The organism is Ruminococcus albus 7 = DSM 20455 (assembly GCF_000179635.2).
GTDB classification, from domain to species: Bacteria; Bacillota; Clostridia; order Oscillospirales; family Ruminococcaceae; genus Hominimerdicola; species Hominimerdicola alba.
On sequence record NC_014825.1, the window covers coordinates 288,358 to 346,028 of the forward strand.

The window sequence follows — 57,671 nt, forward strand, 5'->3', positions numbered from 1 at the left end:
GTTATAAGCCTTGTTGACAATTATGCCGAGTGATGTTCCGCCGCCATTAGTCATAGACATCTTTTTTATGGAAAGTGAATTTACTGTCCACTTGCCGGTGGCTACATAGCAAATAACACCAACGTTAGCAGCAGTTTTGGATAAAACGGTATTATTGATTGAACTTGTTCCCTTTACAGTAACTCCATCAATGGTCGTAGTTGTATTCATCCAGGCATAACCAAGAAATCCACCAGCTGTTTTCTCAGCACAGTTATTAATCACACAGCCATTGAATTCTACATTTCTAACGTTTATTTTACGGTCATCATAGCTGCCATTTGAAATGATATAACCAATAAGTCCGCCGCAATCAGAATTATCACCAATAACAGTCACATTATCTACATCAGTATTCATTCCAACAGTTAAGATATTACTGCCGCTTTGTTCTATGTTTACTATGATGCTTTCAGATGCGATTTTGCCTATAACACCTCCGTAAACCAGCCAGGTTTTATGAGAACCTGTAAACACAAATTTAGGAGAAGCAGTAGATGTTCCTGTAATAGTAATTATTCCATTATCGGTGTTTTCATCAACATACCCAATAAAGCCGCCAATGTTCTTACCTAAATCCTCGGTGCCAGGTGAAATAGCTCCTTCATGGTAATTAACTGTCAAAGCGTTAGTCCCGCTTGCTGAAACTGTAATTGCATTAAGTGCAGTGTTTCCGTGTGAGCGAGCAGCGACAGCACCAAAGCTCATGCCGTCAGCACCCGCATTGCGAATATTGATGGTTCCGGCAATATTTAGGCTATTGACCGTACCTGTTCCTGTTGTATCGTTTCCAATTACAGAAAAGAGACCGTTATACTGATGACGATAAATTTGACCTATACCTTCATCAGTTGAAGATGAACTAATACCGAAACCATATTTTTCTCCTGTTGCTAAGGTTATGGTATTGTTTCCGCCACTGAGTGTTCCAATGAACGTTCCTACACCGCCAATATCGGAGCTGGTTGCACTTGAAGCCGCAACGCCCTCACTGACAGTTATACCTGTACCGTCACGCATAAAACCATTGATGCCCGTTCCGGAAAGACTGAATCCACTTGAAATGGTCAGAGTTGTACCAAGAAGATACGAACGGGTATTATTGCCTGATGTAAATAATAGGCAGTTGTATCCGGAGCCTTGATTGAGCTGAATATTGAGAGCTGTTCTTACAAAATCATCGGCATTACCCATAGATGGTTTGGCAGCAGCAATTGTTGCAGTATGATTTGTACTTGTACTGTCAAAATAAATAGCATTGGTTGAAGTGCTATCATCAATACTGCGTACAACCTCGCCCCATGTGCCGAGATCATCTGAAATTGCTCCACTTGACCGCTTGAAAGACCAGCCGCTACCATATGAGTTGCCGTCAGAACCATTACCAAGTGCATATACAAGAACATTATCATTATAGCCTACAAGCTGTCCATAGCTTGCATAACGCAAGCCGTCAGCATCTGTGGTAGCGTATGCACCGTTAGGCTTTGCACTTGTCATGTCCGTAATACCACTGAAACGAAGAACTCCGTTATAGAACTGTCCTACAACTCCGCCACCGTTAAAACCAGAGGTATCTGTTACCGTCAGCGTAAAGTCGCCAAGGTCAATAAAATCACCGTAACTTGCAGAAGTTGCGCCTACAAGCCCACCGAAAAATGCATAATTGTTGCAGGAAGTGCCTATGGAATCCCTGCTCTCCGTTCCACTTGCGGTTATAGCTACATTGTCAGCCTTAACATACGCAGCTACATCAATATATCCTATCGCTCCACCAAATGCATTGAATGAGTCGTCAGAAGCTACAGAATACTCTAATTCGCTAAGTTCAAGGCTGTTTGTAAGGCTATCAGTTGTATATCTGCCAACAAGACCGCCAAAATAACCGGTTTCGTCATATGTGTTACCTGAACCAGATGTTGCAGTCAATGTAGCGTGTCCTGAAGAAGTGGTATCTGTAATTGTAAGGGTATTTGGTGCAGATGATACCATTTTATTTTCAAGAACACCGAAAAGACCTCCGCAATATCGCCCATAAACAGAAGCCTCGTTACTGTAATCTTTAATATCAAATGTATTGCTCGCCGTTACGTTTTCATAGTAACCGAACAAACCGCCGGCACCAGCCGCACCTGTCACGCTGCCGCCGACAGGGATAGATGTTGCTGAAGAACCTCCAACCGTAAATCCGCTATCCATATTAATTATTGCTTCTGATGTGATATTTCCGACAAGACCTCCGGAATAAGCCGAGGTCGAGACAACACTTTTGGAAGCAGATGCAGAAGACATAGCAAGAAGGTTTATTCTTGCATTACCATTCATAGAGCCTACAAGCCCGCCCGCATTACCGTAGGCAGATGTAATGCTGTATGATGATGAGTTATCAGTATATGAGAGGTTAAGTATCGAACCGGTCTGCATTTCACCGCATATAGCGCCAACATCTGCGACATAGTAAGAATCGCTTATTGAGGCATTTGATACTACATCAGCAGCAGAACTATTCGTATATGTCAAGTTGACCTCTGTATCAGCAGTAATATCTCCAATAACACCTGAATACGTTAATGCGTTTGTGCTTACCGTTTCAACATTCCAATGTGCAGGAGTTGACGAACTATTGTTGTAAACGTGTTGAGCGAATAATGGAGCGCTCGTATCCGCACCTACGTTTGAAAGTCTTGCAAATTGTATTTTTATTTCAGGATAGTAATATGTATCTGTATCCACGTCATGAACACGGGAATTGCTCAGAATTTTTACAGAATTATTGACATGAGAAAACAGAGGTATCCCATATGTGCTTAAAGGGAAAGCGCCCGAACCATTATCAGGGAGAGTTATTGTTCCGTTAAAAGGATAATCATCATTGCCAAGACCTACAAATCCCTCCGGTATCTCTCCACGTGAACCCGTATCAGAGCCAAATGTCAACGTCAAATTATCGTTTTGATGAGCATCTGCAAACTGTTTGGTGACCTGCTGAGATATAAGAGTACCTTCTTCACCTTCGGGGTCTTGTATCATTTCCTCAACAGTGATCATACAAGTATCATCGGCATAGTAAGAACAATAGTCGATAAAATCATATGGTGTTGAAAAAGACACTTCGCCTATATTAAAGCTGTCAGCCGCAACCGCATTCGCCTTGATGGTGGAAGCTGTAAAAATAGACGGAAGTTTTGGAAAGTGAATAGGTAGATTCATCATCTCATCAAGCGGCATAAGATTGCTCATCATAACCGTTGCAGTCAGAAAACTGACAAACCTTTTATGAAGTTTTTTCATTATCTGTTCACCTCACAATCATGATGAAGAATTCTCACTATGAAATTCGCAATCAATAAAGTTAGATGCACTATTTGTTCCAATGTACTGTGTTTCGCCATCAACTTTATATAACTGTATTTGGTATCTGTTTATATCAGTGGAGTCAACCATTAATGTTACCATTTTCCAGTTTGCACGAGTAGCGTTCTTGATTATAGAACCCGTTTCAGCAGCTTCACCATTGCTGTCATAAAGAACAAATTCGTTTCCTGACAGCTCACTAAAGAAGAACTCGTTTATCTCAAATTTGGTTGAATCCCACATTATGTCTACCGTTCCGACACCGCTTCCGGTTAAAACATAATTATAAAAATCATAAGACACACTTGAACAATCATCTGACTCAACCAGTTCTCCTGTCCATGAAGCAGCTTCCGCTGTACTTTCAGCAGTTCCGAAATAGTTACTAAGAGTTGTATGTAAAGATGCAGGGGACGAAGGAACTGCCTCAACATAAATATAGAACTCAGGTTCGGTCTTTTCTTGTTCAGCATCATCAAGAATTATCTTGAATGAATCAGTAGAGCTTACCGTCCCTTTAAGAGCGCAATTGGTGGTAAACGTTGTACTATAATCTGACTCTGTAACAAGGTTGATGGCATCACCGAGACCAGTTGCATTCTCATCGTCTTTTATGAATTGGATGGAATAGGTTCTCTGCTCGTTAGTCCCTAATTTCAACTTAGAAATGTAGTCTGCTTTATCAGCCCCTGTGTACTCTGAAAGTTTTACAAAATCATTACCGTTTTTTATTGCTAAAGATGCATTCAAAGTATAGGTGATATTATCAGGATTTACTTCTAAGGCATTTTCCTGAGCAAAATTACAAACTGTAATAGTATATGCCGTTGAGGATAGTCGCTGAGAAGTTGCTGATGATTTCAAAGAATTAGATGAAAACATCACACTGTCTGCCGGTCTTGTGGAAACTACACGTTTTACAGAATTAACACCGGTATATGATGCAAAGACCACGAAAACACTTACAGCAAACAACGTACTAACAAGCCATACCAGTGCCCAATGCTTTTTCAGCCGTTTCTTAATGCTTTCAAAGTTTACTTTCATGATCTCATCCCTTTCTATAACTTGATTTCACTTTTATTCGGTGGTTCGGCTGGCTGTAATGTAAATGATGTCTGTTTCTTTATTATTTGATGCTGCATTCCATTTGGTAAAGTTCGTAGAGGAGCTTTCAGAAGCCCAACCTATTTCCAAAATATAAAAGTCGTGATTAACGTCCCGTGTTTCTAATTCCTGAACCTGTGAATATATTGGAACTGCATATATCTCAGGCTTATCATTTCCGTCATAAACAAGGTCATAAAAATCATCACCTTTTAGCCCAAGTATTCTTCCATAGTAATCCTCGTTATCCTCATCAGGATTCAAATCAACTAAATCTAAAGGTTCGGCTACCGTTTTTCCAGATTCAATGGTTCTTTTATAGTTTACGGTTTTATCTCCAACAGGTGATTCATAAGTAACAATATCCGTATCAGATGCCAATGCTTCTTCTGCTCTGTATAGAGTATATGTGAAAGGAATATTTGTAGTATGAGCAAGCTGAATATCGTAATATGTTTTTGAATTTCCTGTTATTACACCAAATACATAACATTGTGGTTTCCCCGTCTTCTGAATATTCTCCAGGTCGATGTTACTAAGCTCAAAATATTCAACAGTATCACCATCACCGGCACATAAGTCAAGGCTGGGTGGCTCTTGAACTTTCGTCATTGTTTCGATTTTACTTGTATATGAAAGCCACGCATAGACAGGTACTGCTACCATAAGAAAAAGGGTAGCAACAGCGGCAATGGCGGCTTGAATCTTCTGTGCAGTTGTAAGTTTATTGATAAATTCCTTCATTTGGTTCATCAAAGCCACCTCCTTATGATACGGAGACTGTCATCGACAATAATAGATAACGTACTCTCGCACCTATGATGTTATCAGCTTGATTGTATCTTCCTCCGTAATATAGGTAGTTACTGTTAATATCTGATATAGACACATTGTCAGCAGTTGTAATGCCTTTCATAAAGTATTGTGGATTATCTTCGATATAATCAAGAAAATCGCTATCATCACAAAATGGGTATGTAACTTCAACATCTTCATTAAGAACATCATCGTGTTCTGTGACGGTGTGCGTATTCAGCAGATCGCTAAAGTTGTTTACCCAAACCCAATAGATATTTACGGGGATTGTTGTATCTTTACCCGTGTACGTCTTATCTGAAAGAAGTCGGCTTAATGAAGTAGTATTCTTTATTAGTCCTGAGTATGTATCCGTAGCCAGATCATAATCTTCAAATAAAAGAATATGACCATTCAGATAATTGATGACATCAGCATCATTGGTTGAATCAAGCTGTACCATTGATGTTATATTATTCTCCGTTACGGGATTATAACCTATCAATTCAAATGAAAAGTCTAAATCAACCGAACTTACTCTCGGCGTAACATAGAAAGTTACATAACCTCTGCAATCAGGGTGAATACCGTCATCTTCAACGCCTGTAATTGAGTGATAGTTGCCTATATTCTGTTCCAGACCGTTGGAGTCAGTGCCGTTCATCTTCCATATGATTGCTGTATCATCGTGTACTAAATCAAGATAATCATCATATACACCATTATTTCCATTGGTAAGTACTGAGATCTCATATTCCGGACCCTTTATAGATACTTTCATACCGCTTGCCGAGTTTTCAGAATTATTTGTAAACCAAGCTATCGAGGAAAAAATCAGCATAATAGTGCTTAAAACAAGCATAGCTCCCATTTTTATAAGAGCTGCCTTTTGCATTTTCTTACGCTCCAACAATTCCTCAGAGGCAGAATCCGCAAGATTTATATTATTCTTTTCATTCATCTGCCCCACCTCGCTTATCATTACTCGGCATAAGTGCGAACGTTAAATCCGAAGTATTTTGTATTTTCAATAATCAGCTTATCGCCGTTATCGTAATAATCGCTTAGAATGTCATAGTCGGTCATTTCCGTTCCGTCGGGAATTGCTCCGATTTCTGCGGTACACAGGAACTCGTCAGGATTGTTCTTGATATATTCAAGCATTTCAGCCTGTTGGTCGCTGTTATCAAACAACGCTCCGTCAGCCTGAGTATTGACTAATTGCTCATAATATTCTGCCCATATCCAATAGACCTTTATCTTGTATTCTCCGCTGGCGTTCAGATCGTCCATGTGTTCGCTTGTGCGGTATATCATTTCGCCGTTTTCAATCAGACCGCTGTACTTTCCGTTGCAATTTTCCCTAAAGAAAAGGATATGACCGTTCAACAGCTCGTCAATATTGTCAAGACATTTACGTTCGGTAGTGTCAGAACAATCCACCTCTGACATCTTCACCAAGCTGCCGTCTGCAAGCTCCGTAACAGCAAACACATCATATGTAATATGAATAGAGAGGTCGGCATCTGCTTTCTTAGGCTTGATATAAAATGTGGTAGAGCCATAGGAGCCGGGGAGCGTGACCGATCTGCCGTCCTCCTGTTTCAGATACATAGCTGTGTTGCGGTTGAAAGCAGATGTTTTCAGGCTATCGGAATAACCGTTATCCTGCATAAACTTTGAGACTTCTTCATTGGTGTTCGCTTCAAAATCTTCATCAACACGCATTTCATAGTAGTCCGATCTCATAGGCATAAAGAAATCAGATATAGCTTCTTTCGGAGAAGTTATCTTACCGCCCGAATGTTTGACTGCGATTAGGTACATTGTGAATAATATCAAAAGGACTATGCTGATAAATGACATTAGAGGTGACAGCGAACCCTCCACCTCGATCAGCCGACTATCCTCGGCTTTATATTCCTCCGAAAACTCATAATCATCATCTGATATTTTCCTTGATTTGGTATGCCGAAAATGAGATTTTCTTTTCATACGCAATCGAACCTTTCACGATATTTTCTCAGGTCAAATTGCGATATAATTATTATACTACTTCACTATATATTATATCACAAAACGCCTTGTGTTTCAATAGTATAGGCGTAGATTTTACCCGATTTTCACTTATTCCTGTTATGAAGTAAACCCGCCGAGCATTAGCTGTCCGGCGGGTTAAGTATTCTATCAGAGTAGATCAGTTTTGTATTTAGCCTTGACAGCTTTACTTAAGACCGAATACGATCTCAACAGTCAATTCATCAAGATCAGAATAAATATTATCAGTATTACAGTTAGAGTCTTCGCCCTCAAACCAAATGTATACATCAATTTTTGCACCATCAGATGTTGTAGCCGGAAGAGTCGCAAGGCTTAAACCATCAGTAGTATTCGATGCAGTAGTTGCAGTCCAAGTGGATACAGCTGATGTTCCTGTCAAATCAAGTCCTGCTGTTCCAGTTGCCAACGATGCCGCTGCACTTGTTACTGCCTTTGTAGAAGTATCATATGCAGACGCTATAAAATAACTACTATCAGCACCAGCAACTGGAGCAAACGTCAATGCACTACCGCCAGTAGGCAACACAGCAACACGGAGAGTTTTATCTAAGTCGTGTGCAAGAGCATCTCCGTCTGTATTCTTATCCAGTCCGCTTACCTTTATTTCCTTTACATAAAGGGTATCATCACCATCGTTAGTCAAATCTGCATTGAGTGTTATTGCGTTAGAAGAAGACGACTTAACATAGTAAGTATACTTGATAAATGCTCCATCATCATTATCGCCTATTGCAGCCGCCGTACCATCTTTTTCCTTGTAGTAGATATTTGCTTCTGCATCCGTTCCAGCTGCCGCAGCAGTCGCCTGTATAAAATCAAGTTTTCCACTCGAAAGATTATTTCCACCAGCAGTAGTTGCTAAAGTGAAAATTTCATAACCAGCACTGCTAAGTTTATCACTTTTAGTATTAGCTGCGGTTCCTTTTGCCGATGCGTTAGCGGCAACGCTGTTAGCATGAGCCCATGTTGACATATCTGCACTGGACATAGGAATAAGTGTTGCACCAGCATTAGCTGTACTCTTAGCCTCTTCATCCCAATTGGTATCGCCCGAAGTTGCTACTTCATTGATAAGCAAGCCTTTCTCAGCCTTTGCCTTGACTTCCATACCTGTCACCTGAACTTCTTTGTTCATTGTGAACCATGCGAACGTACTTGTCGCCAGCATTGTAGCGGAGATCATGAGCATTCCGGCAGCGGGAATGAGCTTCTTCATAGGAGAGCTGCCCTTTGTATTCTTAGTATTAGCTTTCATAGTAATGTTCCTTTCATAAGAGGATTTTAGCCTTTGAGTGGTGGCTAATGACCTTTCCTTATATTCCTTGTTGGGGTTGTCATTTTTCGTGAAACGGCTCTATAACCAGTAAAAATGGTCATCTAAACCGTTAGAGCCTGTTAAGTCATTATATCCAGCTTGTTCTTCGTGGTGTTGATCTTCATCTCGCTCTTTTCAAGCTCGGTATACTCCATGATGCCCACTATCGTAAGGCTTATATTGGCATTCCTCTTCAATTCAAACTTTATGGTCTTTCCAAGTGCGTTATCTGTACTGCCGAAATACTGTTCGCAGAAGACATCCGAAACTATACAGGTATGTCTTTTGCCCTCATTATCAGCGTTATTCGGGGCACGTCCCTGTACTATCTGCTTTTTTAACTGGGGCGGATCGAAATAATCTCCCGATACGCCAAGCAGCACAGCTGAAAATGTCTCGCCGTTTTCATTGACTATATCAGCGGCATCATACAGATCGTTACAGCTGTAGGTAAGTTCACCCGGGTGCTGTGCTACAAGTCCCTGCACCTTTTCAAGGGTGAGGGTATCGTCATCGGTGTCGGGATACTTGCCCTCGTAATCATCCCTTATCTCGGGATAGATGGTGAGCTTTACGTCACCTAACTGGTCAAAGGTAGAACTCAGTGTTTTCGATATGGAATTACCTATGGTGGTGATGGTTATCACCGCGCTTATACCTATTATAATACCCAGCATGGTCAGGAATGATCTCAGCTTGTTTATCGCCAGAGAGGAGAACGCCATTTTTATGCTTTCAAGGAAGTTCACAACAGCACCTCCTTTTTATAATCGTCACCGACTATCCTGCCATCGCTTATGGTTATCATGCGCTGGCATTCGGCGGCAAGTTCCGGGCTGTGGGTTATGAGGACTATGGTCTTGCCCTCCTCCTCATGGAGTTTATGGAAAAGATCCATAACCATTCTGCCAGTCTTGGTATCAAGAGCGCCCGTAGGTTCGTCAGCGAGGATTATGGAAGGATCATTCGCCATAGCCCTTGCGATAGCTACACGCTGTTTCTGTCCGCCCGAAAGCCTTGCGGGGTCATGGGTGTATCTGTCGGACATACCCACAAGTTCTATGAGCTCCATAGCGCGTTCCGTTCGCTTCTTCTGGGATACGCCCGCATACATCATGGGCATCTCCACGTTTTTCAGGGCACTTATCTTAGGTATAAGATTAAAGTTCTGGAACACGAAGCCTATCTCCTTGTTCCTTATTCGTGAGAGCTGTTTATCATCCAGTGTCTTGGTAGAGGTCCCGTTCAGGTCATACTCGCCATCGGTCTGCCTGTCCAGAAGACCGATTATATTCATCAGCGTACTTTTGCCCGAACCCGAAGCCCCGACTATGGATACGAACTCGCCCTCGTAGATATCAAGTCCGATATCAAAAAGTATCTGCAGCTCGTTAGGCTCACCCACGTAGTACTTCTTGGTCACGGATTCCATGTGGATAACGGGGTCACTTTTTCTTTTCATTTACCTTTACCCTCGCTCCGTCCTCTACCTCGGGCAGATCACCGCCCTTGGGGTCTTCGATGATAAGGTCACCGCTTTTGACCTCGCCGCTCTTGACCTCAACATAGAAGTCACTCTCAGCGCCTTTAACGACCTTTTTCTTTCTGGCGATATAGCCGCCCTCTTCGTCATCGGCAGGCTCGGCTACAAATACGTAATCACCGCCATCCTCCTCGATTATACCGGAATAAGGCACACTGAGCTTTTCACCTACTTCCTCTATAGTGATATCTACCGAAGCCGTCATACCGATGAGCAGGCTGTCGTTGGTCTCATCGAGTGTGACCTCGACTTTATAGCCTGATGAAGAACCTTCGGCTGAAACATCGGTGGAAACCACGTTTACTATACGTGTTATGGAAGCCGCAAACTCCTCACCGGGAAGCACCTTGGAGGTCACCTTGGCTTTCATTCCCTCGGCTATCTTTGTGATATCCGTTTCCTTGACTGTCAGTTCTATGACGGTCTTATCGGTATTGACAATGGTCATCAGTGAAGGTGATGAGGGTACACTGCCCTCATTTACATTAAGGGCGGTGATTATGCCCGACTGTGGAGCATACACCTTGCACTGCTCGATCTGCTCTGCAAGCTTATCAAGGGTCTTCTGATCGTCGCTGCCGATGTCGAAGGCTTCACCGTCGATAACGTCCTGCAATTTCTGGATAGTGTCGTTCCACTGAGATTCGGTATCATTGTAGCCGTCTTTTGCTGTGGTCACAGCGTCATCAAGATCGGAAAGTCCTGCTTCAAGCTGTTTGAGGGAAGCAAATACACCTGTGTAATCGTAGTTGGGGTCATTATTGTTCACAGCGTTATTGTACTCGCCGCAGAGGCTGTTGTACTTTTCATAAGCATCGTCACGGACTTCCTCTGCCTTATCTATAACGCGCTGTGCCCTTGCAAGAGCCGCCTCTTTCTTAGTCTTTGCAGCTTCGAGATCACGCTGGTTCTTGCTGCTGTCGGATTTCTCCTTCTTATCGGAATTATCCATTTTCTTTTTCAAGGTATCATATTCCTCCTGAAGTTCGGTGGGATCGAACTCGCACAGCAGGTCGCCCTCCTTGACCATATCACCAAGGCTGACCTTTACCTCACTGACGGGGCAGGTAAGCTTTGTGGTAACGTCAACAGTGCCGTTGCCGATGACATTTCCCGTAGTGGATATCACCTTTGAAAGGTCGTTCTCCCCCGCGGGTATAGCGGAATACTTTGAGTTAGCCATCATGCTTTCCTTAGCAGCCGATGACAATGTGTTACAGGCAAACAGTCCGCCGCCTGCCAGCAGTGCTATCACTGTCGGAATTATGATAGCTTTTTTCTTTACAGCCATTAAAATGCCTCCTTCTTTTTTTAAGATCTCCCGCAAAAGACCAAGCTCTCTCTGCCAATATTTGTCATTTTGCAGGACATCTTTTGTTCACAAAACTCTATTCTTTCTGCACAATTTTGGTGGTGCAGTTTTGTGCAAACATATGTTTTTACATTTATTTTAGACATATTTCTGAAACAGTTGTACAAAAACGTACAACTTTTTGACCCTTTTAGGGTGATAGTGAAAGGGTATGCAAACGCATACGTTCACATCAACATGGAAATATGCGGTATGAAAAAAATGCAGATAAAAACTGTCACGCTTTTCATGCAGCACATATCAGGACTATCAACAGGAGGTATCATTATGAACCAGATCAACAACACAAGCAAGAGTTTTATGATGTACAAGGAGTGGGAGGAGACCTTTCTCGCACTGGAAAGCGATGCCGAAAGAGGCGAACTACTGAGAGCGCTGTTTGTTTTTGCACGCACAGGAGATATCCCCGAATTCAAGGGCGGGCTGAAGATAGCTTTTCTGCAGATGAGCAATCAGCTTCGCCGCGATGCGGAAAAGTACGAGAAAAAATGCGAGCGCAATCGTGCGAATGCCAACAAGCGCTGGGGCAACAACAATAATGCGGTCGCATCCGAAAGCATACCAAAGGATGCCGTTTATGCCGATAAAGATAAAGAAGAAGAAAAAGATAAAGAAAAAGATAAAGATAAATATAAAGATGAGGATGAGGATAAAGATAAAGATAAAGACGAAGAGCGTCCTGCTGTGCAGGGACCCGTTAATGATCTGACTTCGTCAGATCCCCCCGCCCCCATCAGAAATAAATACGGTGAATTTGGTAATATCTTATTATCCAATGAAGAACGTGAGCAGCTGATAAAGCGCTTCGGTATGCATCTTACAGACGTATGCATCGAACGCATGGATTCCTACATGGAGCAGACCGGCAAGTGCTACAACAACTGCTATGCCAAGCTGAAAAACTGGATATCCGAGGAACATGAAAAAGTCAGGCATAAGCGCACCAACGGCTCTGAAAAGGAGCACACTTACTTCACCGACAAGGAGCTGGAAGATTATGAACACTATGCACGCACACAGGCTTCAGATGACTTTGCCAAAGAGCTCGAAGCCCTTGTCCGCGCCCAGGAAGCTCGTGAAAAAAATAATAAAAGTCTTTTATCAAATATATTATAAGCTATTGATAATATTATAACATTCACAAAATACTTCGTCAAGATTGATGATGTGGGCTATACAAAATTCGACAGAATGCACAATTGAAAAAGTTTATCCCCCCACCCATTAACCTCAAAATGACCCTAGCGCGGGTACGCAACACGTTACTAACATAGTGTGTACGGGCAGTTTGTTTCTCGGTGTCCGTTGTATGCTATGTTGAAACAGTAGTTTTCTCGCGCGGGTACGCAACACGTAACCAACACAGTGTATATGGGCAGTTCGTTTCTCGGTGTCCGTTGTAAGCTATTTTGGAACAACAGTCCCCTAGTGCGGGCACGCAACACGTCACATACAGCGTTAGTATGGTAATACAATCCCCTGCAGCCGATGCCCAAAAAGCAACGCGCGCTGCCGATAATGACAACGCGCGTTTCTTTGTTATTTTACAGTACAGAGGTCTGTATGGTATAAAGCGGTTTAATCTTCATCAAAGTTCTGCAGTGCATCGTAGCCCTGTTCGCCTGTACGCACCTTGATGACGTTCTCTATTGGATAGATGAACAGCTTGCCGTCGCCGTAGTTGCCTGTATACAGGGCGCTTCTTGCTGCATCAATCACCTTGCTAACAGGTACTGCGCATACAACTATCTCAGCCTTTACCTTAGGCAGCAGGTTCATCTCGATAGAAGTACCTCTGTAGTAATGGCGCTGACCGTTCTGCATACCGCAGCCGATAACGTGGGTAACGGTAATACCTGTTACGTCGATAGCTTCCATAGCCTGTATAAGTGCCTGGAGCTTCTGCTCCTTGAATACGATGACAACCTTGGTCATCCTGGGGTGACCGTCAGAGGTGGGTGCTACATAGCTTTCTACCTCTACTGCCTTTTCTACGGGCACCTTCAGTGCAGGCACCTGACCTTCCACCTTCTTCACGCTCTTAGCGTCGTCCTTGGTGTAGCCGTATACGGATGCATCGTTCATGGAAGGAGCGAAGTCTGCATAGGAGGATACCAGACCATGCTCGGTGATATCCATACCGATGATCTCTTCCTGCTCGGAGGCTCTGAGACCCAGTGTTTTCTTGATGATGAGGAATGTGATAGATATAGCCACTGCTGCCCATGCTGCGACTGCTGCAAAGCCTATGAGCTGAAGTCCCAGCTGCTCGAAGCCGCCGCCGTAGAACAGACCCTCAGCCTTGATGCCGCCGCATTCAAGCTGGATAGCGTATCCGGGAGAAGTCTTTGTAGCGAACAGACCTACAGCGATCGTGCCCCAGATACCGTTCATCATGTGAACTGCCACCGCACCAACGGGGTCATCAATGTGGAGCTTATAATCAAGGAACCATACGCCGAAGCATACCAGGAAGCCTGATACGATGCCGACGAGGACAGCGCCTAAGCAGTCCATTACATCACAGCCTGCGGTGATGCCTACAAGACCTGCCAGTGAACCGTTGAGGCACATGGAAACATCGGGCTTGCCGTATTTCAGCCATGTGAATACCATACAGGTAACTGTTGCGATAGCGGGTGCTACTGTTGTGGTGAGGAATATGGAATCGAGCTGTCCGACTGTGGAAGCTGCTGCAGGGTTGAAGCCGTACCAGCCGAACCAGAGGATGAACACGCCCAGTGCGCCGATAGTAAGGTTATGACCGGGGATAGCGTTTACCTTGATATCTCCGTCCTTGGTCTTTACGAACTTGCCGATACGGGGACCGACGAACTTAGCGCCGATGAGGGCACAGACACCGCCAACCATGTGAATTGCACATGAACCCGAAAGATCGTGGAATCCCATCTGAGCCAGCCAGCCACCGCCCCATATCCAGTGAGCTTCAACGGGGTATATGAATGCGCTGATGATACCTGAGTATACACAGTACGAAAGGAACTTTGTACGCTCAGCCATAGCGCCTGAAACGATAGTCGCGGTAGTTGCGCAGAACACAAGGTTGAAAACGAACTGATCCCACGCGAAATTTTCGTAGCTTGTGAAGATATCGAATCCGGGCTTGCCTATAAGACCTGCAGCGTCCTCACCGAGGAGAAGCCCGAAGCCTATGGCGATGAATGCCACTGTACCGATGCAGAAGTCCATAAGGTTCTTCATAATGATATTGCCCGCGTTCTTTGCCCTGGTGAAGCCTGTTTCCACCATAGCGAAGCCTGCCTGCATAAAGAATACCAGCGCAACAGCTATCATGAACCATACGCCGAATACAGTCTTATCGGAAGCCTGTGTGACTTCCTGTACAATTTCCTGTACGTCCATTAGTATTACCTCCCAAATGAAAAGGTGCGCAAGTCAGATAAAGACTCACGCACCTCATTGTGCAAAATATTCTTTTCAAGCGCTTGTGTCAGCAACCCCATTGACGGTCTGCAAATACAAAAGGCTGCAAAGCTTTTACACCTTGCAGCCCCGTTGCTGTTCATGTGTCATATCATACACCAAGTTCTGCCATTTGTCAACCCCAATTTTACGACTTTGGCATATTTTGCCTATTGAAGTTTTCCTATGCGAATAATTTATGTTGAACTGCAACAAGATTTTCACCAGACGTTGACTTTTGCCCCTGAAAGTGGTATCATTGTACTGTAATATGATATACAGGACGATGACGTTCACGACAGGCTATGGTCTGCTGTGGGCGTTTTATTTTTTTACGGAGGGATCATCATGGGCGGTCTGCATGAGGAATGCGGCATAATAGGTATATTCGGGAAAGAACATCAGCCGTTGGCGGAAACGGTGTACTACGGGCTGTATGCCCTTCAGCACCGCGGTCAGGAGGGCTGCGGCATAGCTGTATGCGATGACGGTGTGATAACAGCCCACAAGGACACAGGTCTTGTGGGAGAGGTATTCGATCACAGGAGCCTTGCTGAACTCCCCTGCGGCACTATGGCGATAGGTCATGTAAGGTACTCCACCACAGGGGGCAACGAGCGCAGGAACTGTCAGCCGATAGTAGTCAATCATCAGAAGGGGCGCATGGCGATAGCACACAACGGCAATCTTTCAAATGCGGCAGAACTGAGATCTGCACTGGAGCTTACAGGTGCCATATTCCACACCACATCGGACACTGAGACCATAGCTTACGAGATAACCAAGATGCGGCTTAAAAAGCCTTCCATAGAGGATGCTGTGCTGGGGACTATGGATATAATAGACGGTGCATACTCACTGGTGGTAATGTCACCTACCAAGCTGATAGCAGTGCGCGATCCCTACGGATACCGTCCCCTTTGCTACGGTACCATGCCTGACGGCGGTTATGCGGTGGCCTCCGAAAGCTGTGCGCTGACTGCCATCGGTGCTGAGTTTGTCAGGGATATAGAGCCGGGAGAGATGCTGATATTCTCAAATGACGGTATGCGTTCGGACAGATCGCACTGCGGCATCAAGCCAAAGCAGACCTGCATATTGGAGTACATATACTTCGCAAGACCCGATTCGGAGATAGACGGTGTGAGCGTGCACAACGCAAGACTAAGGGCAGGGCGGATACTGGCTGAGGAAAGTCCTGCGGATGCGGATATAGTTATAGGCGTGCCTGATTCGGGGCTTGATGCGGCACTGGGATTCTCACAGGCATCGGGCATACCCTACGGCATAGGGCTGATAAAGAACAAGTACATAGGGCGAACCTTCATAGCGCCTACGCAGTCAACAAGGACGGACAAGGTGCGCATAAAGCTGGCAGCAGTCAGCGATACGGTCAAGGGCAAGCGTGTGGTACTGGTGGATGACTCAATAGTTCGCGGCACCACGGGCGGACGAATAGTAGTGCTGCTGCGTGAGGCAGGGGCTAAGGAGATACATTTCCGTGTAAGTGCGCCTCCCTTCCTGCACCCTTGTTATTACGGCACTGATATAGACTCGGAGAAGGGTCTGATAGCAGATCATCACACACCCGAGGAGATAGCAGCCATGATGGGTGCAGACAGTCTGGGATATCTGCCTGTGGAAAGAGTAGACGAACTCAACTGCGGCGCAGGCTGCTGCAAGGCTTGCTTCAACGGAGAATACGGCACAGCCATCCCCAAAGGCGCACACAAGGACAGGTATGAGATGAAGATATCCCTGACACGGGATGCCAATTCGCAGCTTACATAGTGATGATGATATGTTTGCTTCTCGACAGCCTTTGTCAGCTATGACAAAAGATGCCGGCACTGGCGAAGTGACCTGTCAGCCAAAACAAAAGATACAGCAAAAACGCAGCTGCACCGGAATGTGCGGCTGCGTTTTATTTTCATTATACATACAAGACCGGCTTATCTGACGATCGGTAGGTTCATTAATGTATGTCCTAATACCCTCAAAGGCTGCCGAGAAACAAACTGCCCGTCACATCAATAAACGTAACGTGCCGGACCTACTTGAAGATGTCCTTCAGCTTGTCCAGCTTCTCCTTGAAGATGTTCTTCTTGGCATAGTTCTTCTCATTGAGGGAACGCTCGAACTCGCGGAGTTTTTCCTTCTGCTCACGGGTAAGATTGCGTGGAACCTCAACATTGATACGCACATAATGATCGCCGTGATCGTTGCGGTTAAGCTTTTTGATACCCTTACCCTTCAGCCTGAATACAGTGTTGTTCTGTGTACCCTCGGGGACTGTGTACTTCACCTTGCCGCATACCGTCGGTACGGTTATCTCATCGCCCAGTGTTGCCTGTGCGTAGGTTATGGGTATGTCTGTCCATACATCAAAGCCGTCACGCTCGAATATAGGATCGGGACGTACTGTGATATTGATATGCAGATCGCCGCTGGGTCCGCCGTTGGTACCGCGGTGTCCCTCACCTGCAACTCTCAGTGTCTGACCGTCGTCGATACCTGCAGGTATGTCGATATCCCTCTCGACACTCTTCTTTACCATACCCTGACCGCCGCAGGTCTTGCAGGGGTTATCAACTACCCTGCCCTTGCCGCCGCATCGCGAACAGGTGGTAGTCTGAGATATATTACCGAAAGGTGTTCTCTGGCTTATCCTTACACTACCGGTACCATGACAGTCGGGACAGGTCTTGGGTGAAGAACCTGCTGCCGCACCTGTGCCGTTACAGTCGGGACAGGTCTCGTTCCTTGCATACTTCATCTTCACTTTCTTGCCTGTGCAGGCTTCCATGAAGTCGATAGTAAGGTTTGCACGGATATCAGCACCGCGTCTTGGTGCGTTGGGGTTGGCTGAACGTCCGCCGCCGCCGAAACCGAATCCTCCGAATATGGAATCGAAGATATCGCCCATATCGCTGAATCCGCCGAAGCCGCCTGCACCTGCACCGCCGCCGTAATTGGGGTCAACGCCTGCATGGCCGAACTGATCGTATCTCGACCTCTTGTCAGGGTCGGAGAGGACTTCATAAGCCTCATTTATCTCCTTGAATTTCTCCTCTGCTTCCTTATCTCCCGGGTGAAGATCGGGGTGATACTGCTTGGCAAGCTTACGGAATGCTTTTTTCAGCTCGTCCTCCGAAGCACCTTTCTGCACACCGAGGACTTCATAGTAATCTCTTTTATCTGCCATATATATCGCTCCTATATCGGTATAGCCCCCGTCCCGCATACGGAACGGAGGCTGCCGTTATCATATCGAATTAGTCTGCGTCAGTGAACTCAGCGTCGATAACGTCATCGCCGCCCTTGTCGCTGTTGTCAGCCGCACCTGCAGCTGCGCCGCCCATGTTCATATTGTTGGGGTCGAAGCCCTGTGCGCCGCCCTGTGCGCCTGCCTGCTGGTATACCTTGGTAGCTATACCCTCGAAGGTCTTCTGCAGTTCCTCGGTCTTAGCCTTGATATCAGCAGAATCTGTACCCTTCAGAGCTTCCTTCAGAGCAGCGATCTTAGCCTCGCAGTCGCTCTTGTCAGCAGCATCTACCTTATCACCGAAGTCGTTCAGAGCCTTTTCAGCCTGGAATGCGAGCTGGTCGCCGTTGTTTCTGATGTCAACTTCTTCCTTCTTCTTAGCGTCCTCAGCTGCGAAAGCTTCTGCTTCCTTAACAGCCTTGTCGATGTCTTCCTTGGACATATTTGTGGAAGAAGTGATCGTGATGTTCTGCTCCTTGCCTGTGCCAAGATCCTTAGCGGATACGTGAACGATACCGTTAGCATCGATATCGAATGTTACTTCGATCTGAGGTATACCTCTGGGAGCAGGAGCGATGCCGTCAAGACGGAACATACCCAGCTGCTTGTTATCTCTTGCGAACTCTCTCTCACCCTGGAGAACGTTGATATCAACAGCGCTCTGGTTATCAGCAGCGGTGGAGAAGATCTGGCTCTTCTTGGTAGGTATAGTTGTATTTCTCTCGATGATCTTGGTGCAAACGCCGCCCATGGTCTCAAGACCGAGGGACAGAGGAGTTACGTCCAGCAGCAGCAGACCGTCCTTAACGTCGCCGCCGAGAACGCCGCCCTGATATGCAGCACCGAGAGCTACGCACTCATCGGGGTTGATGCCCTTGAAAGGCTCCTTGCCGATGAATCTCTTAACAGCTTCCTGAACTGCGGGGATTCTTGAAGAACCGCCGACCATCAGTACCTTCTGAAGATCGCCTGCGGAGAGACCGGAGTCGGAGAGTGCCTGTCTTACAGGACCCATTGTGGACTCGACCAGATCAGCAGTCATCTCGTTGAACTTAGCCTGAGTAAGTGTCATTTCCAGGTGCTTGGGACCTGTGGAATCAGCAGTGATGAAAGGCAGAGAAATTGTGGAAGAAGGAGTAGAAGACAGCTCGATCTTAGCCTTCTCAGCAGCTTCCTTCAGTCTCTGCATAGCCAGCTTGTCAGCTGTGAGGTCAACGCCCTCAGCAGTCTTGAACTCAGCTACCATCCAGTCGATGATCCTCTGGTCGAAGTCATCGCCGCCCAGCTTGTTGTTACCTGCTGTTGCAAGAACTTCTGTAACGCCGTCGCCCATTTCGATGATAGATACATCGAAGGTACCGCCGCCCAGGTCGTATACCATTACCTTCTGATCCTCTTCCTTATCGATACCGTAAGAAAGTGCAGCAGCGGTAGGCTCGTTGATGATTCTCTTAACAGTCAGACCTGCGATCTGACCTGCATCCTTTGTTGCCTGTCTCTGAGCATCGGTGAAGTAAGCGGGGACTGTGATAACAGCCTCAGTTACCTTTTCACCCAGATAAGCCTCAGCGTCAGCCTTCAGCTTCTGGAGTATCATAGCGGAGATCTCCTGAGGAGTATACTCCTTGCCGCCCATGCTTGCCTTATAGTCAGAACCCATGTGTCTCTTGATAGAGATAACGGTGTTCTCATAGTTTGTTACTGCCTGTCTCTTAGCTACCTGACCTACAAGTCTGTCGCCTGTCTTGGAAAGACCTACAACGGAAGGAGTAGTTCTTGCACCCTCACTGTTGGGGATTACTACTGCTTCGCCGCCTTCCATAACTGCTACACATGAGTTTGTTGTACCAAGGTCTATACCAATAATCTTTGCCATAAAATATCATCCTTTCAGTTCATATGAAGTTCAAGTGATCTTAACTTGTTATTGACGTTTATAATATCCTGCTACGGATTAGCTACGACTACCATCGCATATCTGATGACCTTATCGCCTATCCTGTAGCCCTTCTGGAATACCTGAGCCACAACGTTCTCGCCAAGCTCGGGGTCTTCTATCTGGTTAACTGCATTTGCAATATTGGGGTCGAATACCTCGCCTACGGGGTCTATAGCTTCGATGCCAAGCTTTGCCATCGCATCGGTGAACTGCTTGAATATCATCTCTATGCCCTGCTTGTAGGCTTCGTCCTGAGTTTCGGTACCCAGTGCTCTTTCAAAATTATCCAGCACAGGGAGTATGTCAGCCACCGTATCAGCCTTTACCGAAGCTGATATATCCAGTCTTTCCTTAGCAGAACGCTTACGGAAGTTATCGTACTCAGCCATGAGCCTGAGGTACTTGTCCTTAGTATCGGCAAGTTCTGCTTTCAGCTTATCCTCCTCGCTCTGCTCAGTGCTTTCGTTATTCTCCTCATTCTCCGTTTCCTCAGGAGTATCAGCTGTATCCTCAGCCTCTTCCGTCAGTTCCTCTTCCAGCTCTTCCTTTATTTCTTCATCAAAAGCCAAATCCAGCGCCTGCCTTTCCTATTTGTCATCATTATCATCCTTCTCGGATATCAGGTCTGTTATCCTAGAAGTGAAGTACTCAAGATATGGTATGAATTTTGCGTAATCTATCCTCATGGGGCCTATAAGTCCCAGCGCACCTGCCATTTGTCCGTCCTTTGAGAACGGTGCGGTTATCATCGAGGAATTGTGTATCACAAAGCCGTCCGTTTCAGGTGAGAACTTTACGTTCAGTCCTGAGAACGTGCCGTCAATGAAAGCCATGAGTTCCTTTTCATTATCAAGGAAAGATATTATCTCGCCCTGATCAAGATCCTTGCAGGTCAGCAGATTCTTCTGTCCTTTAAGGCTCACGCTCCTATCCAGCTCCTTTGTCATTTTAAGAAGCTCGGACACCAGCGGAGAAAGGGTCATCATGTAAGCGCCCATAGCCTCAGTGAGTTTTTCCATATTCGCATCGGATATCTCACTTATGGGAACACCGCTCAGGTTCTGCTTGACGAAGTTATCAAAGAACTCCAGCTGTTCATGTGTAAGGTCGAATTCCAGCCTGCACACCTTGTTCTTGATCTCGCCGTTCGAGGTTATCATAAGTATGACGTACATCCTCTTGCCTGTGGGTATTACCTCCACCTTGGATATCAGCGAGAACTTAGGTGTTGAGTTTGCCACAACCGTAGCACACTTTGTAAGCTCAGCCAGCGCAAGTGAAGCGCTCTCCACCAGATCCTTCTCCGTTACGAAATCATCGGGCAGCATACTGTCGAGCTTTGTCTTTTCTTCCTCACTCAGAGGATCCTGTTCCATCAGCTTATCGACGTACAGCCTGTATCCCTTGTAGGTGGGCACACGTCCTGCCGATGTATGTGGCTGTTCAAGATAGCCCTGCTTTTCAAGCTCTGCCATCTCATTTCGTATGGTAGCGGAGGATGCCTTGACATGAGCCATTATCGCCTTTGAGCCAACAGGCTCACCCGATACTATATATTCATCTACCACCGCAGATAATATTTTAAGTTTTCTGTCGTCCATCAGCTCACCGCCTTGCTTGCCCGTATCCGCGTGATTAGCACTCGCGGCTTTCGGGTGTTAGCACTCATTCTCTTTGAGTGCTAAGTATAGTTTAAACCTTTTTCTCCATTTTGTCAAGACCTTTGGGAATTTATTTTCACCAAACTTGTAAAATGCTCAGGGAGCATATTGTACACATTAAACAATTCATCACACTATATATTATATCCCGACAAAAAAAGACTGCCGAGATGATCGGCAGCCTCTCAAAGGGGTATGAGTTTTGAAAGCATGAACTATCCGGATCCAAAACTTTCAAACAGTTATATAATATACTATTTTACAGGTTTTGTCAAGCCATCAGGAATAATTTCCCCCCTTACCGCATACCACAGGAAAACCTGAAATAAAAAGGGCTGCCGAAATTAACGACAGCCTATTTATCATATATTATTCATTTTCTTCCCTCGGGTGGTCTGCCGGTGATGCCGTACTTTTTAAGTATCATCCGCATATAATTATCCCCAACAAGGAAAACGATCAGGTAAGCCACGATAAAGCTTATCACCATAGACTTTCCCCACATTATTATATAAGGAGGTCTGTGTGCTATGGGGATCTTGAAGAAGTTTATGGTCACCATTGCTGTGGTTATAACAGGCGTATAGATAAGGTCTGATACAAAGCTGCCTACCGTTCTGCGACCCATAGGGCTTTTCACACCGACTTTTTCGCACGCACTGTCTTCCGCCTTCTTTATTGGTACGATACATCCTATAACAAGGCTTATCACCAGGCTTTCAAGAAAGCTTACAAGAAATGCCGCAGGTGTGAAGCTCCCCGAAGTGAAGGTGCCAACAAATGACAGGCAAAGGCTAAGGGTGACACCCATCATTATACTCATACTCATCTTTATCTTTTTTTCCATCGATCGTTCCCCCAATTTATCATACAGATAAAATACTATCTAATAATATTACATTTTTTTTACATAAAGTCAAGCGTATTTTTATTTTTCGTTTATTTTGACAATTTTTGACCAATACTTCAATGCGTTTTGACCAAAAATTCGCTTGACTTTTTTGGTGATATATTGTATAATGAATTTGATTTTTAAATTTTACCGATCATGCAAATGCTGTTTCATAATATTGCATCGTTTCGGAAAAAGGCCAACAATACCGATCTCCGCAGCCATGCGGCAGTGTTTGTTTTTTATTGACAGGAGTCTGATAATATGCGTAAAACCAAGATAGTATGCACCATAGGTCCCGCTACGGATGACGAGAACATCCTCAGGGATATGATGAAGAACGGCATGGATGTTGCCCGTTTCAATTTTTCACATTCCGAGCATTCCATTCACCAGCAGAGATTTGAGACCATAACCCGTCTGCGCGACGAAATGGGACTTAATATAGCCACACTGATGGACACAAAGGGTCCTGAGATAAGGCTCAGGGATTTCAAGGATCACAAGCCTGTGACGATCAATGACGGCGATATGTTCACCCTGACCACAAGAGATGTGGAAGGCGACAATACTATCTGTTCCATAACCTTCCCAAAACTGCCCCAGGATATCACCACAGGCACAAGGATACTCATAAACGACGGTGTGATCGAGCTGAAAGCCGTTAAGATAGATTCCACAGATATACAGTGCGAGGTCATACACGGCGGCGTGGTATCAGACCACAAGGGTATCAACGTACCGGGAGTTAAGCTTTCAATGCCCTATATATCCGATGCGGATATGGCTGACCTTGCCTTCGGTGCGAAGATGGGCTTTGATTTCATCGCGGCATCATTCGTAAGGACCGGTGCTGACGTTACATATCTGAGAAAATTCACCCAGAGTCTCGGCTGGTTCAATCCGAGGATAATCGCAAAGATAGAGAACGCCGAGGGTGTTGAGAACATTGACGAGATACTTGAAGCCGCTGACGGCATAATGGTAGCAAGAGGCGACATGGGTGTTGAGATACCTTTCGAGAATATACCTGCAATACAGAAAGAGCTTATACACAAGGCTTACAATGCAGGCAAGCAGGTCATCACTGCAACACAGATGCTGGAATCCATGATAAACAATCCCAGACCTACACGTGCGGAGATAACCGACGTAGCAAATGCTATATATGACGGAACTTCGGCAATAATGCTCTCGGGTGAGACAGCAGCAGGCAAATATCCTGTTGAGGTAGTAAAGACCATGAGCCTTATAGCTGAGACCACCGAGGGAGATATCGACTACGTGCGCCGTTTCCAGAAGCGTGATGATATCGACCACCCCAGTATAACAGACGCTATCTGCCACGCTACAGTCACCACAGCCCACGACCTTAAAGCGGCTGCCATACTGACAGTTACCAAGAGTGGTGCTACAGCACGTATACTTTCAAAGTACAGACCCGATTGTCCCATAATAGGACTGACCACTGACTCCGTTACCTGCCACCAGATGAATATGTCATGGGGCGTTCTTCCGGGTCTTGTTGATGAAATGGACAACACCGATGAGCTTATCTCCCGCGCCATAAGAGTCGCACTGGAAAAGGGCTACATCAAGGAAGGTGACCTGGTAGTAATCACAGCAGGAGTACCCCTCGGTATAAGCGGCACAACCAACCTGATGAAAGTAGAACGCGCCTAGCCCTCGCGCGGGCACGCAACACGTCACTTACAAAGCTAGTACGGTAAGTTTGTTTCTCGGTGCCCTTTGAAGCTTGCAAACAAACACAGCTGCCCTAGCCAGGGTCGCCGACACGTCACCAACATTGTTATGACGGGCAGTATGTTTCTCGGTGCCCTTTGAAGCTCGCAAACAAACACAGCTGCCCTAGCCCGGGGCGCCGACACGTCACCAACATTGTTATGACGGGCAGTTTGTTTCTCGGTAGCCTTTTAAGCTTTGAGATCAATCGCAGCTGTCATCGTGCGGACGTTCCCACAGCAGGAGTAAAAGAATACAAGTAAACTGCCAATGAAGCAGAGTGCGCTGTCGAGCCAAACCTTTAGCTTCATTGGCAGTTTTGCATCTGTCTCATCCTGACAGCAGATATCCTGTTGCAGGATTCAGGGTTGACATTTCTGCTGTTTTGTTATATTATAGTATAGGTCTGCCGATTCAGGAGTGTACAGCTTTGTTCCACAGGCAGACAAAGACGGCGTGATTACAGCTGTACACGGACGGCTGATACATTTATCCGTTCTTCACCGCCGTACTATATTTATTATTGGAGTACGTATAATGAGTTTGAAAAATACGCTGACCATCTGGTTCGGCAAATTAATGGTCAAAACACTTCGCCTGCTTGGCAGGGATGCAGGCAACGCGCCGGGTCTTGTACTGTGGGAGCTGAATAAGGACTGCCTGAAAGCCTTCAAGGTTGACTGCCCCATAATCGCGGTAACAGGCACTAACGGCAAGACTTCGGTCACAAACTACCTGAACCACATCTTTGAAAGCACAGGCAAAAAAATAATCACAAATAAACAGGGTAATAATCTGGACACAGGCATAACTTCCCTGCTTTTGCAGAACTGTGATATGAAAGGCAGAGTAAAGGCAGATTATCTTGTGCTTGAAGTTGACGAGAGCCATGTGCCCGTCATATTCTCCAAGATGAAGCTTGAGACCCTGGTACTGCTGAACTTCTTCCGTGACCAGCTGGACAGGAACGGTGAAGTGGAAACGCTTATACTCAAGGTTAAGAAATTCCTTGAAACTTACGAGGGCAACGTGGTACTCAATGCCGATGACCCAAACGTTTCCCGTCTTGGACTTGCAAACCCGAACAACAAGAATATCTACTATTTCAGTGTTGACCGCTATGCAGGTGCTACCGATAAGCCCTACGAAGTGGGTGAGGGTAAGTTCTGTCCTTCCTGCGGGACCGAGCTTGTGTATGACTACTATCAGTATTCACACGTCGGAAAGTTCCGCTGCCCCAAATGCGGATTCGGTGATGTAAAACCGTATATGACTGCAAAGAACGTTAAGCTGGACGTGCCCTCTGTTGAATTCGAGGGTGAGGAGTACAAGATCTCACACAACAGCATATACTACGTTTACAATCTCTCGGCTGTATACACAGCAGCCAGCCTTTACAACTTTGATAAAAAGGTGCTTCACGAAACCTTTGAGAAGTTTGAAGTAAACAACGGCAGACTTGAAAAGTTCAGCGTGGACGGCAGTGAGCTGCTGGTAAACCTTGCCAAGAATCCTGTTGGCGCCAATATGACACTGAGAGTTATGAACGAGCACAACGACGATAAGGAGCTGCTTTTTGTCCTCAACGATAACCTTGCCGACGGTCATGACGTATCGTGGATATGGGATATAAATTTCTCGGTATTCAAGGATGTTTCGAGAGTTGTCACAAGCGGCACAAGGGCATACGATATCGCAATAAGGATAAAATGCTCGGGCTACGACCCCGATAAGATAGTTGTCAGACCCGATCTTGATGATGCTATGGACGAGTTCTTCAAAAACAAGGGCTGCAAGTATGCCATAGCAAATTATACCGCCATACAGCCCACACGTGCGGCTATAAAGCGATACAAAGCAAAAGCGGAAGGAGGTCAGGGATAATGGAAAAGCTGAAGATACTGCATATGTACCCTGCCATGCTGGACCTTTACGGTGACAGCGGAAATGTTGAGATACTTTCCTACCGATGCAGGATGCGCGGCATAGAAACAGAAGTGATAAAACACGATCTCGGTGACAGGGACACTGATTTTTCGGGCGTTGATATAGTATACCTGGGCGGCGGTGCCGACTTTGAACAGCAGCTGCTTGCTGATGATCTGCTGGGACTTAAAGATGAGATACGCAAAGCTTACGAAAGCGGAGTATACTTCCTGATGATATGCGGCGGCTACCAGCTTATGGGACAATACTACAAGGACTCCAACGGCAAGAAGATACCCGGTCTGGGACTATTCGATTATTATACTGCAGCATCCACCAACAAGCGCGAAAGATGCATAGGCAACATAGTGGTCGAAGCTGATCTCAGCGGCGAAAAATACAAGGTCATAGGCTTTGAGAACCACGGCGGACAGACAACTAATGTTACCTCGCCTTTCGGAAAAGTCCTGGCAGGCAACGGCAACGAATTTTCCAGCACCACTGAGGGCTACACCGAGAAAAATGTGACCGCCACCTATCTTCACGGGCCTCTACTTTCCAAGAACCCGAAGCTGGCAGATCACATAATATCCTACTGCATGACAAGAAAGACAGGTACAGACTATGTCCCTGCACCTATAAATGACAAGCTTGAGGAGGACTGCCGCAGTCAGCTGTTTGAAAGACTGCTGAAATAGCAAGGAGTATGCTATGTTCCATTTTTTCAGGAAAAGATCCGCAGATAATGAGCCTGCGCTGAAAAAGCGGATACAGGCTATGAAGTGCCGCAAGATCAATTTTGTGGATGATGATTTTGAGGGCTTGTGCAGAGATATGAAAACAGGCTGCAAGCCGCTTATGCGCCTGAAGCCTGTTAATTAGTCTCTCCTCAACAAGCCTCTAAAATCCACGGCATACCGGCTGGCGATATGAGAAGCGAATATTTATCACTATTTTCCAGAAGCGTAAAAGCATCGCCGCCAGGCGGTCGATGTTCATTGCGATGACGCTGAGAACTATCGATGCTCTTGTTGTGTCTTCTCTTTTTGTGAGCAGCAGACCAAGACCGAATTTGCGCTTTGCAAGACTGAACTTACGCTCCACTTCGATCCTGTCGGTATTATCTTTATATGCTGCCTTCTTTTCAGCCTTGCTGTCGGCGTCATTCTTCGGTCTTCCGAGTTTTTTGCCTGAAATACGTATGCCGTGACCGCTGCAAAACGAGATGTTTTCACGGTTGCGATATATCTGATCAACAAGAACTCGCTCCGGATAATGACCTGTGCGCTGCTTGTAGTTTTCAATTGCTGTTTTCAGAACTGCACTTTCGTTGTAAGCATTAAAGGATAGCTTCTCGATCCTGCACATCCCGGTCTCATCAACTGACAGATCGAGCTTAGCTCCAAACTCAACAGGAGATTTTGCTTTACCTCTTACGATCGGTCGGATGTACGGCTGGCTGATGCTGACAATACGGTCTTCAACAGAATGAGTGTTGCTTTCAAACATATACCGCTGCTGATCGTAAACGGTCATGAGAATATCAAGAAGCTCCTTATCGGAAACGGACAGCACAACGCCGTTGTTTTCGATAAGATTATCGATATATCCAAGGTCACGGCGAATATATTGAAGCTGCTTTTTGATCGCTTTTCTGATCTTTTTCGCACCGCGCTTTCTGCATTTGGCAAGTGCAAGATAGTCTTTTCTTGCCTTTTGATGGTACATTCTCGGTCTGTAAAATCCGTATTTATCGGAGACTCTGCACAGCATATCTTCAAGCTTTTCACGAACTTCATTCAGCAGCTCAATGTCCTGAGGATACTTGATATTCTGCGGCGCACAGGTCGCATCAAGGATCAGTGTGCCAGAGTTTTCAGTTTTTTCTTCGGAATCATTTGCTGGATCTTGCTGATCGGGCTGACCTCCGTTTCCACTCACGTCATCAGAATCGTCATTGTCTTGCTGCGAGTTGTACTCGATGATCATTTCATTGATCTCGTTGAGAACATCCTCCGATAGTCTTTTGCGGAATTCCACGAGAAGCGAAGGTACGAACGGAATCTTATCCTCATATCCGGGCAGCCCGATGAAATACTGGTAGTACGGGTTCTCTCTGATCTGTTCGACGAGTTCTTCGTCCGGATAATGATATTGCTTCTGTATCAACAGCGAACCGAGTGCCATGCGGAGAGGCTTTGCGGGCATACCGGTATGGCTCGGGAACAGCCTGGCATATTCAGCTTCAATTGTTTCCCAAGGGATCATTTCTGCTTTCTTTACCCAGCGGTTATCCGGGTTCATTTGCAAACCAAGCGGTTGATTGAAATCTGTGAATGAAATCTGTTTTTCTTTCTTGAACTTATACATGGCATCCTCCGAAGTGCAAGCTTTTTTCTCGTTTTGATTACTTTTTCTTGCACTTCTATTATACCATATTGGGTTGGATTTGTCGATATTTCGTCGCTTTATTGCTGTGTGAGGAGAGACTAATTATTATGCAATAAAGAACAGCTACATCATGGGTATGCTGTATTCTACCGAAGATTTTTCGGAGAACCATATAGAGCTTCTGCATTTTGAGAACGAACGTCAGACTGGCAAAAGCGATATCTACCCTGTTGACACGGATACAGCAGTAAAGCTGCTGGCTAAAGTCGGCATAATGATAGACCTTAAAAAGTACGGATAATTGTACAGAAAGTGAGAGCCATGAATTTTGAAAACTGTAAGGGTATGTCCGAAGAAGAGATGCAGGAAAAATTCCGCGCCTTTCAGGAAGAACTCAGCAGCAGGATATCCTGTGCGGACAGCTTCCACCTCAGTGATATAAAGACAGTTGCAGGCATCGACCTTGCTTACTGGCAGAATGAGAACGGTGATGAACAGGCAGTATGCTGTATCGTAATAATTGACTTTACAACTCATGAAGTCATAGAAAGACAGCATTTCAGCGGAAAGATAAATGTTCCGTATATGCCGGGATTCCTGGCTTTCAGGGAACTGCCCCTTATACTCGAAACAGTGAAGCTGCTTGAAAATATCCCCGATATCTATATATTTGACGGCAACGGATATCTTCACCCCAGACACATGGGCATAGCTTCTCATGCGTCCTTTTATTTGGACAGACCTACTTTCGGTATAGCAAAGACATATTTCCGCGCTGACAAAAAGACCGACTACACCGAGCCTTCCCCCGAAAGCGGAAGCTTCACCGATATCGTGATAGGCGGCGAGGTCTATGGCAGAGCCCTGAGGACACATACTGGTGTAAGACCTGTTTTCGTATCCGTCGGCAACAATATCTCCCTTGATACCGCCTGCAATATTGCACTGACCCTGACGGATAAGGAGAGCCATATACCCATACCCACAAGGCTTGCCGACCTTGATACCCATGTGATGCGCGAAAAGCTTAGATCACAAAACTGAATAAGAGCAAAAAAAAGCTGAGGACGTTTATTGAAACGCGCTCAGCTTTTTATTTCATTAGCTATATGATCCCGAAATGGTCAGTCCCCTGTGGAAGCCCTCAGTATCACCTTGTGATCCACAGTGTAATATTTATTGTCCTTATGTGAAGAACGGATATTCTCTATCAGCTTGGCGATGACCATTTCACCCATTTTGAAGCAGGGCTGCTCAACAGTTGATACCGTAGGCAGCATCATCTCGCACATGGAGATATTATCAAAGCCCATAACGGAAATATCCTTGCCTGCTGTGATGCCAAGCTCAGCCCCGCGGTGTATCACCGCTATAGCAAGCAGGTCGGAAACACAGAACACAGCATCGGGACGTTTATCCAGCTTAGCGAAATAGTCCATAGCATCAAGTCCGCAGTTATACTCATAGCTGTCACGGTAAACAAGCTCCTCACGGTAGGGTATGCCTGCCTTTTCAAGTGCCATCTTATAGCCGTTCTCACGGGCGGTAGAAGATATCGCCTCAGAATTTGTACCTACAAAAGCTATATCCTTATGACCCTTGCTGATAAGTGTGGTCACAGCATCAAAAGCCGCACTCTCATCATCAACGGCAACCGTCAGCACATCGGCACCCGGTACACCCTCACAGCACAGGGCGATATCGTAATTCTGCGCCAGATGATTCAGCGACTCGGCATCATACATCGTGCCCAGCAGCACTACACCATCGACAGTCCTGTTGAAAAGCATATTCATCTGCCTTGCCTCAGCAGTGGCAGTATTATCAGATACAGCAGTGATAACATCATAGCCGAGCTTTGAAGCGTACCGCTGCATACCTGTAACTATCTTTGAATACAGTGAATGCTCTGAGGTGGGCATTATACAAAGTATAACATTGGTCTCACATTTTCTCAGGTTCCTGCCAAGAAAATTAGGTGAATATTTCAGCTTGCGTATGGCATCGTTGACCTTTTCGGTTGAATCTTCGGAAACATTACAGCTCCCGTTGAGTACTCTTGATACAGTAGCTACCGATACTCCCGCTTCCCTTGCAACGTCCTTTATAGTAGCGCTCATACCACACTCTCCTTTCGTGGTTATCTTTTTATTATTATAGCATATTTTTCTTTGATTGTAAAGACATCGTGAAACAAAATTTGTTATATCTGCATAAATTCCGGTACAGGTTCAGGGTAATCCACAGCCTTTTCCACCACCATTTTAGTAAGGGCTTTTTCCGCGATGCTCTTGGGATCACTGTCAGGGCGCACCCAGTCGCGGAGATCTTCCTTCCTGAAAATAAGGGGCATACGATCATGAATATCCCGCACAGGTGCACAAGCCTCTCTCGTCAGCACCGCAAAAACGGGTACCTTAACGCCCCTGTGCTCCTCAAATCGGTACAGCCCTGCCAGATAGGTTATCTCAGCACCCTCGGGCTGTATGGCATACTTCACCTTTTTTATGTTATTCTGCCCGGCGATGGGACGATAACCGTTTTCCATAGGTGGTATTCCCCATTCGTAGTACCATGAGGCAGGTATTATGCATCTGCGCCTGAACCAGGAATCCTTCCATACACTCTTCAGTTCTGCTGTTTCAACCCGACAGTTTATAAGCGGCTTGGGTGAGGAATCATGTGTGAATCCCCATATCATCGGGTACACAGCCATATCCCCGCGCTTGTTCGGTGCAAACACCGCCGCCATATCCGTGGGACGTATATTCCCGGACATCGCCAGAGGTCGTGCCAGATTGATCATTATGGTCTGCGCAAGCGGATTCTTCTGCGCCTTGGATATTATCGGTGAAAGCGCCGTCTTTTCAGCATAGAACCATGTGCACATGATATCCCCCCTGTCTGACTGATCGTTATATTTATTATACCACATATATTAATATTTTTCAATCGGCTTTACAAAAAAATATATGGTTATCCCGCTGACACCCACAATTGATCGGTGTTATATCGGAACTTGAAATATTTGGCGGGAGGGAAGGATACCTACGACACTATTTTCCCTTGTTATATAGCACTTTGTATTGGTGTGCTAAAGGGATAACCATAAAAATATGGTCTACCCGACAACATCATACCGTTCGGGTATCATCAATTATATAATTAAAACAAAAATTCCAAGTCTTATGTGACAGCATACCGCTATATAGTTGAAATTTATGAGACATCTATTTACAAAACGTCAATATTATGGTAAAATATCTGATGGTGAAGTTTATCAAATAATTTAAGATTTTCGGACATCGCATATACAGAAAATGTCCGAATGAAACAACAGGAGGGTCATGATGAAAAGCAAAAGAATAGTCAGTGCCATAACAGCACTGATGCTCACAGCCTCACTTATGGCAGGCTGCAGCGACAGAGCTGCGGACGAAAGTTCACAGGCAGCAGATACAGCTTCGTCAGCTGCACCGTCGGGTAACAAGGACACTGATAGTGATACCACAGGAGATGAAACAACGTCCGACAGTGAGACTACCGACAGCGAAACGACAGACGATGAAAACGGTTTGAATGTTATAGACCTATCAGGTGAAGGCACCATAGCTGACAACATAAGACTGACTTCCCTTTCCGCTGTTGAAAGAGGTGCATTCAGAGAAACACCTTCAACAAGGATAAACGTAGGTACCTCAGCCAAGGCAAGAAAATGGTCCGATAAAAAGAAAGAGGAAAAGAAAAAGCTGACACTGATGGTATACATGGTCGGTTCTGACCTGGAAAGCAAACAGGCGCAGAAAGCCGCTACCATAGATATCGGTGAGATGATATACAGCGGTCTTGATGACAAGGATGTAAACCTTGTGATATACTGCGGCGGTGCACAGACATGGTGGATACCCGGATATCCGGCAGGCAAGAATGCTTATATAGAGTACAAGTCCAAGGACTCCGATATACAGGGCGACAACGGTGCAGGTATAAATATCTATGAGACAGATAAAAAGAATATGGGCAAGGCTGATACCTTCGGCGCATTCCTCAAAGATGTTCCCGAGAAATATCCTGCAGATGACTATGCACTGATATGCTGGGACCACGGCGGCGGACCGGTGCTTGGCTACGGCAGCGACGAACTGAACGTTGACAGCAAGACGAAACTTGGTGACAGCCTTACCATAGCTGAGATGAAGGACGCACTTGACAAATCCGATTTCAAGAAAAACAAGCTGAAATTCGTGGGCTTTGATGCCTGTGTAATGTCATCGATCGAGATAGCTGACCTCTGGCAGGACTATGCTGAATACCTTGTGGCTTCTGCAGATTCCGAACCTGGCTGCGGCTGGAACTATGAGTTCCTCAAGGATGTAAAGGGCGATACCGATACCACCAAGATATGCAAGGGCATAATAAAGACCTACTTCGATTATCTTTCCAAGATCAGTTCAAGCTGCTATATCTCCGATGCCACCCTCGCAGCCTTTGACCTTTCAAAGACTGACAGCGTAAAGGAAGCTGTCGGCGGTGTATGCAAGGCAATGAACGATGACCTGAAGAACGGTGACAAGAAGTCATACGAGAAGTTCCTTGACGGTGTACACAGCTACGCAAGCTTTGACCTGGCTGACCTGGGTACTATGGTAACTTCCCTTTCGGGCTCTTATGCTGATGAAACAAAGGAGCTGAAAAGTGCCATAAACGATATGGTGATAGACGGCACTACCACTATCAGCAACACCTGCGGAATGTCAGTATATTTCCCGCTTTCAAACAGCACCGCAGATCTGGAGACCAGCCTTATAATACTGAAGATCCTGGGCGGCGGCGACTACATAAAGAACGATCCGCTCAACTCAGATTACCATGCACTGATGAGTACTCTGCTGAGCAATACTGATGTAGATGTGGGAACACCTTCATCAAAGCCAGACAGCAGTTCCTCAAAGAAGGATGAAAAATCATCCTCAAAGGCTGAGTCAAGCTCCTCAAAGAAGGACGAAAAATCATCCTCAAAGGCTGAGTCAAGCTCCTCAAAGAAGGACGAAAAATCATCTTCAAAGGCTGAGTCAAGCTCCTCAAAGAAGGACGAAAAATCATCCTCAAAGGCTGAGTCAAGTTCCTCAAAGAAGGATGAAAAGTCGTCCTCAAAGGCTGAGTCAAGTTCCTCAAAGAAGGATGAAAGCTCATCAAAGCCCGATAACAACGGAAACTCATCTGCATCGGCATCCGCACTCGATAAGCTGGATCTGACAGTGGTTGAAAAGGGTGCAAAGTCCTCCGATAAGGAATTCAAGGACGACGGCTGTGCCTACTCAAAACTGCCCAAGGAAGAACTTGCCAATATCCGCGGCGTTTACTACACAGTACTCAAAAACGTGTCCATGGACGAAAAGAAAAAGAGCTGGGCACCTTATGTACTTTATATACCTGCCGAGGTGGATAACAAAGGCATAGCAAAAATGGATCTCGACCCGACCATCATCGGCGTTGTTACCGATAAGGATGCAGAGCCTAATATCTGTCTTACCAAGTATCTGGGTGACGGAAATTACCGTTCATCCGGTACACTCAGTTCTACCCGTGATCTTGCCGATGAGTATCTCAGAGTAAATATACAGTCTCACGTTGACGAAAAAGGCAATTCAGCTATCACAGGCGTTACCTCAAATCAGAACACAGACAGCGGCGTACCTATAGCTTCCAAGGACGATATCGACCTTAACGAGTGGCTGTCATTCAGTTCACCTGTCACAGGCTATGCACCCGATCCCAAGAACCCCCGCAAGCATTTCAGCGAGGGTACTGCCGATACGCTCGGCGCTGCATTCAGCCTTCTTGGCGATAACTTCGATGTCAAAGCCTGCAAGCCCTCTGATATACCGGGCGAATACGCAATACAGATGAGCGTGTTCACCATCGACGGCAAAGAGTACTGCAGCAACATCGGCAGCTGGAACATAAAGGACGGAAACACTGAAAAGCTGAAAGAAGCAAAGGTGGATAAGGGCGTACTTAAATTTGCCGTACACGATGACTACGCTGAACTTGTAAAGTTCGAGAAATCAGGAAAGGAGGAGCCCAAAAAGCTCACCGTTCCCGACAAGTTTGAAGGCAAGAAGGTAACAACTGTCCGCGACGGTGCGTTCTCAGGCACAAGCCCCGAGGAGATAGTATTCCCCGACAGCGTTGAGTACATAGGCTATCTTTCTTCGGGTTCTTCCGCAACAAAGAAAGTAACTCTCCCCAAAAAGCTCAAGAGCATACCCGATGAGATGTTCAGCTATTATACTGAACTTGAAAGTATCGAGATACCGTCCACAGTAGAGAGCATCGGCGCTTTCGCTTTTGAAAACTCAGGTCTGAAGGAAATAACTATACCAAAGGGCGTAACCTATATCGGTGACGGTGCATTCAAGGAGTGCGGTTCGCTCGACAAGATAACCATTGAAAGCGGCTCCAAGAACTACATCGCAGAGGATAATGTTCTCTACACCGCAGGCAAGAAAAAGCTGCTGGCATTTACAGGACGTAAACACAAGGAATTCACTGTACCCGAGGGCGTCACCGAGATAAACAGATATGCCTTTGCAGGCAGCTTTGAACAGGGGCTGTCCTTCGGAAATGTCAGCGGAGATTCTGACGGTCTTACAAAGATCAGTTTCCCCAAGACCCTTGTAAAGATAGGTGACTTTGCTTTTGAAGGCTGCACAGGCTTCAGCGAGATCATTCTCCCCGACAGCCTTGAATACCTGGGTACAGGCGCATTCGGTCATGCTTTCATACAGTCATCGGAGACCGAACTGGCTGTGCTGAAACTTGGTCCCAATTTAAAGAGGATACGTTCTTTTGCAATCTCGGGCTACAAGATCAAAAAGTTAGAGGTAGACAAAAAGAACACCTGCTTCAGGACCGACGGCAAGAAACTTACAAGTATCGACGGATCGGTGGAAATAAAGCTCACCAAATAACGATAAACAGCGTAACAGGGCTCATGCAGCAGCATGAGCCCCTCTGTTTTATGTAGTTAAAAGTCTTGACAATATCGCTTTAGTGTGGTATAATATTAATACTTTATAGTTTTTTAGCAACGAAAGGAGTTTTTTGTATAATGGCAACCAATATACCTTACAAAACTTATCTCGAAGAAAGTGAAATGCCAAAGCAGTGGTATAATGTCAGAGCTGATATGAAGAACAAGCCTGCTCCCCTGCTCAATCCCCAGACCCTCAAACCCATGACCGCAGAGGAACTGGGCGTAGTATTCTGTGATGAACTGGTACAGCAGGAACTGAACACCACTGATGCTTACATAGATATCCCCGAGGAGATACGCGAGTTCTATAAGATGTACAGACCCTCACCTCTGGTAAGGGCTTACTGCCTTGAAAAAGCTCTGGGTACTCCCGCAAAGATATACTACAAGTTCGAGGGCAACAACACCTCCGGCAGCCACAAGCTCAACAGTGCTATCGCTCAGGCTTACTATGCAAAGAAGCAGGGTCTGAAGGGCGTGACCACAGAAACAGGAGCAGGTCAGTGGGGTACTGCGCTTTCAATGGCTTGTTCATATTTTGACCTGGACTGCAAAGTGTTCATGGTAAAGGTAAGCTATGAGCAGAAGCCTTTCCGCCGTGAGGTAATGCGTACCTACGGTGCTTCCGTAACACCTTCACCCTCTGAGACCACCAACGTAGGCAAGAAGATACTTGCTGAACACCCCGGCACTTCGGGAAGCCTTGGCTGCGCTATTTCCGAGGCAGTAGAAGTTGCTGTCGGCACTGAGGGCTACCGTTACGTACTGGGCTCCGTACTCAATCAGGTACTGCTGCACCAGTCGGTTATCGGTCTGGAGAGCAAGGCTGCTTTTGAGAAGCTGGGCGTTAAGCCTGATATCATCATCGGCTGCGCAGGCGGCGGCTCCAATCTCGGCGGACTTATCGCGCCTTTCATGGGTCAGAAGCTCCGCGGCGAAGCTGACTACCGTTTCATAGCAGTTGAACCTGCATCCTGCCCCAGCCTTACACGCGGCAAGTACGCTTATGACTACTGCGATACAGGTATGGTTTGCCCCCTTGCTAAGATGTACACTCTGGGCAGCGGTTTCATACCCTCTGCAAACCACGCAGGCGGTCTGAGATATCACGGCATGAGCAGCACACTTTCTCAGCTGTATGATGACAAGCTGATGGAGGCTGTAAGCGTTGAGCAGACTAAGGTATTTGAGGCTGCACAGCAGTTTGCACGTGTTGAGGGAATACTCCCCGCACCCGAATCCAGCCACGCTATCCGCGTAGCTATCGACGAAGCACTCAAGTGCAAGGAAACCGGTGAGGAAAAGACCATCTTCTTCGGTCTTACAGGTACAGGCTACTTCGATATGGTGGCTTACCAGAAGTTCAATGACGGTCTGATGACCGACTATATACCCACCGATGATGATCTGGCAAAGGGCTTTGCAGGTCTGCCTAAGGTATAATAAATAATAAACATCGTGCGCTCACGGTCTTTCCGCGGGCGCACATTTTGTTTAATCAGCCGATTGAAAATCATATAAAAATCGCGTATAATGATAATTGTGATTTTTCAGAGAGCGGTGATATAATGTCAAAGAGAACAATGACGGAGGGTACTCCGTGGAAACATATAGTCAGCTTTGCACTTCCTGTGCTGGCAGGATCTCTTCTTCAGCAGCTTTACAATACTGCAGATTCTGTCATAGTCGGCAGGAACGCTGGACAATCGGCGCTATCGGGCGTGGGAACTACGGGTACATTCACTTTCCTGTTCCTCGCCATAGCCATAGGCTTTTCATCGGGCAACAGCGTGGTGATAGCCCAGCACTACGGTGCAGGCAAACCCGAACGTGTCAGACAGGGCGCACGTCAGACTACACTCATATCCGTTGGCATTACCATTTTGATAGCCGCTGCGATAATGCTCACAGCCCCGAAGATAATAGACCTTTTTGCCCTGAATCATGCCGCCGCAGATTATTGCATACAACATCTGCGAACAATTGCGATGGTAAATTTGGTACTGTCGGTATACATACCGCTCTTCGGCGTATTCCAGGGCACAAACCACAGCACCGTTCCCACTATTGTGGCTACCTGCGCACTAACTGTACGAGTTATAGTCACCTACATTTTCAGATACAGTGACTTTTTCGGATACACCATAATATGGTGGAACGGTCTTTTCGGCTTCGGAACAGGCTGCACCATAACATGGTCATACTACCTCAGCGGCAAGTGGCTTGATCACAAGTCTGCCTTCACTGAAAAAGACAGCATCTGATATAACGAACCGGCCCCCGTCACAGTTCATTAGCACGGGGGCTGAGTTTATTTATGAACCAAGCTGAAACTTTATATTGTATTTTATCGGCAGGTATGGTATAATGATACAAAGCTGTATCCCATGACCGATAAAGAACGTTGATACGGCAGATGATAATTAAAGCAGGTGAAAGTCCATGAATATAAGACTTATAAATATCAAACATGACACCACCGACATTGATAAGATCATGCGGCTGTATAATACCGCATTTCCGTCGGATGAACGCGCACCTTTCGGGATACTTGTAAAAGGTGCCGCAAAGCCAAACGTTAATTTTTTCAGCTGTCTTGACGGTGATACCTGGATAGGATTTATCTATACCGTCAACTACCGTGATCTCAGCTATGTGTTCTATTTTGCCGTGGATGATGCTGTGCGCGGCAAGGGGTACGGCACTGCCATACTGAAGGCGGCTCAGAAAAAGTACAGCGGCAGAAAGCTGTTCCTGGCAATAGAAGAAGTCGATAAAAAATACAAAAACTACAGTCAGCGCGTAAACAGACTTCGTTTTTACGAGCGTGCAGGATTTGTGCGTACAGGTCAGAAGATGCAGGAAGCAAAGGTCATATACGACCTGATGAGTACAGGCGGCAGGATACAAAACGCTGAATACCGAAAACTCATGAGATCATTTGCAGGACTGCGTATGCTGCTGTTCACTGTTAAAATACTGAATGACTGATATAATAACAAGACCTCCGCAGTAAGATGATACCGCAGGAGGTCTTTTAATGACTATTAAATTCTTACATGGTTATCCCTTTAACACAACATTACAAAGTGCTATATAACACGGTAATATCGTGTCGTAGTTATCATTCCCCCGCCTGCGGCGGGTGAGGATAACCGCCAAGTGTTTCAAGTTCCGATATAATACTAATTAATGTGGTGTGTCATCGGGATAATCTCGTATTAAGAGCAAGCCCGTATGCCTTTAGTATGTGTTATCAAATAGAATACATTTCGTGTTTTGTTTGAACCATTCCATATATTCTTTTTTATGGCGAATAAGGAATATAAATTCATCAATTTCAAAAACCATCTCGATTAATGAATTTTTTGCATATTCAGCCGCAACTGTATCTATGATATGAACTTCATTTTTATCGTTTGAAATTATATACTGATTTCCTTCTAAAAAAATACCTTTATAACCGCTATCGTTGCAGATCATATCAGAATATTCCTGTATTTTTGTTTCATCATTCGCCTTTATAAATCCAACAATGATATCAACATCATCAATATCACCTACTTCAGAAAATAAATAATCCTCAAACATATTTATTGTCATACGATCATATTTTTTCATTATATTTTCAATCGTCATAATATCACCTATTTTATGGAATTTTGCACGGAAAGACAGTCCAGACTTGATCAAAGTCATCATAAATTAATCTAATATACGTTTCTCCTTTTACAAATTCAACCGTCGTAAGCTGGGAAACAGTGCGTATTTAAGGCTTTTGGCTGCTTTGGTGCAGTGATCTTACTTGTGGTGTGTTAAGGGGATAACCATAAATTCTTATGATACTTTTATAACTGACCCTCATGGAAGAATGAATGAAGAGCATCGTAGATGTAATGTCTTACATAGCCAAAACGTTGTGTCTTTCCCGATGAAACCGTGATCACCTTCGGGTTCTTACTTTTTCAGGTACTTGTCAAGTATGCCTGTATAATCAAATGTGCTGAAATAATCTGCAGGGGTCTCGGCACGTCTTATCATCTGTACATCGCCGTTCTCCTTCAGCAGAAGCTCAGCGGAGCGAAGTCTGCCGTTGTAGTTGTATCCCATGGAGAAGCCGTGTGCACCAGCATCGTGTATAACGAGGATATCGCCTATCTCCAGCTCGGGGAGCATTCTGTCGATAGCGAACTTATCATTGTTCTCGCAAAGGCTGCCTGTAACATCGTACTTGTGATCACAAGGCTTGTCCTCCTTGCCGAGAACTGTGATATGGTGGTATGCACCGTACATAGCAGGACGCATCAGGTTGCAGGCACAAGCATCAACACCTGCATACTCCTTGTAGGTGTGCTTGAAGTGCTTTACAGTTGTTACCAGATGACCGTAGGGAGCAAGCATATATCTTCCGAGCTCGGTGAATATAGCAACATCGCCAAGACCTGCAGGAACAAGTATCTCATCGAATGCCTTGTGAACGCCCTCACCGATAGCAAAGATATCGTTCTGAGGCTTGTCGGGCTCATAAGCAATACCAACACCGCCTGAGAGATTTATGAACTTGAACTCGATGCCCACCTTCTCCTTGATCTCAACAGCCAGCTCAAAAAGTATACGCGCAAGCTTGGGATAATACTCATTGGTAACAGTATTAGAAGCCAGGAAAGCGTGTATACCGAAGTATTTTGCACCCTTCTCCTTAAGTATCCTGAAGCCCTCGATTATCTGCTCGTGTGTGAAACCGTACTTTGCGTCACCGGGGTTGTCCATTATCTTAGTGGATATGGAGAAAGTTCCGCCGGGGTTGTAACGGCAGCAGATAGTTTCGGGTATGCCGCAGAGCTTATCAAGGAAATCAATGTGGGTGAAATCATCGAGATTGATGTAAGCGCCCATTTCCTTAGCCTTAACATACTCCTCAGCAGGAGTAACGTTTGACGAGAACATGATATCCTCGCCCTTGAAACCGCAGCACTCGCTGAGCATCAGTTCTGTAAGGGATGAACAGTCAACACCGCAGCCCTCCTCCTTCAGTATCTGAAGTATGTATGGATTAGGAGTAGCCTTTACAGCGAAGAACTCCTTATAGCCCTTGTTCCAGCTGAATGCCTTGTAAAGATTGCGTGCATTCTCGCGGATGCCTTTCTCGTCATAGATATGGAAGGGAGTGGGGTAAGACTTGATTATCTCCTCAGCCTTCTCCTTGGTTATAAAAGGTTTTTTCATATTTCATCTTCCTTTACTGAAAAATTAAATGTACTTTTATATAATAACATTTTTTTCGGACTAAGTCAATAGGAAATAAATAAACAAATGGTCACAGCCGCCGAGATGTCTGAAAAATACCGTAATTATCAGACTCCTACAGAAACAGCAGATCACAGCCGCGATGAAGAACGGATGAAAATAGTTTTGTGTTTATATTGACTTATTATTTAAACTATGATATAATTAATCAACATATTTAAATTGGAGGCGATATAATGTTTTGTTCTAATTGCGGAAGCAATATCCCGGACGGCTCTGCACATTGTTCTCAGTGCGGTGCACCTACAGGTGCTGCACCAAAGCCTGTTATCGGAAATGAGCCTATAGGCAATACATTTTCAAATGTATATCAGGCGATGACAAACCCGGATCAGCCCATGGTGCCTGTACAGGGCGGCGGTACTGCTGCTTTAGTTGATACCATGAGAGCAGTTCCTGCAAGACTGATAGCAAAGATAGCTTTTCTAGTGGCACTGGTATGCTTCGCATTCCCGTTCATGTCGGTATCATGCGATGCATCTGCAATAAGAAGTCTTGCAAACCAGGAAGCCAGTGGGGATTACAGCTTTGAGATCGTATATAAAGGATATAATCTCATATTCCCGTCCACTATCTCAGAGAAGAATGTGAAGACGGGTTCTGGATTCAACCAGAAAAAAACTACATCAACCACCAAGACAAAAAGCGGTGATGATTACGGTTCAGATGAAAAGTCCAATCCATGGCTCATCATAACTGTTATATGCTGTGTTGCAGGTGCTGTGGTACTGTTCATCAAAAAGGACAAGCTTTTCAGTGCGATCGCTTCATGTCTGGGTCTGATAGCGTTTATATGTCTGCTGGTGTTCAAGGGCACTTTTGTATCGCGATACTTCACCAGCGACAATGTAAATATGCAGGGAGCCGCCAACTATCTTCAGGTCAATACGAAATTCGGTTTTGTACTGTGCCTGATATCAATAATATTGGCTCTCATCGCCAGTGTGATCTCATGGATCACGGACAGACCTTCCTACCATCAACGATTTTAGCTGAACATTCAAGACTGCTGCAAACGCGGCAGTCTTTTTTGTTGGATATTCCACTCAACGTTAAAAAAATCTTAATTTTGCGGCAGATGCTTGCAAAGAAGCTCAAACGGTGATATAATAATATAGTATGCTGAATGATCTATTAAATTGAAAGGACGGTGGAGCGATGGATATCATCAAGGGCGACAGGCTTGTTATGAAGAAAAAACACCCCTGCGGCAGCAACGAGATGATTGTGCTGCGCTCGGGTATGGATTTCAAGCTTCGCTGTGCAGGCTGCGGGCGGGAGTTCATGATACCACGCAGCAAGGCTGAAAAAAATGTAAAAACCGTTATCCGTGAGGCTGAAACTTAGCTGCGCCAGATATATCTGATAACAGGGAGATAATATGATAATACTTATTTACGGTGCATCCCATACGGGCAAAACTGCCCTTGCACAGAAGCTTCTTGAAAAGTACAAGTACCCGTATCTTTCCATAGACCACCTTAAAATGGGGCTCATAAGGTCAGGACAGACCACTCTGACCCCTATGGATGATGAGGAGCTGACTCCATATCTCTGGAACATAGTGAAAGAGATGATAAAGACAGCAGTAGAAAACGGACAGCACCTGATAGTCGAGGGCTGCTACATACCCTTTGACTGGAGAGAAAGCTTCGATGAGAATTATCTGCGTGAGATACGTGCCTTCTGCCTTGTTATGACCGAAAGTTATATCGAACACAATTTTGACACTATAAAGCGTTTTGCGTGCGTTATCGAAAACAGGCTCGATGACAGCGGACTGAACCGCGAAGAGCTCACAAGCGAAAACAAGAGAAATTTTGATATGTGCAGAAAGCTTGGAGAGAGTTATATACTCATAGATGAGCGCTACGACATAGATGACGCAGTCGAACGGATAATAAGGAGTAAATGATATGTTTGAAAAATTAAGAGCACTTGAAGATAAATTCAACGAAATAAACGAAAGGCTCATGCAGCCCGAGGTGGTAAACGATTCAAAGCTGTACACCGAGCTTATGATAGAGTACAAAAATCTTGAACCGGTTGTTGAGGCGCTGCGCGAGTATGATAAAGCAAAGGCTGAATTCGATGAAGCAGTGGAAATGTCCTCAGACAGCAGCCTTGACGCTGATATGAAGGATATGGTACAGGAGCAGTACGCTGAATCAAAAGCGGCTATGGCACGTCTTGAAGAAGAGCTGAAAATACTTCTTCTGCCCAAAGACCCCAACGATGACAGGAACGTTATCATCGAGATAAGGGGCGGTGCAGGCGGCGAAGAAGCTGCACTGTTCGCGAATTCCCTTTATCGTATGTACTCCATGTACGCGGCACAGAAGAACTGGCAGATAGAAGTAATGAGCGCCAACGAGACCGAACTCGGCGGCTATAAGGAAATAACCTTCACCGTATCGGGACAGGGTGCATATTCACGCCTTAAATACGAAAGCGGCGTACACCGCGTACAGCGTGTTCCCGAGACCGAATCTCAGGGCAGGGTCCATACCTCAACGGTTACTGTAGCCGTACTTCCCGAGGTTGATGATGTTGAGCTTGAGATAAACGAAGAGAAAGAGATCAAGATGGAAGTATTCCGTTCCTCGGGCGCAGGCGGACAGCACATCAACAAGACTTCATCAGCAGTACGTCTGATACACATACCCACTGGTACTGTTGTAGAATGCCAGAACGAGCGTTCGCAGTTCCAGAACAGGGAAAAAGCCCTGAAAATGCTGAAAGCAAAACTGCTTGACGAAAAGGTAAGGGCGCAGGAGGACGAGATAGCTTCCAACAGACGTTCACAGGTCGGTACGGGCGACAGGTCTGAGAAGATAAGAACTTACAACTTCCCCGAGAGCCGAATTTCCGATCACCGCATAAAGCTGACACTTTACAAGCTTGAACAGATACTCAACGGAAATCTCGATGAAGTAATAGATGCACTTGCCACCGCAGATCAGGCTGCAAAGCTGGCAGCACAGGAAGAGGAATAATACCTATGATACACCTTGACGGTTTCGGCCTGTTCGTTAAGGATATGCCTACAATGGTAAGATTCTACCGCGATGTGCTTGGCTTTGAGATAAAGGAAGCCGAGAACACCGACAACGTATATCTTATCAAAGACGGCACACTGTTCCTTCTTTACGGACGTAACGATTTTGAACGCATGACAAACAGACAGTACAGCTTTGCCAAAGGGCTGAACGGACATTCAGAGATAGCGCTGTACGTTGATACTTTTGCAGATGTGGATGCCGAATTCGATCGGGCAGTAAAACTCGGTGCAAGACCTGTTCTCGAACCTGCTACAGAACCCTGGGGACAGCGCACCTGCTATATCGCAGATCCCGAGGGAAATCTTATAGAGATAGGCTCATTCGGTAAACCCTTTGGACGATAAATATATTTCGGAAAGAAGATCTTAAATGTTTGAAACTAAGCTTCTGGGTAAAGACGAAAACTCGATAAACACCGCCGCAGAACTTATCAGGGCAGGCGAAGTTGTGGGGATCCCCACTGAAACAGTCTACGGGCTTGGTGCCAATGCCTTTGATGAGGATGCAGTGCACAAGATATTCGCGGCAAAGGGCAGACCTGCCGACAATCCGCTGATAGTACATATAAGTTCATTTGAGGAGATCAAACCTCTTGTAACGGAGATACCCGCACTTGCCGAAAAGTGTGCTGAAAAATTCTGGCCGGGTCCCCTGACTATGATAATGCCGAAATCCGATAAGATACCCTTGGTGACAAGCGGCGGACTTGACACCGTGGGCATAAGGATGCCATCGAATGCAACGGCACGTGCTATAATCAAGGCAAGCGGCTGTCCTATTGCCGCACCATCGGCTAATCTTTCGGGCAGTCCCTCCCCTACCACAGCGATGCACGTATTAAATGATATGGACGGACGTATTCCCGCCATAGTTGACGGCGGCGCCTGCGGTGTGGGTGTCGAAAGCACTGTCATCAGCTTTGAGGGCAACGGTATCAGGCTTCTCCGCCCTGGATTCATCTCGGTCGAAGACCTTAAAGAGATCACCGAGAACGTTATGGTTGACAAAGGCGTGCTTGAAATGCTGGGCGAGGGTGCTAAGGTACGCAGCCCGGGTATGAAGTATAAGCACTATGCCCCGAAAGCCGAAGTAACTATCATCGACGGCAGCAGCGAACAGTTCAATGCCTTCTGCAGAGAGAATGCATCGGCTGATGATGTGCTAATGGTATTCACCGAGGCTGATGCACAAGGACTTCCACAGAGAAAAACTGTCCTCGGTGCCACAGACGAAGAACAGGCGCAGCACCTTTTTGATGCGCTGAGAGGATTCGACGAGATGTGCGCTGAGAAGGTATGGGCGAGATGCCCCCGTAAGACCGGAGTTGGTCTGGCGGTGTACAACAGACTGCTGAGAGCGGCTGCATTCAGGGTGATACATCTATGAGCATCGTGATAGGTCTTACAGGACAGAGCGGTGCAGGCAAGACACTGGTATCAAGGGTATTCGAGGAAAAGGGCTTCGGGGTGATAAACTGCGATATGGCAGCAAGAGAGGTCACCGAAGCAGGCAGCGACTGCAACCGCGAGCTGGCTGAGATATTCCCCGAATGCTTTGATGAAGACTATGTACTTGACAGACGTGCCCTCGGAAGTATAGTATTTGCCGACAGACAAAAGCTGGATACCCTCAACAGTGTAATATTCAGGTACATCGACAAGCTCCTTGACGAAAAGATAGCCGAATACAGCCAGAGCTATGACTATGTGGTGCTGGATGCTCCCACCCTTTTTGAAGCCGGTGCTGACAAAAAATGCCATGTGATAGTATCTGTTACGGCTGATGAAGATATCAGGCTCAGGCGTATAACCGCAAGGGATGGTCTTGATGAGGAAAGCGTCAGAAAGCGTTTTGCCTCACAGCATGACCAGGCATTCTTTGAAAGGGTCAGTGACTATGTCATAAAAAATAACGGTGACAGCACAGAAGCTGTCCGACAGACAATTGAGATAACATACAAAATAAAGGAAGGTAAAATTGGCAGCAAGAACAACAAGTAAAACTTCTGCAAATAGAAGTCCAAGAAAAAAGAAAAGCTCAACCGGCGATCTGATAGCAGTGCTGTTAGGTGTAGCGGCAGCTGTCGCAGTAGTAATGTTCCTGGTTTTCCTTTTCAAACGAGGTGTAAGCCAAGGACTCAGGGAGGTAAAAGATAAGACTTCGGATTACGTACCCAGCGGCTTTACATACCCCACTAAATATGAGGAATATGTTATAAAATACTGCAAAGAATATGATACAGACCCTGTTCTTGTGTTCTCGGTGATAAAGGTGGAAAGCAACTTCCAGCCAAAAGCCACATCAAACGTTGGCGCAAGAGGTCTTATGCAGCTTATGGAGGATGCCTATGACTGGGTGAAATTCAGGCTGGATGACGACAGCGAGAGCTATGAGGATATGTACGATCCCGAAACAAATATAAAATACGGAACATATTATCTCAGCTTTCTCATGGACAGATACGATGATTCCATAGACCTTGCAGCGGCAGCTTACCACTGCGGTATGGGTCAGGTGGACAGCTGGCTGGAAGACGGCACTATCAGCGCTGAGAAATTCGACGTTAATGATATCCCGAAAGAGAACGACCAGACTTCACATTACGTAAACAAGATAAACGATGCCTATACGGCTTACAAGAAGATACTCTCCGAACGCGGTATAGACAGCTTATATACCGATCCTTCATCGGAAGACGCAACGGAATCCGGAGAAGATACGGAAGAATCTGAAACATACGATGACTACTACGCCGATAATTACGAAGATTACGGCGATACAGAATATATTTATTAACACCAGGGAGGTAATACAAATGGCAGAAAAGAAAAAATCGGCAGCCGAGGAGCTTGCTGAAAAGCTGCTCTCACAGCACAAGAACGGTATACTGAGAGTCGATGAAAAGGAGATCAAGGATATCGACAGCTACAACGAGGGCTACAAGGATTTCCTGAACACCGCAAAGACCGAACGCGAGGCTGCTGAGGAGATCGTCAGACAGGCTGAAGCTGCAGGCTTCAAGGCTTATGAAAGAAACAAGAAGTACAAGTCGGGCGACAAGTTCTACTTTGTTAACAGAGGCAAGGCTGTGATACTCACCGTTATGGGCAAAAAGGATATTTCCGAGGGCATCAGGCTGGCAGCTGCACATATCGACTCACCCAGACTTGATATGAAGCAGAACCCCCTCTATGAGGATAAGGAGATAGCTTATTTCAAGACCCACTACTACGGCGGCATCAAGAAGTATCAGTGGCCGACAGTTCCGCTGTCACTCCACGGAGTTATCATCAAGGCTGACGGCAGTACTGTAAAGGTACGCATAGGTGAGGACGAGGGCGACCCCGTTTTCTGTATAAGTGATATACTCCCCCACCTGGCTGAATCACAGTATAAAAGACCTGCACCAAGGCTCATCACAGGTGAGGAGCTGAACATCATCGTTGGTTCAAGACCTTTCAAGGATGACAAGATATCCAATAAGGTGAAGCTGAATATAATGGCTATACTGAACGAGAAGTACGACATCGTCGAGGATGATCTGATCTCTGCTGAGCTGGAGGCTGTACCTGCATTCAAGGCTGTGGATGTTGGCTTTGACAGAAGCATGGTAGGTTCATACGGTCAGGATGACAGAGTGTGCGCTTATTCTTCGCTGAAAGCTGTACTTGAACTCAAAAAGCCCGAGTATACCTGCATGACAGTACTCACCGACAAAGAAGAAACAGGCAGCGACGGCAACACTGGTCTTAACAGCTCATATCTCCCTTACTTCATCAGCGATCTTGCTGAGGTATACGGTGCCAACGGCAGGAATGTAATGAGCAAGTCAGAGTGCCTTTCAGCTGACGTAAATGCAGCTGTTGACCCCACATTCATCGAGCCCTTCGAGGTACGCAACTGCTCACAGCTGAACTACGGCGTGGTTGCAACTAAGTTCACAGGTGCAAGGGGCAAGTCCGGTACATCTGACGCTTCTGCTGAATTCGTCGGCAGGATAAGAAGACTCTTCGACAAGAACGGCATCATCTGGCAGACAGGTGAACTGGGCAAGGTAGATGCAGGCGGCGGCGGAACTGTTGCACAGTATATCGCAAACCTTGACCTTGATGTAATCGACGTTGGTGTTCCCGTACTGTCTATGCACGCACCCTTTGAGATAACCTCAAAGCTGGATAACTATATGGCTTACAAGGCATTCAGAGTTTTCTTTGAAGATAAATGATCCTGCGATCGCTTAAGTTCGTATAAAACTATTTGTAAACTCCCTGCTGCGGATATTGCGGCAGGGAGTTTTTTTGTACTTTTTCGACTTTAGTCCACCCTCATATCCGACAGTTTTCTTTCACGCAAAGTAGTATCATATATACATCGAGCAAGGGGGACAGTGGAATGAAGATATATGCCGATGTACTGATAATTACAAGCTGTCTTGTGGAGTATGTTTATCTGTATACCGCTGCAGCGCTCCTTCACATAAGGCTGAAGAGCGGCAGGGTATTCGCAGCCTGTTTTTTCGCAGGTCTGATGTCACTGCTGATATGTGCAGACGGCGGCACATTCATCGGCGCGGTGCTTATTACCACAGCAAAAGCGCTGAGTATAGTCATAACACTGCTCATAGCGATGAGGATGAAGGGATTTTGTGAGTTTATAAGAGCTCTCGCAGTCTTTCTGGCTGTACGCGCTGTGTACACAGCACTTATCATTATGTACTGGGAGATATCTGATACAAAGCGGATATATGTAAGAAACTTCACGGCATACTTTGATATATCCCTTCTGAAACTTGCAGCTGCACTGATAACCGCGTATATCCTCCTTACAGCTGCCGATACACTTAAACGCAGATTTGCCCGCAAGGCAGTCACATACAATGCGGTGTTCCGCTGCGGAGATCACGAGGTCACACTGCCTGCCGTTGCTGATACAGGCAATCGCCTTTGCGACAGCTTTACAGGTCTGCCGGTGGTGATATTCTGCTGTGATGATATGTACCTGCACTACTCACTGAATGACCCCGATGAGGGTATGCGTGCAGGTTTCAGGCTTACACCTTACTCGACAATAAATGGCAGCGGACTGCTCCATGTAACTTCAAAGGGCACAGTGACCATAACAGATAACAGCGGCATGAGCCGTAATGTGCGGTGCTGTGTCGGGATAAAGCCCTCATGCCGTAACCGCAGCTGTGCCATATTCGACCCCGCACTGCTGGAATGAAAGGAGAATGGATATGAATATATTAAAGGGTATCGACCGCTGGGTGACAAGGCTTCTTGGCAGTACCGAAAGCGTTTACTACATAAACGGTCCCGAGCAGCTTCCTCCGCCCCTGACAAAAGATGAGGAGGCAAAGGCATTTCAGCTTTTTGCCACCGATGAGAAAAAAGCTCGGGAACTGCTTATAGTGCACAATCTGAGGCTTGTGGTGTATATATCCAAAAAGTTTGAATCCACAGGTGCAGGGATAGAAGACCTTATCTCCATAGGCTCCATCGGACTTATCAAAGCGGTGAATACCTTCCGCCCCGATAAAAACATCAAGCTTGCGACCTATGCTTCAAGATGCATCGAAAACGAGATACTCATGTTCCTGCGCAAGGCATCTCAGCGAAGAAGCGAGATATCCATAGACGAACCACTCAACACCGACTGGGACGGCAACGAACTCCTGCTATCGGATATACTGGGTACTGATGAGGATACAGTTCACAAAGGTATCGAAAGCGAAGTGGAAAAGACCCTTCTCCGCCGCGAGATAGACAAGCTGGGCGAACGTGAGAAGATGATAATGGAAATGCGCTTCGGGCTTAACGGCAAAAGCGAAATGACCCAGAAAGAAGTGGCTCAGACCGTCGGGATATCCCAGTCCTACATATCACGCCTTGAAAAAAAGACCCTGAAAGCCATACGCGAAAACCTTGAAAAAATATGCTGAGCCGTCATGACTCAGCATATTAAACTTTCCGCCTGAAATCAAGCTATTCTTTTACATGGTTATCCCTTTAACACACCATTACAAAGTGCTATATAACAATGGATCATCGTGCTGATGTTATCCTTCCCCCGTCTGCGGCCGGGAAAGGATAACCGCCGAGAATTTCCGGTTCTGATATTACACCAAATTAATTGGTGCATAAACGGGACAATCAGATTCTTTTATATTTTCAGGGCAAAAACCGGTCTGCAGTCCGCATGAAGCCCCGTGTGACATAGATCTTTTTCATTTTGATTTCCTATTGCGTTTATGATCGTTGTTGTAAAGAGTTGACTATTCAGTAAGATACTTATGCCGTTATATATCATAGACTGATCCTGATCGAAAGCCGATCGTCATCGTAATCCGCTGTGATAGTTCCTCCCATTCGTTTTACAAGTGTGCGGGCGATAGACAGCCCGAGTCCCGTTGAGTTGCGTGCGACCTCGACGGTATAGAACCTGTCAAACAGCTGTTCTACCTCCACCGCTGACAGATCCTTTGCGGTATTTGTGAATGTGATCTCGCCCTTATCAGTAAGCGTTATCTCCAGATCACCGTCGCTGTATTTCAGTGCATTGTTGAGCAGATTGGAAAATACTCTTGCCAGATCTGATCTTCGCATATTACGGACAATGCGGGTATCTGTGATATCTATCTTCGGTGTGATGCCCCGCTTTGTCAGCACGGGATAAAATCCGCCGATACTCTCTTCAAGCACCTGATTCACATAAACTTCCTCCGTATCCTGTTCACCTTCATCTGATAATATGACAGAATAGCGGAACAGTTCCTCGGTGAGTTGTTTCATGGTCTCTGTGCGTTCTTCTATGGTGCTGATATATTCCCTGATCTCTGAAATATCATCGGTCTTGCTGATCATATACAGATTTCCCGCTATTGCCGTCAGAGGTGTGCGTATATCGTGTGATATGTTCGTTATCGCGGTTTTCAGTTCGGTATTGCCCTGATGATATTGCAGATACTCCTTGCGCAGATCTTTCAGCTGACGGTTTATCTGTATCGCCAGTTCCTGCATACGGCGGTCATGGCTAGTGATAGTTATGGGTGTATTTGTATCGGAAGTAAGTCTGTCCCGTATTTCATCTGTTATCTCTCTTGCGGATCTTCGCATTATAAGTATCTTGCACACAAGCAGAATGATAAGTATGACAAGACAGACTATCATAAACATGGCTCCCTTATTTCAAATTCTTTTTCTTAAATATCAAAGCACCACAGATCGTTATGAGTACTGCAAATATACACATCGATGCTTCGCTTCTCACCATTTCCGAATGAGATTCTTTCTCGTATTCATACAGTTCTTCAGAGTTATTTGTGCAATAGCAGTATGACATAAATGAATTGATGGATACATTCGGATTACTGTCACGGATCACCGTTACGATATTTCGCTTGATACCGCGGGGATATTCAGGATTTTCTTCCTGTGTTATTTCTACTATGTCATCCATATCCTCGATGCCGGTCACATCTCCTGCTACCATAGAATAACCCCCGTCAGCATGATGATATTTGGTGAAAAATTCAGGCTCATTGAGCACATCTACAGTGGTATAGCCGATAACATTTACCAGAAAGACCAGTAAGCCCCCGATGATCGCGGCTGCAGTTCGGTTTGCAGTGACAAAGCATACAAATACTATCATAATGCCGATAAAGATGTAGGCTGTATATATAATCACAAGCGAAAGTACCATATAAGTCATTCTCTGCAAATAAGCTATATGATAGGCAACCAGAGGAACAGCTGTAAGACAGAACATGATAGTCGATATCATAACTGTAATAAGCACTTCGGAAATATAAACGATATGCTTTTTGTGCCCTGAAGATATCTTGTTCCTTATTACTCCCGAACTGAATTCTGTGCCGATATTCATAACACATAAAACTGCGTTTGCAATAATACTGAAAATGAAGTACATGTCATCGGGATTAAAGAAATCCACATTCTCGCTGGTATAAACAGACGTAATAATATACGTAATGCCGCAGATAAGTGATGCAGCAAAGCATAAATAAGTCAGCGGACGTTTAAGGTACCTGTGGATACCTGCACTTAATAAGTCAAGCATTTACAGCACCTCCCACCAATGACAGATAGAAGCTTTCAAGGCTCTCATCGTGTTCCTCAAAGGAAATAACTTCACAGTTTTCCTTTGCAAGGGCAAGTGTAAGCTGTGTGATGTTGGGTTTTGAGTAGATATCCGCATGGTTATCATCGATAACACTGTATCCGATACCCATATCGTCAAGGACTTTTGCCAGTATCGCTGTGCTGCTGACAGTCAGGCGCATACACTTGCGGCATACGGCGTTCAGTTCCTCGGCGCTCATTTCCCTGATGATCTTGCCGCTGTCGATAAAACCGTAATGTGTGGCAAGCTTTGCAAGCTCATCGAGGATATGGGATGAGATAAGCACTGTGATATTCTTCTCGCGGTTGAGTTTCAGTATAAGCTCTCTTATCTCCACGATGCCCTGTGGGTCAAGACCGTTTACAGGCTCGTCCAGCACAAGAAGATCGGGACTTCCGCAGAGGGCAACTGCGATGCCGAGTCGCTGACGCATACCCAGTGAGAAATGTTTCGCCTTTTTCTTTCCTGTATTTTCAAGTCCTACCAGCTTCAGGATATCCTCAAGACCGTCAAAACCCGAAATACCGAGGGTGCGGTACTGCTGTATGAGATTATCCTTTGCAGTCATATCGGGATAGATGGAAGGTGTTTCCACCACAGCACCCATACGTCTGCGTACTTTTGAAATTTTGCTGTCCGTATGTTTTGTACCATATAAAGTGTACTCACCGCTTGAAGGATCCTGCAAACCCGTTATCAATCTTATCAGCGTTGTTTTGCCTGCGCCGTTCTTGCCGACGAAACCGTATATCGAACCCTTAGGGACATTCATAGTCAGACCGTTCAGGATATGGTATCGGCGGTAAGATTTGCACAGACCGTTTGTTTTCAGAACATATTCCATAATGTGACCTCCTCACTTGTTTCTGAAAATATTATAAAATAAAAAAGTAAAGAAAACAGTGAAGAAAAAAGTGAAGAAATAGTCAAGATTTTTCGGTCAGCATAAACCCTATGCCCCATACCGAAGAAATATATTCCTTGCCTGTCAGTGCTTTCAGTTTTTTGCGCAGATTGTAGATATGGCTTTTCAGTGAATCTTCGGTACAGTCAGGGGTATCAAGGCTGATGCGGTCTAATATCGTCAGCTTTGCCACTACCTGATCGTGATTTGACATCAGCAGTTTAAGAATGGCATATTCCGTTCTTGTAAGTTTATTCTCGTTCCCTTTTGCTGAGATAGTATGTTTATCCATATCAAGTGTGATCTCATGATAAGTGAGAAATGATCTTTCGTCAGATCTTGCATTTTTACGAAGCTGTACCAGTATCCTTGCAAGAAGTTCGTTCATATCAAATGGCTTTGTGATATAATCTGCCGCACCGCCTATCAGCAGATCGACCTTGTTTGTCACATCGGCTTTTGCACTGACCACTATCACGGGTATATCCCCGATACGCGGCAGAAGTTCTTCCCCTGAAAGCCCCGGCAGCATAAGGTCAAGCAGAATTAGATCGGGTCTGTAATTATTCAGAAGCAGCAGCGCCTCTGTACCGGAATAAGCACTTGTTACCGAATAGCCCTCGGACCGCAGTGCTTTGGATACGATATCGTTTATATGTGTATCATCATCTATTATAAGTATTTCTGACATAGTTTCACCTCGTGAGTCTTGCTTGTTATATTATAGCATTTATTGTGGTATATTTCAAGTAGATATCGCATTCATATTAAAAGAAAACAGCTATGATCTCATGGTCGAGGTCATAGCTGTTTTCTTGTTATAGCAAAATCATAGGATAATCGCGCATTTTGATCATTCGCAAAGTGTTTTGGCAGGTCCTCCCACTCATATCGGGTCATGGAGATACCATACACTTATATCATAGCTCCAGCAGCCTGTCCTCCAGGCGCTTGCATATAGTTTTCAGTGCTTTTATGCGGGCATATTTCTTGTCGTTGCCCTCGATTACAGTCCATGGCGCAAAATTCGTGGAAGTCAGCTCGACCATGCGGTCAACAGCCTTTTCGTACTCCTCCCACTTTTCGCGGTTACGCCAGTCCTCCTCGGTTATCTTCCACTGCTTTGAGGGCGTTTCCTCTCGCTCCTTGAAACGGCGGTACTGCTCATCCTTATCAATGTTTATCCAGAATTTTATCACCACTCCGCCCCATTCGGTCAGCTGATGTTCAAACTCATTTATCTCCTGATAAGCCATGTCCACACGTTCATGCGGTGTCAGCTTTTCTATCGGCTCTACCATGACCCTGCCGTACCAGGTGCGGTCAAATATAGTGAAATGACCGTCCTTTTCCAGCCTTGTCCAGAATCTCCACAGATAATGCCTTGCCAGTTCCGAAGGTTCCGGTGCTGCTATGGGCTTTACCTCATAGCCTCTGGGGTCAAGGGCATTAGCCACCCTCTTGATGTTTCCGCCCTTACCGGCCGCATCCCAGCCTTCATAGGCTATGACTACGGGTATCTTCTTCTGATAGCATCGGTTCTGCAGTTCAAACAGGCGGGTCTGATACTTCTCCAGCTTTGCAGCATACTCCTCCTCTGTCAGTGATTTGTCCATATTGACCTCGGAGAGCTTCTTGCCTTTAGTTAACTTGAACTCAGGCTTTTTGTAGTCGATGACAGGAAATTCAGGCTTATCGAAAAACTGCTCACCTTTTTCCTTAGCAGCACAAGCGCCCTTGATAGCGTTGGTCACCGTCATCATTATTGAAAACTGAGCCGTGATCTTATCGTTCGCCGCGATGATGTGCCACGGAGCAAAAGCAGTGTTCGTGCGCATAATGGTCTTGTCGTAGCGCTTGAAGAACTTTTCATAGTTCTCATTGTTTATTATATCCTGAGGATTCACACGCCAGCGGGTTATCTCTGAGGCTGAAAGCTTCTGCAGACGCTTCGACTGCTCGTTTTTGGAGATATGCAGGAAGAATTTTATGATAAGATAACCGTCATCCGCCAGCTGACGTTCAAAGGTGTTGATATCCTCTATCCTGTCTTTGTACTGAGATTTGCTTATCTCATCGAACATATATGCATTTACGGTATCGCGGTACCAGCTTCCGTCAAGTATCAGGAACTCCCCTGCTTTAGGCAGCCTTTCCCAGAAACGGTGCATCCACGGCTTGCGAAGCTCTGTTTCATTGGGTGTACGTATAGATTCAACATTATAGAATCTGGGATCCATGTACTTTATAAGCTTGGCTATCTGTGAGCCCTTGCCTGCCGCAGACCAACCGTCGATCGTGATTATGACAGGTATCTTCGCTGCTTTCGCGGCGTTAGCCAGGTCTATAAGTTCTTCCCTCATGGCAGTAAGCTCATTCATGGCTTCTTCCTTGCCTGTCTTCTTTTGTTCGATGGTCTCAAGCATAAATCATTCGTCCCTTCTTATGATCTGTTATCAGTGCTTGACAGCTTCATAATGTCCCGGTCGTAAATAAGGTCGGGTCTGCAAAAGATCTTGTTCTCGGTCCAGCCGAACATTCTGCACAGCAGTTCGATAAAATTATCGTTTACCCTGTCATGAAGATGTTCAGCCTTTTCTAGCTGTTCTTTTACTTCTGAAAAATGCCTTGCCTTTCCGACAAGCTGGGTATCTGCCTTGTAGTACTCAATCTCAAGAATCATAACAAAGTCCTCCTATCGTTTCAAGCCGGTATTTGAACAATATACTCAGCACAGCACACGCCGCGCATGATAACTTTTCAGAGAATCGCTGTCAATAATATATTATATTTCACAGACTTTTAAAGCCACTGTATAAAAGCCGTCTTGTCATTTTTATTATACCCCGCACGTTCATAAAATCTCAGCGTGCTGTCCTTTTTTGAACCTGTCATCAGCATCATCTTATAGCAGTTTTCACGTACAGCTATATCCCTTGCAAAACCAAGGCAAGCAGTCGCAAGACCTCTGCCGCGGTACTTTTCATCAGTGATAACATTTTCTACGAAGGCATAGGGTCGCATCCCGTGGGTGAGATTCGGTATTATCACGCATACACATGAAGACACTATCTTTCCGTCTTCCTCACAAACGACGATATGATGATCGGGATCGTCAATGATACGTTCCCACAATGCCATTACAGCTTCATCTTTTTCAGGAAAAGGATTATCATGCAGCTGCATATACAGCGTCATAAGACCATCAAGATCATCAGCCGTTATCTCTCTGACCAAGTCTTCACCCCACAGTTTGTTATAACGATAGCTCTTATACACAATATATTATACCTGATTCTATTTACAAAGTATATTGACATTTTATATAAAAAATCATCATAAATTTTGTTAACGTAAAATTAATTAGCAGAGAGCCGTCCTCACCTGTATTTATAATATAACAAAAAGACACCTCCGCCAAAGCAGAGATGCCTTTGATATATCACTGATAATAAGAATTTATGCCCAGATATTCCTCCAGACAAAGCCCCGAATCCGTGACCTCTCTTGCAAGGTCTTTTCCAAGATACCTTACGTGCCATGGTTCGTACATAAAGCCCGTGATATCTTCCTTGCCGTCTGGGTAGCGTATAATAAAGCCGTAATCGGCGCAGTGCTGTTCTATCCACTGTGCTTCGGGGGTACCTATGAATGTCCTGCTGGCGCTGTTAAGATCCATAGAAAGACCCGTCTGATGCTCGGAGAAACCTGCCCTTGCCGAGAAGCGATCGACTTCCTCCTGTCCTCCACGGGTATTCACATAACCCCAGTATAGCTGATTCTGGTACCAGTAGCTCCTGTATCCCGAAACGATATAAAGGTTGATGCCGTCATTCCAGGCAGCAGCCTGCATCTCGGTGAATGCCCTCTCAGCATCGGGATCCAGTCCCGAACCGTAATTTTCGGGCAGACCATAGCTCTTGTTTACAACAAGTACACCGCCCACATAGGTAGCACCGTTTATCTTCTCGATCTTATAACCCCGTGAGCTTACCTGCTCACCGTTCTCGCCGTTATCGGTATTTCCGTTTATATCAGGAATATCGGTATTCTGTACTTCTGTAACGTAATTATCCACGCTCTGAGGATCGACCTCGTTGCCCATAGCCTGATAATGTGAATAGGGATCATCTGCCTGTTCATTTATCTCCGTAAGGGTCATGCCCTCTGCAGGAGTATCCTGACCAAGCTGTATAGTAGCTGTATTTGAAACATCGCTCTCCGTCATGGGAGAATCAAGCACAGGTGCTTCAGTTGAAGATTGTCTATCCTCGGAAACTACCTTTACAGCTTCCTCCTTGACCTGCTCACGTGTTTCCACAACTATGAGAGGTACCTTGGTTTCTTTGGGCTGTTCAACAGAGTCG

At 45.6% G+C, this 57,671-nt stretch carries 51 protein-coding genes (2 of these 51 only partly in view); 23 read left to right on the plus strand and 28 right to left on the minus strand.

Annotated features, from left to right (window positions below; genetic code table 11):
• The 9 genes from RUMAL_RS19985 to RUMAL_RS20025 form a co-directional block, all read right to left on the minus strand.
• On the minus strand, nucleotides 1-3,330 hold the beginning of the coding sequence (locus RUMAL_RS19985) for a hypothetical protein (protein WP_013483891.1). It extends 7,923 nt beyond the left edge of the window; only the first 3,330 of its 11,253 coding nucleotides appear in the window; its start codon is at nucleotides 3,328-3,330; the stop codon falls past the left edge of the window.
• Nucleotides 3,331-3,348: 18 nt separating this feature from the next.
• The gene (locus RUMAL_RS19990; RefSeq protein WP_013483892.1) at nucleotides 3,349-4,440 is read right to left on the minus strand and encodes a hypothetical protein; all 1,092 of its coding nucleotides are present in this window, start codon (nucleotides 4,438-4,440) and stop codon (nucleotides 3,349-3,351) included.
• Nucleotides 4,441-4,473: 33 nt separating this feature from the next.
• Nucleotides 4,474-5,253: a hypothetical protein gene (locus RUMAL_RS19995; protein ID WP_013483893.1), complete on the minus strand. Its 780-nt coding sequence runs from the start codon at nucleotides 5,251-5,253 to the stop codon at nucleotides 4,474-4,476.
• Nucleotides 5,254-5,266: 13 nt separating this feature from the next.
• Nucleotides 5,267-6,256 carry a hypothetical protein gene (locus RUMAL_RS20000; protein ID WP_013483894.1) on the minus strand — a complete coding sequence of 330 codons (990 nt, stop codon included), beginning with the start codon at nucleotides 6,254-6,256 and terminating at the stop codon, nucleotides 5,267-5,269.
• 20 nt (nucleotides 6,257-6,276) lie between these two features.
• Complete coding sequence (locus RUMAL_RS20005; protein ID WP_013483895.1) at nucleotides 6,277-7,290, minus strand: hypothetical protein; 1,014 nt, start codon at nucleotides 7,288-7,290, stop codon at nucleotides 6,277-6,279.
• A 229-nt stretch (nucleotides 7,291-7,519) separates the two neighbouring features.
• Nucleotides 7,520-8,611 carry a hypothetical protein gene (locus RUMAL_RS20010; protein ID WP_013483896.1) on the minus strand — a complete coding sequence of 364 codons (1,092 nt, stop codon included), beginning with the start codon at nucleotides 8,609-8,611 and terminating at the stop codon, nucleotides 7,520-7,522.
• 140 nt (nucleotides 8,612-8,751) lie between these two features.
• Complete coding sequence (locus tag RUMAL_RS20015; RefSeq protein ID WP_013483897.1) at nucleotides 8,752-9,420, minus strand: ABC transporter permease; 669 nt, start codon at nucleotides 9,418-9,420, stop codon at nucleotides 8,752-8,754.
• Nucleotides 9,417-10,133: an ABC transporter ATP-binding protein gene (locus RUMAL_RS20020; RefSeq protein WP_013483898.1), complete on the minus strand. Its 717-nt coding sequence runs from the start codon at nucleotides 10,131-10,133 to the stop codon at nucleotides 9,417-9,419. The genes RUMAL_RS20015 and RUMAL_RS20020 overlap by 4 nt, the downstream gene beginning before the upstream one ends.
• The gene (locus RUMAL_RS20025) at nucleotides 10,117-11,505 is read right to left on the minus strand and encodes an efflux RND transporter periplasmic adaptor subunit (RefSeq protein ID WP_013483899.1); all 1,389 of its coding nucleotides are present in this window, start codon (nucleotides 11,503-11,505) and stop codon (nucleotides 10,117-10,119) included. Before RUMAL_RS20025 ends, RUMAL_RS20020 begins: the two co-directional genes overlap by 17 nt.
• Nucleotides 11,506-11,853: 348 nt before the next feature.
• Here RUMAL_RS20025 and RUMAL_RS20030 point away from each other — a divergent pair, with 348 nt between their 5' ends.
• Entirely contained in the window at nucleotides 11,854-12,702 is an 849-nt protein-coding gene (locus RUMAL_RS20030; protein WP_013483900.1) for a DUF6291 domain-containing protein, read from the plus strand.
• Nucleotides 12,703-13,164: 462 nt separating this feature from the next.
• On the opposite strand, the gene RUMAL_RS20035 is transcribed toward RUMAL_RS20030, so the two are convergent.
• Nucleotides 13,165-14,970: an ammonium transporter gene (locus tag RUMAL_RS20035; protein WP_013483901.1), complete on the minus strand. Its 1,806-nt coding sequence runs from the start codon at nucleotides 14,968-14,970 to the stop codon at nucleotides 13,165-13,167.
• 408 nt (nucleotides 14,971-15,378) lie between these two features.
• Here RUMAL_RS20035 and purF point away from each other — a divergent pair, with 408 nt between their 5' ends.
• The gene (gene purF / locus RUMAL_RS20040; protein ID WP_013483902.1) at nucleotides 15,379-16,821 is read left to right on the plus strand and encodes an amidophosphoribosyltransferase; all 1,443 of its coding nucleotides are present in this window, start codon (nucleotides 15,379-15,381) and stop codon (nucleotides 16,819-16,821) included.
• A gap of 262 nt (nucleotides 16,822-17,083) precedes the next feature.
• Here purF and dnaJ read toward each other — a convergent pair whose 3' ends face one another.
• The 5 genes from dnaJ to RUMAL_RS20065 form a co-directional block, all read right to left on the minus strand.
• The gene (dnaJ, locus tag RUMAL_RS20045) at nucleotides 17,084-18,235 is read right to left on the minus strand and encodes a molecular chaperone DnaJ (RefSeq protein ID WP_013483903.1); all 1,152 of its coding nucleotides are present in this window, start codon (nucleotides 18,233-18,235) and stop codon (nucleotides 17,084-17,086) included.
• A 70-nt stretch (nucleotides 18,236-18,305) separates the two neighbouring features.
• Nucleotides 18,306-20,171: a molecular chaperone DnaK gene (gene dnaK, locus RUMAL_RS20050; protein WP_013483904.1), complete on the minus strand. Its 1,866-nt coding sequence runs from the start codon at nucleotides 20,169-20,171 to the stop codon at nucleotides 18,306-18,308.
• A gap of 71 nt (nucleotides 20,172-20,242) precedes the next feature.
• Entirely contained in the window at nucleotides 20,243-20,803 is a 561-nt protein-coding gene (gene grpE, locus RUMAL_RS20055; protein WP_013483905.1) for a nucleotide exchange factor GrpE, read from the minus strand.
• Nucleotides 20,804-20,821: 18 nt separating this feature from the next.
• Nucleotides 20,822-21,835, minus strand: coding sequence for a heat-inducible transcriptional repressor HrcA (hrcA, locus tag RUMAL_RS20060; protein WP_013483906.1), 1,014 nt, complete (start codon nucleotides 21,833-21,835; stop codon nucleotides 20,822-20,824).
• Between the two features lie 433 nt (nucleotides 21,836-22,268).
• Entirely contained in the window at nucleotides 22,269-22,742 is a 474-nt protein-coding gene (locus tag RUMAL_RS20065) for a hypothetical protein (protein ID WP_013483907.1), read from the minus strand.
• A gap of 309 nt (nucleotides 22,743-23,051) precedes the next feature.
• Between RUMAL_RS20065 and pyk the strand changes: the two genes are divergently transcribed.
• The 4 genes from pyk to RUMAL_RS22210 all read left to right on the plus strand — a co-directional run bounded on the left by pyk (nucleotide 23,052) and on the right by RUMAL_RS22210 (nucleotide 27,338).
• Nucleotides 23,052-24,470, plus strand: coding sequence for a pyruvate kinase (gene pyk, locus RUMAL_RS20070; protein WP_013483908.1), 1,419 nt, complete (start codon nucleotides 23,052-23,054; stop codon nucleotides 24,468-24,470).
• A 597-nt stretch (nucleotides 24,471-25,067) separates the two neighbouring features.
• The gene (locus RUMAL_RS20075; RefSeq protein ID WP_013483909.1) at nucleotides 25,068-26,414 is read left to right on the plus strand and encodes a MurT ligase domain-containing protein; all 1,347 of its coding nucleotides are present in this window, start codon (nucleotides 25,068-25,070) and stop codon (nucleotides 26,412-26,414) included.
• Nucleotides 26,414-27,154 (plus strand): type 1 glutamine amidotransferase, encoded by a 741-nt coding sequence (locus RUMAL_RS20080; RefSeq protein WP_013483910.1) that lies wholly within the window; start codon nucleotides 26,414-26,416, stop codon nucleotides 27,152-27,154. Before RUMAL_RS20075 ends, RUMAL_RS20080 begins: the two co-directional genes overlap by 1 nt.
• 13 nt (nucleotides 27,155-27,167) lie before the next feature.
• Nucleotides 27,168-27,338: a hypothetical protein gene (locus tag RUMAL_RS22210; protein ID WP_013483911.1), complete on the plus strand. Its 171-nt coding sequence runs from the start codon at nucleotides 27,168-27,170 to the stop codon at nucleotides 27,336-27,338.
• 18 nt (nucleotides 27,339-27,356) lie between these two features.
• Here the strand turns inward: RUMAL_RS22210 and RUMAL_RS20085 are convergent, their stop codons facing one another.
• Nucleotides 27,357-28,826 carry an IS5 family transposase gene (locus RUMAL_RS20085; protein WP_013483912.1) on the minus strand — a complete coding sequence of 490 codons (1,470 nt, stop codon included), beginning with the start codon at nucleotides 28,824-28,826 and terminating at the stop codon, nucleotides 27,357-27,359.
• A gap of 151 nt (nucleotides 28,827-28,977) precedes the next feature.
• Between RUMAL_RS20085 and RUMAL_RS22215 the strand changes: the two genes are divergently transcribed.
• Together RUMAL_RS22215 and RUMAL_RS20095 are read left to right on the plus strand one after the other, a co-directional pair.
• The gene (locus RUMAL_RS22215) at nucleotides 28,978-29,148 is read left to right on the plus strand and encodes a hypothetical protein (RefSeq protein ID WP_013483913.1); all 171 of its coding nucleotides are present in this window, start codon (nucleotides 28,978-28,980) and stop codon (nucleotides 29,146-29,148) included.
• A 20-nt stretch (nucleotides 29,149-29,168) separates the two neighbouring features.
• On the plus strand, nucleotides 29,169-29,891 hold the full coding sequence (locus RUMAL_RS20095) for an endonuclease V (protein WP_013483914.1): 723 nt from the start codon (nucleotides 29,169-29,171) through the stop codon (nucleotides 29,889-29,891).
• Between the two features lie 80 nt (nucleotides 29,892-29,971).
• Here the strand turns inward: RUMAL_RS20095 and RUMAL_RS20100 are convergent, their stop codons facing one another.
• A complete protein-coding gene (locus tag RUMAL_RS20100) occupies nucleotides 29,972-30,967 on the minus strand; it encodes a LacI family DNA-binding transcriptional regulator (protein ID WP_013483915.1) in 996 nt (331 codons plus the stop codon).
• An 83-nt stretch (nucleotides 30,968-31,050) separates the two neighbouring features.
• Nucleotides 31,051-31,737: an SOS response-associated peptidase gene (locus tag RUMAL_RS20105; protein WP_013483916.1), complete on the minus strand. Its 687-nt coding sequence runs from the start codon at nucleotides 31,735-31,737 to the stop codon at nucleotides 31,051-31,053.
• A gap of 460 nt (nucleotides 31,738-32,197) precedes the next feature.
• Between RUMAL_RS20105 and RUMAL_RS20110 the strand changes: the two genes are divergently transcribed.
• From RUMAL_RS20110 to RUMAL_RS20125, 4 genes are all read left to right on the plus strand, one after another.
• On the plus strand, nucleotides 32,198-35,821 hold the full coding sequence (locus tag RUMAL_RS20110; RefSeq protein WP_013483917.1) for a clostripain-related cysteine peptidase: 3,624 nt from the start codon (nucleotides 32,198-32,200) through the stop codon (nucleotides 35,819-35,821).
• A 140-nt stretch (nucleotides 35,822-35,961) separates the two neighbouring features.
• Entirely contained in the window at nucleotides 35,962-37,329 is a 1,368-nt protein-coding gene (locus RUMAL_RS20115; RefSeq protein ID WP_013483918.1) for a TrpB-like pyridoxal phosphate-dependent enzyme, read from the plus strand.
• 125 nt (nucleotides 37,330-37,454) lie between these two features.
• The gene (locus RUMAL_RS20120; RefSeq protein ID WP_013483919.1) at nucleotides 37,455-38,150 is read left to right on the plus strand and encodes an MATE family efflux transporter; all 696 of its coding nucleotides are present in this window, start codon (nucleotides 37,455-37,457) and stop codon (nucleotides 38,148-38,150) included.
• Nucleotides 38,151-38,328: 178 nt separating this feature from the next.
• Nucleotides 38,329-38,877, plus strand: coding sequence for a GNAT family N-acetyltransferase (locus tag RUMAL_RS20125; protein WP_013483920.1), 549 nt, complete (start codon nucleotides 38,329-38,331; stop codon nucleotides 38,875-38,877).
• Nucleotides 38,878-39,129: 252 nt separating this feature from the next.
• On the opposite strand, the gene RUMAL_RS20130 is transcribed toward RUMAL_RS20125, so the two are convergent.
• Both RUMAL_RS20130 and RUMAL_RS20135 read right to left on the minus strand, forming a co-directional pair.
• The gene (locus RUMAL_RS20130; protein WP_242843422.1) at nucleotides 39,130-39,525 is read right to left on the minus strand and encodes a hypothetical protein; all 396 of its coding nucleotides are present in this window, start codon (nucleotides 39,523-39,525) and stop codon (nucleotides 39,130-39,132) included.
• 318 nt (nucleotides 39,526-39,843) lie between these two features.
• Nucleotides 39,844-41,112, minus strand: coding sequence for a diaminopimelate decarboxylase (locus tag RUMAL_RS20135; protein ID WP_013483922.1), 1,269 nt, complete (start codon nucleotides 41,110-41,112; stop codon nucleotides 39,844-39,846).
• Nucleotides 41,113-41,369: 257 nt separating this feature from the next.
• On the opposite strand from RUMAL_RS20135, the gene RUMAL_RS20140 reads away from it, so the two are divergent.
• The 11 genes from RUMAL_RS20140 to sigE all read left to right on the plus strand — a co-directional run bounded on the left by RUMAL_RS20140 (nucleotide 41,370) and on the right by sigE (nucleotide 50,196).
• Nucleotides 41,370-42,185, plus strand: coding sequence for a zinc ribbon domain-containing protein (locus tag RUMAL_RS20140; RefSeq protein WP_013483923.1), 816 nt, complete (start codon nucleotides 41,370-41,372; stop codon nucleotides 42,183-42,185).
• 166 nt (nucleotides 42,186-42,351) lie between these two features.
• Entirely contained in the window at nucleotides 42,352-42,540 is a 189-nt protein-coding gene (locus RUMAL_RS20145) for a DUF951 domain-containing protein (protein WP_013483924.1), read from the plus strand.
• Nucleotides 42,541-42,574: 34 nt separating this feature from the next.
• Nucleotides 42,575-43,108, plus strand: coding sequence for a P-loop nucleotide/nucleoside kinase family protein (locus tag RUMAL_RS20150; RefSeq protein WP_013483925.1), 534 nt, complete (start codon nucleotides 42,575-42,577; stop codon nucleotides 43,106-43,108).
• Nucleotide 43,109: 1 nt separating this feature from the next.
• Entirely contained in the window at nucleotides 43,110-44,189 is a 1,080-nt protein-coding gene (prfA, locus tag RUMAL_RS20155; protein ID WP_013483926.1) for a peptide chain release factor 1, read from the plus strand.
• 8 nt (nucleotides 44,190-44,197) lie between these two features.
• Entirely contained in the window at nucleotides 44,198-44,599 is a 402-nt protein-coding gene (locus RUMAL_RS20160; RefSeq protein ID WP_028504243.1) for a VOC family protein, read from the plus strand.
• A gap of 25 nt (nucleotides 44,600-44,624) precedes the next feature.
• Nucleotides 44,625-45,641: an L-threonylcarbamoyladenylate synthase gene (locus RUMAL_RS20165; protein WP_013483928.1), complete on the plus strand. Its 1,017-nt coding sequence runs from the start codon at nucleotides 44,625-44,627 to the stop codon at nucleotides 45,639-45,641.
• Nucleotides 45,638-46,255, plus strand: coding sequence for a dephospho-CoA kinase (gene coaE / locus RUMAL_RS20170; RefSeq protein ID WP_013483929.1), 618 nt, complete (start codon nucleotides 45,638-45,640; stop codon nucleotides 46,253-46,255). The genes RUMAL_RS20165 and coaE overlap by 4 nt, the downstream gene beginning before the upstream one ends.
• Complete coding sequence (locus RUMAL_RS20175; RefSeq protein WP_013483930.1) at nucleotides 46,233-47,051, plus strand: lytic transglycosylase domain-containing protein; 819 nt, start codon at nucleotides 46,233-46,235, stop codon at nucleotides 47,049-47,051. The genes coaE and RUMAL_RS20175 overlap by 23 nt, the downstream gene beginning before the upstream one ends.
• A gap of 19 nt (nucleotides 47,052-47,070) precedes the next feature.
• On the plus strand, nucleotides 47,071-48,480 hold the full coding sequence (locus RUMAL_RS20180) for an aminopeptidase (protein ID WP_013483931.1): 1,410 nt from the start codon (nucleotides 47,071-47,073) through the stop codon (nucleotides 48,478-48,480).
• Between the two features lie 167 nt (nucleotides 48,481-48,647).
• Nucleotides 48,648-49,478 carry a sigma-E processing peptidase SpoIIGA gene (locus RUMAL_RS20185; RefSeq protein WP_013483932.1) on the plus strand — a complete coding sequence of 277 codons (831 nt, stop codon included), beginning with the start codon at nucleotides 48,648-48,650 and terminating at the stop codon, nucleotides 49,476-49,478.
• Nucleotides 49,479-49,491: 13 nt separating this feature from the next.
• Nucleotides 49,492-50,196 (plus strand): RNA polymerase sporulation sigma factor SigE, encoded by a 705-nt coding sequence (gene sigE, locus RUMAL_RS20190; protein WP_013483933.1) that lies wholly within the window; start codon nucleotides 49,492-49,494, stop codon nucleotides 50,194-50,196.
• Nucleotides 50,197-50,560: 364 nt separating this feature from the next.
• Here the strand turns inward: sigE and RUMAL_RS20195 are convergent, their stop codons facing one another.
• The 8 genes from RUMAL_RS20195 to RUMAL_RS20230 all read right to left on the minus strand — a co-directional run.
• A complete protein-coding gene (locus tag RUMAL_RS20195) occupies nucleotides 50,561-51,424 on the minus strand; it encodes a sensor histidine kinase (protein WP_013483934.1) in 864 nt (287 codons plus the stop codon).
• Nucleotides 51,425-51,437: 13 nt separating this feature from the next.
• A complete protein-coding gene (locus tag RUMAL_RS20200; protein WP_013483935.1) occupies nucleotides 51,438-52,337 on the minus strand; it encodes an ABC transporter permease in 900 nt (299 codons plus the stop codon).
• Nucleotides 52,330-53,244 (minus strand): ABC transporter ATP-binding protein, encoded by a 915-nt coding sequence (locus RUMAL_RS20205; protein WP_013483936.1) that lies wholly within the window; start codon nucleotides 53,242-53,244, stop codon nucleotides 52,330-52,332. Before RUMAL_RS20205 ends, RUMAL_RS20200 begins: the two co-directional genes overlap by 8 nt.
• Nucleotides 53,245-53,326: 82 nt before the next feature.
• Nucleotides 53,327-53,995: a response regulator transcription factor gene (locus tag RUMAL_RS20210; protein ID WP_013483937.1), complete on the minus strand. Its 669-nt coding sequence runs from the start codon at nucleotides 53,993-53,995 to the stop codon at nucleotides 53,327-53,329.
• A gap of 229 nt (nucleotides 53,996-54,224) precedes the next feature.
• On the minus strand, nucleotides 54,225-55,730 hold the full coding sequence (gene pap, locus RUMAL_RS20215) for a polyphosphate:AMP phosphotransferase (protein WP_013483938.1): 1,506 nt from the start codon (nucleotides 55,728-55,730) through the stop codon (nucleotides 54,225-54,227).
• Nucleotides 55,731-55,747: 17 nt separating this feature from the next.
• Nucleotides 55,748-55,987, minus strand: a complete 240-nt coding sequence (locus RUMAL_RS20220; RefSeq protein ID WP_013483939.1) for a hypothetical protein — start codon at nucleotides 55,985-55,987, stop codon at nucleotides 55,748-55,750.
• A 119-nt stretch (nucleotides 55,988-56,106) separates the two neighbouring features.
• Entirely contained in the window at nucleotides 56,107-56,541 is a 435-nt protein-coding gene (locus RUMAL_RS20225) for a GNAT family N-acetyltransferase (RefSeq protein ID WP_028504245.1), read from the minus strand.
• 205 nt (nucleotides 56,542-56,746) lie between these two features.
• On the minus strand, nucleotides 56,747-57,671 hold the 3' portion of the coding sequence (locus RUMAL_RS20230) for a M15 family metallopeptidase (protein WP_013483941.1). Its footprint extends 89 nt past the window's final position; 925 of the gene's 1,014 nt are visible here — the last part of the coding sequence; its start codon lies off the right edge, out of view — the gene reads right to left on this strand; its stop codon occupies nucleotides 56,747-56,749.

Bases quoted from the DNA above. Each gene is read 5' to 3' on its own strand.
- RUMAL_RS20100 (WP_013483915.1), bottom strand. From the start codon at position 30,967: ATGAGCGCTACTATAAAGGACGTTGCAAGGGAAGCGGGAGTATCGGTA.
- sigE (WP_013483933.1), top strand. From the start codon at position 49,492: ATGAATATATTAAAGGGTATCGACCGCTGGGTGACAAGGCTTCTTGGC.
- RUMAL_RS20120 (WP_013483919.1), top strand. From the start codon at position 37,455: ATGTCAAAGAGAACAATGACGGAGGGTACTCCGTGGAAACATATAGTC.
- RUMAL_RS20085 (WP_013483912.1), bottom strand. From the start codon at position 28,826: ATGTATAAGTTCAAGAAAGAAAAACAGATTTCATTCACAGATTTCAAT.
- RUMAL_RS20140 (WP_013483923.1), top strand. From the start codon at position 41,370: ATGTTTTGTTCTAATTGCGGAAGCAATATCCCGGACGGCTCTGCACAT.
- RUMAL_RS20065 (WP_013483907.1), bottom strand. From the start codon at position 22,742: ATGGAAAAAAAGATAAAGATGAGTATGAGTATAATGATGGGTGTCACC.
- pyk (WP_013483908.1), top strand. From the start codon at position 23,052: ATGCGTAAAACCAAGATAGTATGCACCATAGGTCCCGCTACGGATGAC.
- RUMAL_RS20095 (WP_013483914.1), top strand. From the start codon at position 29,169: ATGAATTTTGAAAACTGTAAGGGTATGTCCGAAGAAGAGATGCAGGAA.
- RUMAL_RS20210 (WP_013483937.1), bottom strand. From the start codon at position 53,995: ATGTCAGAAATACTTATAATAGATGATGATACACATATAAACGATATC.
- RUMAL_RS20180 (WP_013483931.1), top strand. From the start codon at position 47,071: ATGGCAGAAAAGAAAAAATCGGCAGCCGAGGAGCTTGCTGAAAAGCTG.
- RUMAL_RS20200 (WP_013483935.1), bottom strand. From the start codon at position 52,337: ATGCTTGACTTATTAAGTGCAGGTATCCACAGGTACCTTAAACGTCCG.
- hrcA (WP_013483906.1), bottom strand. From the start codon at position 21,835: ATGGACGACAGAAAACTTAAAATATTATCTGCGGTGGTAGATGAATAT.
- RUMAL_RS20110 (WP_013483917.1), top strand. From the start codon at position 32,198: ATGAAAAGCAAAAGAATAGTCAGTGCCATAACAGCACTGATGCTCACA.
- RUMAL_RS19990 (WP_013483892.1), bottom strand. From the start codon at position 4,440: ATGAAAGTAAACTTTGAAAGCATTAAGAAACGGCTGAAAAAGCATTGG.
- RUMAL_RS20125 (WP_013483920.1), top strand. From the start codon at position 38,329: ATGAATATAAGACTTATAAATATCAAACATGACACCACCGACATTGAT.
- RUMAL_RS20205 (WP_013483936.1), bottom strand. From the start codon at position 53,244: ATGGAATATGTTCTGAAAACAAACGGTCTGTGCAAATCTTACCGCCGA.
- RUMAL_RS20105 (WP_013483916.1), bottom strand. From the start codon at position 31,737: ATGTGCACATGGTTCTATGCTGAAAAGACGGCGCTTTCACCGATAATA.
- RUMAL_RS20000 (WP_013483894.1), bottom strand. From the start codon at position 6,256: ATGAATGAAAAGAATAATATAAATCTTGCGGATTCTGCCTCTGAGGAA.
- RUMAL_RS20195 (WP_013483934.1), bottom strand. From the start codon at position 51,424: ATGATAGTCTGTCTTGTCATACTTATCATTCTGCTTGTGTGCAAGATA.
- dnaK (WP_013483904.1), bottom strand. From the start codon at position 20,171: ATGGCAAAGATTATTGGTATAGACCTTGGTACAACAAACTCATGTGTA.
- RUMAL_RS20075 (WP_013483909.1), top strand. From the start codon at position 25,068: ATGAGTTTGAAAAATACGCTGACCATCTGGTTCGGCAAATTAATGGTC.
- RUMAL_RS20020 (WP_013483898.1), bottom strand. From the start codon at position 10,133: ATGAAAAGAAAAAGTGACCCCGTTATCCACATGGAATCCGTGACCAAG.
- RUMAL_RS22215 (WP_013483913.1), top strand. From the start codon at position 28,978: ATGGGTATGCTGTATTCTACCGAAGATTTTTCGGAGAACCATATAGAG.
- RUMAL_RS22210 (WP_013483911.1), top strand. From the start codon at position 27,168: ATGTTCCATTTTTTCAGGAAAAGATCCGCAGATAATGAGCCTGCGCTG.
- RUMAL_RS20135 (WP_013483922.1), bottom strand. From the start codon at position 41,112: ATGAAAAAACCTTTTATAACCAAGGAGAAGGCTGAGGAGATAATCAAG.
- pap (WP_013483938.1), bottom strand. From the start codon at position 55,730: ATGCTTGAGACCATCGAACAAAAGAAGACAGGCAAGGAAGAAGCCATG.
- RUMAL_RS19995 (WP_013483893.1), bottom strand. From the start codon at position 5,253: ATGAACCAAATGAAGGAATTTATCAATAAACTTACAACTGCACAGAAG.
- RUMAL_RS20005 (WP_013483895.1), bottom strand. From the start codon at position 7,290: ATGAAAAGAAAATCTCATTTTCGGCATACCAAATCAAGGAAAATATCA.
- RUMAL_RS20165 (WP_013483928.1), top strand. From the start codon at position 44,625: ATGTTTGAAACTAAGCTTCTGGGTAAAGACGAAAACTCGATAAACACC.
- RUMAL_RS20035 (WP_013483901.1), bottom strand. From the start codon at position 14,970: ATGGACGTACAGGAAATTGTACAGGAAGTCACACAGGCTTCCGATAAG.
- RUMAL_RS20115 (WP_013483918.1), top strand. From the start codon at position 35,962: ATGGCAACCAATATACCTTACAAAACTTATCTCGAAGAAAGTGAAATG.
- RUMAL_RS20130 (WP_242843422.1), bottom strand. From the start codon at position 39,525: ATGACGATTGAAAATATAATGAAAAAATATGATCGTATGACAATAAAT.
- RUMAL_RS20025 (WP_013483899.1), bottom strand. From the start codon at position 11,505: ATGGCTGTAAAGAAAAAAGCTATCATAATTCCGACAGTGATAGCACTG.
- RUMAL_RS20030 (WP_013483900.1), top strand. From the start codon at position 11,854: ATGAACCAGATCAACAACACAAGCAAGAGTTTTATGATGTACAAGGAG.
- RUMAL_RS20220 (WP_013483939.1), bottom strand. From the start codon at position 55,987: ATGATTCTTGAGATTGAGTACTACAAGGCAGATACCCAGCTTGTCGGA.
- RUMAL_RS20145 (WP_013483924.1), top strand. From the start codon at position 42,352: ATGGATATCATCAAGGGCGACAGGCTTGTTATGAAGAAAAAACACCCC.
- dnaJ (WP_013483903.1), bottom strand. From the start codon at position 18,235: ATGGCAGATAAAAGAGATTACTATGAAGTCCTCGGTGTGCAGAAAGGT.
- prfA (WP_013483926.1), top strand. From the start codon at position 43,110: ATGTTTGAAAAATTAAGAGCACTTGAAGATAAATTCAACGAAATAAAC.
- coaE (WP_013483929.1), top strand. From the start codon at position 45,638: ATGAGCATCGTGATAGGTCTTACAGGACAGAGCGGTGCAGGCAAGACA.
- RUMAL_RS20080 (WP_013483910.1), top strand. From the start codon at position 26,414: ATGGAAAAGCTGAAGATACTGCATATGTACCCTGCCATGCTGGACCTT.
- RUMAL_RS20185 (WP_013483932.1), top strand. From the start codon at position 48,648: ATGAAGATATATGCCGATGTACTGATAATTACAAGCTGTCTTGTGGAG.
- RUMAL_RS20010 (WP_013483896.1), bottom strand. From the start codon at position 8,611: ATGAAAGCTAATACTAAGAATACAAAGGGCAGCTCTCCTATGAAGAAG.
- RUMAL_RS20150 (WP_013483925.1), top strand. From the start codon at position 42,575: ATGATAATACTTATTTACGGTGCATCCCATACGGGCAAAACTGCCCTT.
- purF (WP_013483902.1), top strand. From the start codon at position 15,379: ATGGGCGGTCTGCATGAGGAATGCGGCATAATAGGTATATTCGGGAAA.